This is a genomic window from Nocardioides islandensis, assembly GCF_015352455.1.
In the GTDB taxonomy this organism is placed as follows: Bacteria; Actinomycetota; Actinomycetes; order Propionibacteriales; family Nocardioidaceae; genus Nocardioides; species Nocardioides islandensis.
Genome location: NZ_JADKPN010000015.1, coordinates 1 through 54949 on the forward strand (window position 1 = coordinate 1; position 54949 = coordinate 54949).

The following is a 54949-nucleotide window of genomic DNA, read 5'->3' on the forward strand; positions in this document are numbered from 1 at the left end:
AGCCGAGCACCGGGAGTGAGAGCACGTGACTGAGGGTCTGGCCGCCCGGGCCGTCGCTTTCTACCTGCCCCAGTTCCACCCGGTCCCGAAGGACGACGAGGCCCCCATCTTCGAGCTCGTCGACCTCGGCGTCGTCGGCGACCTCCACACCGTCCTGCCCGCCGCCACCGAGGCCATCCACCGACACAAGGGCTGAGGCGAACGGTCCCCTGGTGCCGCGGGTCGGCACCTGAGAGGGAGGTCCCGGCCGTTGGTGCCGGACACCGTGGAGAGGTGACCTCCCGTATCGCCGTCCTGCCCGTGACCGTGCTCGTCGCCCTGCTCGTGACCGCCTGTGGCTCGCCGGAGCCGGACCCGGTCGACCCGGCCGAGCGGGGGCCATCGGTCGTGCGGCCGCTCGCCGACGGCAGCCCGGACATCCCGGGCCGGCCGCCCCGAGGCGGCGACCCGTCCGTCGACCGACTCGACCCGGACCTCCTCGCGGCGGTCAAGGCGGCCATGCGCGACGCCCGCGCCGACGGGGTGGCCATGACCATCACCAGCGGCTGGCGCAGCCGCGCGCACCAGCAGCGGCTCTTCGACGAGGCGGTGGCCGAGTACGGCAGCGAGAGCGAGGCGTCCCGCTGGGTGGCCCCACCCGACTCCTCGGCCCACGTGACCGGCGACGCCGTCGACATCGGGCCGAAGGAGGCCGACGCCTGGCTGGTCGAGCACGGGGCGGCGTACGGGCTGTGCCAGATCTTCGCGAACGAGGCGTGGCACTTCGAGCTGGCCACGACACCGGGCGGCGTGTGTCCCGACCTGCTGCCGGACGGCAGCTACCGGAGATAGCGAGCACCCCGCTTCCGGCTCACCTACCGATCGATCAGGACGCCCGGGTTGAGGATGCCGGCGGGGTCGAGCGCCTTCTTCGCCGCGGACAGCGCCGCGGCGAACGGCTCGGGACGCTGCTGGTCGTACCACGGGCGGTGATCACGGCCGACCGCGTGATGGTGGGTGATCGTCGCCCCGTGGGCGATCAGCGCGTCGGACACGGCGGCCTTGATCTCGTCCCACTGCTGCAGGGTCGCCCCGGGTCGTCCCGCGGCGTAGATGCCGAAGTACGGCGCGGGGCCGTCGGGGTAGACATGGCTGAAGCGACAGGTGAGCACACCAGGGGCGCCGACCGAGGCGAGCGCCGTCGCGGTGGCACCCTGCACGGCCGCGTGCAGGGCCGCGAACCCGTCCCAGGTGCACGCGGTCTCGAACGTCTCGACGATCATCGACCGTGCTGCGAGGGCGTCTCGCTGGTAGGGCATGCGCAGGAACGAGTCGCGCCAGCCGTCGGCCGCGGTCCGGCCACCCCCGGGCTCGCCGGTGTCGGTGTCACGGACCGGGTCCGGCACCTCGCCACCGTGGTCCCGGCAGAGCTCGAGGGCCCTGGCCATCCAGGGCGCCACTGGGTGGTCGGCGGACTCGAAGCCCAGCACGAGCACGCCGCCTGCGGACGACGTGCCCGCGTTGATGAGCGCCTCCATGGGGTCGAGCAGGCGGCAGTTGGCCGGGAAGAGGGCCGCTTGGGCGATGGCGCGGGTGGCGGCGACGGCCCGCGCGAAGTCCTGGAAGTGGACGGAGGCGACAGCCCGCCAGCGCGGTCGTTCGTGGACCCGCATCCAGGCTTCGGTGATGACCCCGAGGATGCCCTCCGAGCCCAGGAACAACCGGTCCGGGGACGGTCCCGCACCCGAGCCCGGCAGCCGGCGCGACTCCCCGATCCCGGAGGGGCTCACCACCCGCATCGACTCGACCAGGTCGTCGATGTGGGTGTAGACGGTCGCGTAGTGCCCGCTCGAGCGGGTGGCGAGCCATCCGCCGAGCGTCGAGAACTCGAAGGACTGCGGGAAGTGCCTCAGCGTGAGCTCGTGCTGCCGCAGCTGCGCTTCCAGTGCGGGGCCCAGGGCGCCGGCCTCGATGCGCGCGGCTCGACTGGTCCGGTCGACTTCCAGGACCCGGTCCAGCCGGCCGAGGTCGAGGCTCACCGCACCGGCGTGGTCACCGTCGAGTCGTGGCTCCACGCCGCCGCACACCGAGGAGCCTCCGCCGTACGGGATCACCGCGACATCTGCGCGCGAGCACCAGTCGAGCACGTCGACCACGTCCTGCTCGCGGGCCGGGCGCACGACCAGGTCGGGCACGCTCCGCACGTCACCGGCCAGGTTCCGCACGACGTCCCGGAACGCCTTGCCGTGCGCGTGGCCCGCGCGGTCGGTCAGCTCGGCAGAACAGATCTCCTCGAGCGCGCTCGGGGGCTTCACCCGCGGTGCCGGCAGACCCAGCTCGGTGACGGGAGGTGCCTGCACCGGCGCCAGCTCGGCGTCCGGCAACAGAGCACGAACCCGACCCAGCAAGGCGTCGAGCTCCTCGCCGCGGACAGCATCCTCGACGTTGCCCCAGCCCCACCAGGACCGAGTCCCACCCGCCATCAACCGCTCCCAGGATGAGGGAAGCCTTCGGTGGCCAGGGGCGGGGTCGAACCGCCGACCTTCCGATTTTCAGTCGGACGCTCGTACCAACTGAGCTACCTGGCCGATGCCTTCCGGACCATCGGCCGGCTGGGCGAGCAGAACCTTACCGGAGCCGTCCGGGACCCACGAAAACGGAGGCGGGAACCCGGTTCCCTTATGCTGTCCGGCGTTCCAGGCCCCCATCGTCTAGCGGCCCAGGACCCCGCCCTTTCACGGCGGTAGCACGGGTTCGAATCCCGTTGGGGGTGCCGATCGCCCGATCGCCCGAGCGCGCGCAGGGCTGGACAGGACGCCGGATCGGGCGTGGAATGGATGCCACGGACGACACGGCACCGAGGGGTCGTCCTGGACTGTGAGCGGCTTTCCCCAGCCCCCGACGTGTCGGCTCCGACCTCACCGCCTCAGCATCCCTCGACGACCTCGTCGTCCGGCTCGGTCGCGTCGGAGGGACGTGCGATGGGTCGTGTCGTGGTAGGGGTTCATGGGACCGAGGCGAGTCGCCGCGCGCTGCAGCGCGCAGCGACGATCGCCCGCGAGCGTGGCTGGGGGCTCGAGGTGGTGACCGCCTGGCCGGAGGCCGATGAGGCCTTGATCCACGACGTCCCCGGCCACTACAACGCGGCTCGCGGGCGGGCCATGCGGTGGCAGGCCGATGCGGTTGCGGCGCTCGACCCTTCCCTGCTGCCGAGACTCTCGACGTACCTGGTCAACGCCCGCCCGGCCGAGGCGCTCGTGGCCCGGAGCGCCGACGCCGACCTCCTGGTCGTCGGCACGGCTGCCTCGACGGACGCGCCGGACCTCCCGGGCGTGAGCGGCACCTGCTGTCGGGAGGCTCGCTGCCCGACGGACGTGGTGGCGGACCCGCGAGCATCCCGGCGACGTGACCGCGGGAAAGCGCCGCGGGCGAGGTCTCGCCAGGCACCGAACCGTGTGACCCACGACGCGCCATAGCGCGTCCTCGGGCACACGACTCCGTCGCAGTCACGTCTCGCCGGTTGTCCGCTCGACCCGTTTGCGGTACGCGAACCCCTCTTGCCGCGCCCGCCACAGCATGGTCTCGACGTCATCGAGGTCGTCGAGCTCCGGCGCGACGGCCTCGCGACGGCTGATCGTCGCGTACCACTCGGGAACGGTCACGTCCGTCCACGTGCCCAGCACGTCGTGGGGATCCAGCACCGTGGCCGCCCCAAGCCACTCCTGCTCGGCCACGGCGGCCTCCACCAGAGCCTGCGGCAGCGCGTACCTCGCGGCGAGCTCGGGTGCCTCGCGGTAGCTGAACCCGTCGCCGCGCAGCCGGCGCAGCACCTGCTGACCCGCCTCGTCGGTGCCCATCGCCAGGCCGGCACGGTTCATGCGGAGCACCACCTCCGTGTCGACCCCGAGCGAGGGGTTCAGCACCTCGGCGTCGGGCGAGCCCGCCACCGGCGGGAGCCCGACCGCCGCGGCCAGGTCGGCTGCGAGGTCCGGCTCGTACGGCGAGGTGCGGACCAGCCGGAACAGCGACCGGTCCGCCGGGATCTGCTCGGTCAGCTCCACCAGGCGGCCCGGCCGGAGGGCGGCGAACTCGAGCAGGTACGCCGCCCCGTCGGCCGGGTAGTGGGGCATGCCGTGGCGGACCAGCGTCTGCCAGCTCGCGCACCAGCGGTGCACCGGCCGGGTCAGCGTGAGGACGAGCGTCAGGTCGTGCCCACCGAACACCTTCCGCAGTCCCGCGGTGTCCTCGGGCCGCACCCGGTCGAAGTCCTCGCTCGAGAGCAGCAGGGTGCCCACGCCCCGCTCCTCCGCGGCCGCCACGACGTCCGCCATCGACTGGCGCACCGAGCGGCCGCGCAGGTGGTAGGAGACGGAGGCGCCCAGCAGGTCCGGAGCGTGCCCGTCCACGAACGCCGCGAGCAGCGGCCGCGCGAGCCGGTGATGGCCCGGCGGGCCGGGTGGCGGGGGCGGGTACCAGGTGTGCGAGTCGGTGGTCGCGGGGTCGCCGTACCGTTGCCTCCAGCCCTCCTGGATGGACGTCGTGCCGGACTTGTGGAGTCCGGCGTGGAGGACGATGCGCACCCGTCGGAGCGTAGTGGTGACGATTGGGAGGCCGCCTTGCCGATGGGTTAGAGTTCCCAGCGCTTCGAGCAACACAACCTGGCCCCGTAGCGCAGTTGGTTAGCGCGCCGCCCTGTCACGGCGGAGGCCGCGGGTTCGAGTCCCGTCGGGGTCGCTGAAGTGAGTTTCGCCCGGACCTATCGGTCCGGGCGAAGTGCTTTCCAGGGCTGTCACCATGGCCGCATGCCGGTGGACCTGGGGCGCGAGGAGTTCGAGGAGCTGGTCGGCGAGGCACTCGACGCGATCCCCGACGAGATCGCCGCCCTGATCCAGAACGTCGTCGTGCTCGTCGAGGACGAGCCACCTCCCGACGACCCGACGCTGCTCGGGTTGTACGACGGCGTCGCGCTGCCCGACCGGATCGCCAACCACACCGGGCTCCCGGACCGGATCTTCATCTACCGCAACCCGCTGCTCGACATGTGCGAGGACCTCGAGGACCTGGCCGACGAGGTCCGGATCACCGTCGTCCACGAGGTCGCCCACCACTTCGGCATCGACGACGAGCGGCTGCACGACCTGGGCTACGCCTGACCCAGCCCGTAGCCCAGGGCGCACGCCAGCAGGGCCAGTCCGATCGTCGCGGCGACGTACGCCGCGCCCCGGCCGAGTCCGATCCGGCCCTGGTCACGTGCCTGGACGGAGAAGGCCGAGTACGTCGTCAGGCCGCCGCAGAAGCCGGTGCCCAGCAGGGCCAGGCCGTCGGCGGAGGCCCCGGCGCCGAACAGCAGGCCGAGGACGAACGAGCCGACGACGTTGACGAGCAGGGTGCCGGACGGCCACCGGCCGTCCAGCCAGTGGGCAGTGAGGAACCGCAGCGTCGCGCCGACCCCGGCGCCGAGCGCGACCAGCAGCGGCGTCACTCGTTCCCCTCCTCGGCGTCGAACTCGCGCTGGTCCGCGCGCGAAGACAGGTGCCCGGCGAGGGTCACGGCGACGAGACAGGCCGCGAGGGTGCCGAGCACGTACGCAGCCGCGAGGCCCAAGCGCCCGCCGTCCAGCAGCGCACGTCCCTGCTCGGCGTACGTCGAGAGCGTCGTGTAGCCGCCGAGGACGCCAGGCCCCAGCCCGGCGGCCAGCGCCGGGTGGCGGCGTACGACTCCCAGGACGGGCAGCAGGGCGAGCACGAGCGAGCCGCTGACGTTGATCGCGAAGGTGGTCCAGGGGAAGCCGCCACCGTCCGGCACCAGGTCGCCGAGCCACCATCGCAGGGTGCCGCCCAGGGCTCCGCCCACGAACACCGCGGCGATCGTCGCGGTGCCCGGGGCCGGGCGGGTCACGACACGCTCTGGTGCCGGCGCTCAGCCGGGCCCGGAGGTTGCCAGCGGAGAGGGGCCGCCCCCCGCGTCTGCCGGACGAACTCCCCGAACATCCAGGTCTGGAAGTCGATCTGCTCCGGCGTCCGCTCCAGGGTGAGCAGCCGCTCCTGGCGGCAGAAGGCGTCGGCGAGCTCGAGCAGCTCGATGAACCGGTGGAACTCCTCACCGCTGCGTCGCGGCACGGTGATGGTCAGGTCGATCTCGTCGTCGTCCTCGAGCAGGGCCGAGGCCAGCGTCTCGTCACGCAGGCCGCGCCAGAACGTGTGGTCGAGCTCGGTGAAGAAGCGCGAGAGGGAGGCGGCGAGGGGGTACGTCGACTCGTGGCCCAGCGCCAGCAGCCGGAGCTCGCGTCGCAGCTCGCGCAGGTGCATGCGGTTGGCCTTCATGACCGGCAGCGGCAGGCCGACGAGCGTGACCTCGACGGGATCGACGACCTCGGGCGGGTCCTCGCGCTGCAGCGGCACCGACTCGGTGATGAGGCCCTGGACGCCGGGGCCGTCGGCGAGCTCGACCTGCGGCACGAACCAGACGGTCTTGCCCTCCTCGTCGATCTCCGCGCCCCAGGCGCTGGAGACCCGGGCCACGATCGAGAGGCCGCGGCCGAACGTGAGCAGCAGGTCGTCCTCGGGGTCCTCCTCGAGGTTGGGCAGCGCCGGCGGCTCGCGGGAGCCGTCGCGCACCTCCACGCGTGGGAAGTCACGCGTGCCGCGCAGCCGCACGCTGACGGGGTTCTGGGCGTGCAGCAACGCGTTGGTGATGACCTCCGAGACGCTGATCGAGGCCGACTCGATGAGCTCGGGACGGTCGATCTCCGTGAGCACCTGGCTGACCCACCGCCGCGCGTCTGAGACGCCACGGGGCCCGGGCGTCAGCGCCTGGGCGGGGCGGTTCAGCGGCATGTCGGACTCCAGGGCAGGGAGGGGGACGCCAATCTCTGGCTCTCGTACCCGGTTGAGAACCGACTGAAACACGTCTCCACCCCGTTTTCTATCGGGCGATCGGCCAATTTTCGCTGATTTCGCGGCGCCACGCCGACACGAAGTGCCGTTCCGGATGCCTGTCGGAGGGCCGGATATTCCCCGGAACGAGGTGGTGAGGCCGACATGGACGTGGGCTGGGACCTGGCCACCCGCAGGAGGAAGATCGAGTCATGGCCAGCAGTCAGCAACCCACCCAGCGGCCCCGACGGCACCGGGTGGTGGTCATCGGATCGGGCTTCGGGGGGCTGTTCGGCACCAAGGCCCTCAAGCGCGCGGACGTCGACATCACCCTGGTCGCCCGCACCGGCCACCACCTGTTCCAGCCCCTGCTCTACCAGGTGGCGACCGGGATCCTGTCCCAGGGCGAGATCGCCCCGTCGACCCGCGAGATCCTCAGCCGGCAGGACAACGCCACCGTGCTGCTCGGCGAGGTCACCGCGATCGACCTCGAGGCCCAGACGGTGACCTCGACGGTCCTCGGCCAGGACACCGTGACGGCGTACGACTCGCTCATCGTGGCGGCGGGTGCCACGCAGTCGTACTTCGGCAACGACCACTTCGCCGAGGACGCCCCCGGCATGAAGAGCATCGACGACGCGCTGGAGCTGCGCGGGCGGATCTTCGGGGCCTTCGAGCTCGCCGAGCTCGGCGCGAGCCGGGGGGAGAACGTCGACCACCTGCTGACGTTCGTGGTCGTCGGCGCCGGGCCCACGGGCGTGGAGATGGCCGGCCAGATCGCCGAGCTCGCGAACCGCACCCTCAAGCGCGACTTCCGCTACATCAACACCCGCAACGCACGGGTGGTGCTGCTCGACGCGGCGCCGCAGGTGCTGCCGCCGTTCGGGCAGAAGCTCGGCGAGCACACCAAGAAGGACCTGGAGAAGCTCGGCGTCGAGGTCGTCCTCGGCGCGATGGTCACCGACCTCGACGAGCGCGGCATCGACGTGGCGTACAAGGACGGCCGCACCGAGCGGATCGTCGCGGTCACCAAGATCTGGGCGGCCGGCGTGCAGGCCAGCCCCCTCGGCCGGACGCTGGCCGAGCAGACCGGCGCCCCGCTCGACCGCGCCGGCCGGATCGGCGTGAACCCCGACCTGACGCTGCCCGGCCACCCCGAGGTCTTCGTGGTCGGCGACATGATCGCGCTGGACAACCTCCCCGGCGTCGCGCAGGTCGCGATCCAGGGGGCGAAGTACGCCGCCAAGGCGATCGAGCGGCGGATCGAGGGCAAGCCCCCGCAGCGGCCGTTCAAGTACTTCGACAAGGGCTCGATGGCCACCATCAGCCGGTTCAAGGCGGTCGCGCTGATCGGCAAGGTACGGCTGACCGGGTTCGTCGCGTGGCTGGCCTGGCTCGGGCTGCACCTGGTGTACATCACCGGGTTCAAGAACCAGCTGACCGCGCTGATGCACTGGTTCGTGTCGTTCCTCGGCCGCGGCCGTGCCGAGCGCACCACCACCGAGCAGCAGATCTTCGCCCGGGCCGCGCTGCAGCGGCTCAAGGGCGGCGCCGCCGACCTCGTGTCGGCACCGGGCGCCTACGACCGGGCGCAGGAGATCCTCGAGGTCAGCCGGCGCGCGGAGCTCGAGGAGCGGGCGCTGGAGGAGGTGCGGCTCACCGACTCCGGCGAGCGCGGCAGCCACCTGGACCGGGCGGACCAGCGCTGAGGCTCTGAGCCCCGTCAGACCCCGTGGTGGTAGGCGTGCAGCACCCGCATGAACGCCTTCGGGTCGACCATCGTCCGGTCGATGACGAACGGCGTGTTCGCCGGGCGCTCGATCAGCACCTTCCAGCGGCTGCTGCGCGGTGAGCCCTGCACGCGGATGATCGTGTAGTGGCTGGTCAGGTCGAACCGCTCGGTGCGGCCGGACCGGCGGGCCTCCAGCACGCCGCCGTGGACGTGCAGGTGCGCGACGGTCGTGCTGGCCCACGAGGCCCAGAAGACCACGGTCAGCGCGCCCAGCGTCGCGGCGATGCCGTAGGTCGTCGTGGTGCGCTCCTCGTACGCCAGGTACGCGCCGTACGCCGTCGCACCCATGGAGACCAGCAGCATCAGTCCCAGGAACCGGCGGCTGCCGCCGCGCGGCTTGAACTCGACCGAGTAGACGGACGGGTCGACGACGCGACGTCCTGTCACCGGGTCGTGGGCACTCACGGAAAGCAAAATAGTCTCCTAGCGGCACCGATGGCACCGGAACGCGCAAGGTGGTCTGAACCGCTCACGGACCGGTCATCGTGGCGCGACCGGCCGACACGTCTGCCGGGCGTAGGCCCCGTGGGACTCGAACCCACAACCTAAGGATTAAAAGTCCTCAGCTCTGCCAATTGAGCTAGGGGCCCGCGAGGCCCGCCACTCGGTCGGGCCCGCAGGTGGTCAGGATAGGGCCGTCCCGATTTCCACCCCGATGGGCGTAGGCCGGACGGTTGTCATCCCCGTAGCCCGGGTTGGTAGTCTTCTCCACGCATCAGGTGCAAGTTCCAGCAGGTCAAACGCCCGCGGAGTTTGTGATCCGACGGCGTTTCGACCACGTGCGATCCACTCACGCAAGTCGAGGCGGCGTGTCACCGCCCCTGGTGTGGGTCGCCGAGGTGGCGGCTCCCGCCCCGATGAAGGAGTAACGAGCGCAATGGCTCAGGGCACCGTGAAGTGGTTCAACGCCGAGAAGGGTTTCGGCTTCATCGCACAGGAGGACGGCGGCGACGACGTCTTCGTGCACTACTCGGCTATCCAGACGCAGGGCTACAAGTCCCTGGACGAGAACCAGAAGGTCGAGTTCGACGTCACCCAGGGCCCGAAGGGCCCGCAGGCGGAGAACGTCCGCCCGCTCTGACGAGCGGTCGGGTCACCGACTGAATCGACTTCGCACGAGGCCCCGCCCACCAGGGCGGGGCCTCGTGGCGTCACCCGGGTGAGTCGCCATCGCCTCGTCTATACCGGGTCGCGAACAGTTCGTCGAAAGTTCTGGCCCGCGGCGGCGGAGGGTTTAGGTTTTTACTGCACGGGGAAGATGGCTTCGGGGGCATGGCTGGCTGCTGCGCGTGGCCGGGAAGCTGAGGGGAGAGGGCGTGCACGACCAGTTCGACGTCACGCTGGAAGACCAGGACCTGCTCCGTGAGGTGGAGCTCACGACCAACCTGATCATCGCGGCCAGTGAGACCGACGAGCACCTGTCGCTCGACGAGATCGACGCGATCCTGGGTGTCGCGCGCCCGTCGGCGGGCTGAGACCGCCCCGTCTGCCGCTTGCATACCCTCGGGGGGTACCATGGTGCCATGGCCCACGAGCACGGCTACATCTCCCGCAAGGACGACTACCTGACGCGCCTGCGGCGCATCGAGGGACAGGCCCGCGGCCTGCAGCGGATGGTCGACGAGGAGAAGTACTGCATCGACATCCTCACCCAGGTCTCGGCGATGACCAAGGCCCTCCACGCCGTCTCCATCGGCCTGCTGGAGGACCACATGAACCACTGCGTCGTGGACGCTGCCCGCGCCGGCGACGAGGAGGCCCGCGAGAAGGTCGCCGAGGCTACCGAGGCCATCGCCCGGCTGGTGAGGTCCTGATGACCACCACGTCCGTCACCGTCCAGGGCATGACCTGCGGGCACTGCGTCGCCTCGGTCACCGAGGAGCTCTCCGAGATCGCCGGGGTCCGGGCGGTCGACGTCGTGCTCGAGACCGGAGCCGTGACCATCACCAGCGACGCCCCGCTCGACCCGGCCGACGTCGAGTCCGCCGTGACCGAGGCGGGGTACGCGCTGGCCTGAGGGCCGGGGACCGGCCATGCGCACCGTCGACCGGGTGCTCGCGTTCGTCTGTGCGGTGAGCGCCGTCTTCGCGCTGTCGTTCGCCGCCGGCCGCATCGTCGGACCGGTGGGAGCGGGCGACCAACCTCCGGTTCCGGTGCAGGAGCACGACGGTGGCCACTGACCGGCCCGTCGTCACCCTCGACATCGAGGGCATGACCTGCGCGTCCTGTGCGACGCGGATCGAGCGCAAGCTCAACCGGCTCGACGGCGTCACCGCGTCGGTCAGCTACGCCACCGAGAAGGCGGTCGTCAGCCACCCCGACACGGTCAGCACCGAGGACCTCCTGGCCACGGTCTCGGCCGCCGGGTACGTCGCGACGGTGCCGGCCGTCGTACCGCCGGGCGGGCCGGACCGCCACGACGTCGAGCTCGCCGGCTTGCGGCGGCGGCTGGTCGTGAGCGCCGTGCTGTCGCTGCCGGTCGTGCTGACGTCGATGGTGCCGGCGTTCCGGTTCGAGGGCTGGGAGTGGGTCGCGCTGGTGTTGGCCGCGCCGGTGGCGGTGTGGGGCGCCTGGCCGTTCCACCGGGCGACGTGGGCCAACCTGCGGCACGGCGAGACGACGATGGACACGCTCGTGTCGCTCGGCGTGGTGGCGTCGTTCGGCTGGTCCGTCGTGGTGCTCCTCGCCCGCGCCCTCGGTGCCGACGACTCCGCGCACGTGTACCTTGAGGTGGCGGCGGGCGTGACGACGTTCCTGCTGCTCGGGAGGTACCTGGAGAAGCGCGCCCGGCGACGGGCCGGGGAGGCGCTGCGCAGCCTGCTGGAGCTCGGCGCCCGCGACGTCGCGGTGCTGCGGGACGGCGTGGAGTCGCGGGTGCCGGTCGAGCAGCTGCGCGTGGGCACGGAGTTCGTGGTGCGACCGGGCGAGAAGGTGGCCACCGACGGTGTGGTCGTCGCCGGCACGTCCGCCGTGGACGCCTCGTTGCTGACCGGTGAGTCGGTCCCGGTGGAGGTCGGACCCGGCGACACCGTGGCCGGGGCGACCGTGAACGTCGGCGGCCGGCTGGTCGTGCGCGCGACGCGGGTGGGGTCCGAGACGCAGCTGGCGCAGATGGCGCGGCTGGTGGACGCCGCGCAGAACGGCCGGTCCGACGTGCAGCGGCTCGCGGACCGGGTCTCGGAGGTGTTCGTGCCGACCGTGGTCGCGCTGGCCGCGGGCACGCTGGGCTTCTGGCTCGGCACGGGCGCGCGGCCGGAGGTCGCGTTCACGGCCGCGGTCGCCGTCCTGATCGTGGCCTGCCCGTGCGCGCTCGGCCTGGCCACGCCCACCGCTCTCATGGTCGGGACCGGCCGTGGGGCGCAGCTGGGCATCCTGATCCGCGGACCCGAGGTCCTGGAGGACACCCGTCGAGTCGACACGGTCGTCCTCGACAAGACGGGCACCGTGACGAGCGGCCGGATGACGCTGGCGTCGGTGGTGGCGGCGCACGGGTGGGCCGACGGGGACGTGCTGCGCCTGGCCTCCTCGGTCGAGGCCGGCTCCGAGCACCCGGTCGGCCGGGCGGTGGCGGCGGCGTACGACGACGTGCTGCCGGCACTGACCGAGTTCTCCGAGTCGGCAGGGTACGGCGTGCGCGGCACGGTCGAGGGCCGGCTGGTCGAGGTGGGCCGACCGTCCGAGGACCTGCCGGCGCCGCTCGCCGCCGCGGTCGACGCCGCGCAGGACGCCGGCCGCACCGCCGCGGTCGTGCACGTGGACGGAGCGCCCGCCGGCGTCGTGGTCGTCGCGGACCTGGTCCGGCCGACGTCCGCCGAGGCCGTGGTCGCCCTCCGGCGGCTGGGCCTCGCGCCCGTGCTGCTGACCGGCGACAGCGAGCGGACCGCGCGGGCGGTGGCCGCCGAGGTCGGCATCGAGGAGGTGCTCGCCGAGGTGGACCCGGCCGGCAAGGTCGCCGCCGTACGCCGCCTCCAGGAGCAGGGCCGCGTGGTGGCCGTGGTCGGGGACGGGGTCAACGACGCGGCGGCGCTCGCGCAGGCCGACCTCGGGCTGGCCATGGGCACCGGCTCCGACATCGCCGTCCAGGCTGCCGACCTGACGCTGGTACGTGCCGACCTGCTCGCCGCCGCCGACGCCGTGCGCCTCTCCCGCGCCACCCTCGGCATCATCCGCACCAACCTGGCCTGGGCGTTCGGCTACAACGTCGTGGCCCTCCCGCTGGCCGCCGCCGGTCTCCTCGACCCGATGATCGCCGGCGCCGCCATGGCCTTCTCGTCCGTCGCCGTCGTCACCAACAGCCTGCGGCTGCGGTCCTTTCGCTGAGGTGCCAGGAATCGCGCGATCGCGGCCGTACGACAGATTTCCGGCTGCCGGATCTGCAGTTCGACCGCGATCGCGCCGAAATCGGCACCCTCAGCAGGTCGCGAAGAGGACCGGGCCGGTGGAGAGGTCGCCGAGGATCGCGGCGCGGGGCTTGGGGTCGAGGTCGAGCGTCACCACGGGGCCGTCGGCGCGGGCGGAGGCGAGGGTGAAGCGGTCGGCGAAGTCGCCGCCCTGGCCGACAGCGGGGCCGGAGGCGAGGGCGGCGCGGCTGTCGGCGTTCGTGCGCGCCTGGTCGTCGGTCTCGAACTCCATCGCCACCCGTACCTCCCGCTGGCCGGTCCGCGCCATCGCGAAGGCGAGGTACGGGTCGACGGTGCCCGCCTCGGCGACCAGGTCGGCCGCCTGGGCCTGGTCGTCCGCGTCGGCCTGGGCCATGGCGAGCGCGCCGCAGGCGTAGTCGCCGGAGTACACCGCGGCGGACAACGGGGAGCCGACCGCGTCGGCGACCGCGGCGAGCCCCTCGACGCGCGGCCCGTCACCCCGGACGGCGTCCACCGCGGTCCGCACGTACGCCGCCTGGTCCGAGGCCAGCACGAGGTGGTCGTCGGCCAGCAGCGCGACGTACCCGAGCTCCGGCGTGAGGTCCGGGGAGATCTGCGAGACCAGGTCGGGGCCTCCGGCCCAGACGCCGTCGTCGGCGTCCGGCCGCGGGTACCCGAGCTCCTCGAGCCGGTTCCCGATGTCGCCGAAGTCGGTGCCGTCGGGCAGGTGGAGGGTGACCACCGCTCCCTGCTCGGACTGGCTGAACAGCTCCCAGTCCGCGGTCGCGGGGGAGAAGCCGAAGGACTGCTGGAGGACCGGCGCCGACTGCACGATCGCCGAGGTGGACGTGAGGTCGTCGGAGAAGCCACGGTCGAGCAGGTCGCGCAGGTCCTGGGCGCTGGACCGCGCGCCGGTGTCGGCGCCGACCGCACGCCGTACGGCGGCCCAGTCGGTCCACGAGATCCGCTCGGTGCCCTCGGGTGCGGAAGCGACCGCCCGGGCGAACTCGCCCTGCCGGGCGTGCTGCCACCAGCGGTAGCCGAGGCCGGCGGCGACCACGACCAGGGACACGACCAGCACCGCGACGACCGTCCTGCGCACCACCCCTCCTCGCCGCTCCCCAGTAATGTGAGACTAACGAGCATGTCGCCTGCGAGCCCGCCGACTGCATCAGCGACGCGGGACGTGCTGGCCGCCGGCGCCGTCGTGCTGCGCAAGGACGCCGTCCTGCTCGTGCACCGGCCGCGCTACGACGACTGGTCCTTCCCGAAGGGCAAGCTCGACCGCGGGGAGCTCGCCCCGGTGGCGGCCGTGCGCGAGGTGAGCGAGGAGACCGGCGTACGGATCCGCCTCGGCATGCCGCTCGCGTCCCAGCGCTACCCGAACGGCAACCGGATGAAGTCGGTGTCGTACTGGGTGGGCCGCGTCGTCGGCGACCCGGACGTCGGCGGGTACCTGGTGAACGACGAGATCGACGACGTCGCCTGGGTGCCGCTGGACAAGGCGAGGAAACGCCTGAGCTACAGCTTCGACGTGAGCACCCTCAAGGAGGCGCTGGCGGTCGAGCACCGTACCCACGCGCTCGTGGTGCTGCGCCACAGCCACGCCTTCTCCCGCAAGGCCTGGCGCAAGGACGACCGGCTGCGCCCGCTGCTGAGCACCGGGAGGCACCAGGCCGAACGGCTGACGCCGCTGCTGTCGGCGTACGCACCCTCCCGGCTGGTCACCTCCAGCAGCCTGCGCTGCGTGCAGACCGTGGCGCCGTACGCCGCCGCGAGCGGGTGGCCGGTCCAGGAGGTCGACGGGCTCAGCGAGGAGGACGCGACCGCCGGCTCGGTCGTCGAGGTCGTCGACGAGCTGCTGCAGGCCCGCGAGAGCGCCCTGCTCTGCACCCACCGGCCGGTCCTGCCCACCGTGCTCGACGCGCTGGGCATCGAGGCCGACAAGCTCGCCCCCGGCGAGCTGCTGGTCGTGCACCACCGCAAGAGCCGGGTCCGGGCCGTCGAGCGGTACTGATCCCGCCTCGAACTCTTTCGTCCAACCGCAAGTCCTCGTTCACCCTCCGTTCACCGTCGCCCACGGATCCGGACACCTGCGCTCCCTACGTTCGTGAGCGTCAGAGCCGTGTCCGGCACCTGCCGGACGACGACACGAACACAGGAGAGTCCGAAGTGACTATCACTTCCATCCGCCGGCCGATCCGTGCCGCCGCTGCCCTTGCGCTCAGCTTGTCCCTGGGCCTGGCGGTGACCGCCTGCGGTGCCGGCAACGAGTCCGACGCCGGCGACAACGGCGACGCCGTCACGCTCGACGGAGGCGGCTCCACCGCGCAGGCCAAGGCGCAGGGCGCCTGGCGCGCCGCGTACCAGGACGACTCGGGCAACACCGTGAACTACGAGGAGGTCGGCTCGGGCACCGGCCGTGAGAACTTCAACAGCGGTGCCTACGTGTTCGCCGGGAGCGACTCCTACCTCAACGACGACGAGGGCGAGCTCTCGGCCGCCAAGGAGCGCTGCAACGGCGAGGACCCGATCGAGGTGCCGGCGTACGTCAGCCCGATCGCGGTGGCCTTCAACCTGCCCGGCATCGACTCGCTGAACATGTCGGCGGAGACGATCGCCGACATCTTCAACGGCACGATCACCACCTGGGACGACAAGGCCATCGCCGCCGAGAACGACGGCGTGGACCTCCCGAGCACCGACATCGCCGTGATCCACCGCTCCGACGACTCGGGCACGACCGGCAACTTCACCGACTACCTCTACCAGGCCAGCAACGGCGCCTGGGCGACCGAGTCCGACGGTGTGTGGCCGGAGGACCTGACCAACGGGCAGGGCCTGGAGGGCACCTCGGGGGTGATCGGTGGAGTCACCGACACCGAGGGGGCGATCGGCTACGCCGACGAGAGTGCGGTCGGCGACCTGGGCGTTGTCTCCATCAAGGTGGGCGACACCTACCAGGCACCGGAGCCGGCCGCGGCCGCGAAGGCGCTGGCCGCCTCGACCCGGGTCGAGGGCCGTCCGGACGTCGACATGGCGATCGACGTCGAGCGCACGCTCACCGACGCGGGCACTTACCCGCTGCTCCTGACGTCGTACCTGATCGCCTGCCAGCACTACGACGACGCGGCCACCGCGGACGCGGTGAAGAGCTACCTCGCCTACGTCGTCTCCACGGAGGGCCAGCAGTCGGCTGCCGACGAGGCCGGCTCGGCCCCGCTGGACTCCAAGCTCCAGCAGGAGGCCGCGGGGATCGTCGACAAGATCGCGGCGTCCTGACGTCGCGCACAGCACGGGGGTGCGGCGGCCGGGCACACACCGGCCGCCGCACCACTGCACCTGAGGAGTCCTGAGGAGCCCAGTGACCAGTCCATCGACAGGCACCTTGTCGCCGCCCGAGGCGGAGCGGAACGACAAGCCGCTCTCGCGTCGGGGCGACCGTGTCTTCGCCGGCCTGGCCAGGGCCGCCGGCATCACGATCATGGTCGCGCTCGCCGCCGTCTTCGTGTTCCTCTTCGCCGAGGGCCGCAGCGGCCTGAGCGCCGCGGAGGCGACGTACCGGCCCGCCTCGGACTTCCTCCGGTACATCGGCCCGCTCGTCGTCAGCACCATCCTGGCGGCCTGCATCGCGCTCCTCGTCGCGGTGCCGTTCGCCGTCGCGATCGCGCTGTTCATCAGCCACTACGCGCCGCGCAGCATCGCCACACCGGTGGCCTACGTCATCGACCTGCTGGCCGCGGTGCCGTCGGTGGTCTTCGGTCTGTGGGGCGGGCGGTACCTCGCGCAGTTCCTGCAGCCGGCCCACGTCTGGCTGAGCGAGCACCTCGGCTTCCTCCCGTTCTTCGGGTCGCCGCCGTCGCCCAACGGGCGCTCGCTGTTCACCGCGGGCATCGTCCTGGCGATCATGATCCTGCCGATCGTCACCGCGATCTCGCGGGAGGTGTTCGCGCAGACGCCGCGCCTGCACGAGGAGGCTGCGCTGGCCCTCGGAGCGACGCGCTGGGAGATGATCCGGTACGCCGTGTTCCCCTACGCCCGCTCGGGGATGGTCTCCGGGGTGATGCTCGGCCTGGGCCGCGCACTCGGGGAGACGATGGCGGTGGCGATGGTGCTGGCCACCAGCCCGGCCGTGACGCTCAACATCATCGGTACCGCGGCTCCCGCGACCATCGCCTCCAACATCGCGCTGAACTACAAGGAGGCCACGCCGAGCCGCCAGTCGCTGCTCATCGCCACCGGCCTCGTGCTCTTCGCGGTCACCTTCCTCATCAACTTCGTGGCCCGCTGGGTCGTCGGTCGCAACGAGCGCAAGCAGGCACGCGCATGAGTGCGACGACCGCCTCCCTCACCCACGCCCGGCTGCCCCGGTGGGCGCCGGTCCTGGTCGCCGTCATGGCGCTGGCCGTTGCGGGGCTACCCGCGATGCTGCGTGGCTGGGGCCCGGTCGCCTGGGTGGTCCTGGCCGTGGTCCTCTTCCTCGTCGGCCTCCCCGGCTGGTCGCTGGTCGTCGAGAACCGCCGCGCCGCGACCGACCGGCTGATGACCGGCCTCATCTGGGCCGCGTTCGGGTGCGCCGTGATGCCGCTGCTGTGGCTGGTGTACGTCGTCGTCTCCACCGGTGCCGAGGCGATCAACGCGGACTTCCTCAGCTACTCGATGCGCGGTGTCATCGGCGACGAGCAGGGCGGCGTCTACCACGCGCTGATCGGCACCGTCCTGATCACGCTGGCGGCCACCGTGATCTCGGTGCCCATCGGTGTGCTGACGGCGATCTACCTGGTCGAGTACGGCGCGAAGTCGAGGCTCGCGCGCTGGATCACCTTCCTGGTCGACGTGATGACCGGCATCCCGTCCATCGTGGCCGGCCTGTTCGCCCTGGCGCTGGTCGTGCTGGTCTTCGGGCCGGCGTTCCGGATGGGCCTCGGCGGGTCGATCGCCCTGTCCCTGCTGATGGTTCCCACGGTGGTGCGGTCCTCGGAGGAGATGTTCCGGCTGGTCCCCATGGACCTGCGTGAGGCGGCGTACGCGCTGGGCGTGCCCAAGTGGCGCACGATCCTCAAGGTCGTGGTGCCGACGTCCATCGGCGGCGTGATCACCGGTGTCGTGCTGGCGATCTCCCGCGTGATCGGGGAGACGGCGCCGCTGCTGGTCGTGGCCGGTGCCACCGACGGCGTGAACTTCAACCTCTTCGACGGCCGGATGACCACCCTGCCGGTCTTCATCTTCTCGCAGTACAGCCTGTCCACCCCGGCCGGGTACGAGCGCGCGTGGGGTGGCGCGCTCGTCCTCATCGTGATCGTGATGGTCTTGAACCTGATCGCACGTGGGCTCGGCAAGCTCCTCGCTCCTCCCAAGAACTGACCGGAAGCCTGAGGGAACTGATTCACCATGGCCAAGAGCATCGACGTCTCCGACCTGAACATCTACTACGGCGACTTCCTCGCCGTCGAGGGCGTCTCGATGACCATCAAGGCGAAGTCGGTGACCGCGTTCATCGGCCCGTCCGGGTGCGGCAAGTCCACCATGCTGCGGTCCCTGAACCGCATGCACGAGGTCATCCCCGGCGCCCGCGTCGAGGGCAAGGTGATGGTCGACGGGCAGAGCCTGTACGGCCCCGAGGTCGACCCGGTCGCCGTACGCCGCTCCATCGGCATGGTCTTCCAGCGCCCGAACCCGTTCCCCACGCTGTCGATCTACGACAACGTGCTGGCCGGCTCGCGCCTGAACTCCCGCAAGCTGTCGAAGTCCGACGCGGACGGGATCGTGGAGCGCTCGCTGAAGGGCGCCAACCTCTGGAACGAGGTCAAGGACCGGCTCGGCAAGCCCGGCCAGGGCCTCTCCGGCGGCCAGCAGCAGCGCCTCTGCATCGCCCGGGCGATCGCGGTCGAGCCCGAGGTGCTGCTGATGGACGAGCCGTGCTCCGCGCTCGACCCGATCTCGACCTCGGCGATCGAGGACCTGATCCACGAGCTCAAGGAGCGGTACACGATCGTCATCGTCACCCACAACATGCAGCAGGCCGCCCGTGTCTCCGACGAGACCGGCTTCTTCAACCTCAAGGCCGCCGGCCAGCCCGGCCACCTGGTCGAGTTCAACCCGACCAAGAAGATGTTCAGCAACCCCGACGAGCCGTCGACGGAGGCCTACATCTCGGGTCGCTTCGGGTAGGTCGCGACCGCCGGCGGTGGGTGCGGGTCGGTCTGCGCACGTCGAAGCGACCTCAGGTCACCGCTCGTCGGGCTACGGCAGGAACAGATGGGCGATGGCGTAGCAGAGGGCGGCGGCGAGGCCGGCCATCGGGAACGTCAGCACCCAGGCGGTGATGATCGAGCGGGCCATGCCCCAGCGGACGGCGGAGAGGCGACGCGTGGCGCCGGCGCCCATGATCGCCGAGGTGATGACATGGGTGGTGGAGATGGGGGCTTGGAAGGCGTAGGCCGTGGTGTAGAGGACGGCGGCCCCCACGCTCTCGGCGGAGAACCCGCGGGCAGGGTCGAGGTCGATGATCTTGCGGCCCATCGTGCGCATGATGCGCCAGCCACCGGAGTACGTGCCGGCGGAGATGGCGCCGGCGGCGGCCAGCACGACCCAGAGCGGGAGCCGGTCGTCGGCCGAGGCATGGCCGGTGGTGATGAGGGCCAGGAAGATGACGCCCATCGTCTTCTGGGCGTCCTGGAGGCCGTGTCCGAGGGCGAGGGCGGCGGCCGAGACCGTCTGGAGCATCCGGAAGGTGCGGCTGACCTTGCGGGGGTTGCGGTTCCGCAGCACCCACATGAACGTCAGCATCACCAGGAAGGCCAGGGCGAAGCCGACCAGCGGCGAGGCCACCATCGGGATCAGCACCTTGTCCACGATGGTCTTCCAGTGCACGATCGCGCCGGAGGCGAGCGCCGAGCCCACGAGGCCGCCGATGAGCGCGTGCGACGACGACGAGGGCAGGCCGAACCACCACGTGGTGAGGTTCCAGATGATGGCGCCCAGCAGTCCGCACAGCACGATGGTCAGGCCGTGGTTGACCGAGAAGCCGTCGGTGGCGATGGTGTCGCTGACCGTGTGCGCCACCTTCTGCCCCAGCAGCGCGCCGACGAAGTTCATGACGGCAGCCAGGGTCAGCGCGACCCGGGGCGTCAGCGCCCGCGTGGAGATCGACGTGGCGATCGCGTTGGCCGCGTCGTGGAAGCCGTTGGTGTAGTCGAACGCGAGAGCGACGACGACGACCCCGATCAGGATCGCAAGTTCCATGGGTGGGTCTCCCTATCCTCGGCCGTCGCGAGCGTCGGCTCGTCGAGCGCCTGGCAAGGCGGAGGAGGGAGACATGACCCAGACATTGACACGGTCATGGCGACTGACGACTGAATCAACGGGGCAGTCCAGGTGCCGACGAGGCGGCGCGCAGCAGGCCATGGGATAGGGAGACGCACCCACAGGTCAGGACTCCTTGACCGCGATCTGCTCCACTTCCTTGGCGACCGTCTCGAAGGCGTTGATGGTCGCCTCGAGCGTGTCCACGACGTCCTTCAGCTTGAGGACCTCGATGGCGTCGTACTGGCCGCCGAAGAGCTTGGTGATCATGCGCCGGTAGCTCTTGTCGCCAGCCTTCTCCAGCCGGCCGATCTCCAGCCAGTACTCGTCGACGTCCAGCGTCTGCAGCCGCGGCATCGCCGCGGCCGTCAGCTCGGCGCAGCGCTGGATCAGGTCGACCTGCTTGGCGAACTCGGCCGGGAACTCGGCGACCTCGTAGAGGTTGATGAGGTCGGCGGCCTTCTCCATCTCGTCCATCACGTCGTCGAGCCGGTAGGCGAGGTCGTGGATGTCCTCGCGGTCGAACGGCGTCACGAAGGTCTTGTTGACGCGCTGGACGATCTCGCGGGTGGTGCGGTCGGCCGCGCTCTCGGCCTCGCGCATCTCCTTGGCCTTGGCGGCACGGTCGGTGCCGTCGGCGAACATCTCCGCAAGCAGCGCGGAACCTTTGACCAGGTGCTGCGCCGACTCCGAGAAGAGCTGGTAGAAGGCGCCGTCCACGGGACGGAGGGAGAAGGCCACAGGAGCACTCCTGAACTGACTGGTGCACTGGCGGGCACGGACAGTTCACCATCGTTGCCCCCGGTCCCGCCGGGGTGCAACTCGGGGTCGTCGGTCAGGCGCGACGCCGGTGCGTCTCGATCAGGCTCTCCTGGAGGTGGACCTTGCCGTCGTTCAGCTCCCACGAGCCGTCGCGGTGCAGCAACCACGCGCGGGTGTCGGGGTCGAAGGCCAGGTCGAGCAGCCGCTCCACCTGGGCGATGCTGTCGGCGCCGGGCAGCTTGACCAGCACCTCCACGCGGCGGTCGAGGTTGCGGTGCATCAGGTCGGCCGACCCGATCCAGGCCTCCGGCTCGCCTCCGTTGTCGAACCAGAAGACCCGGCTGTGCTCGAGGAACCGTCCCAGGATCGAGCGCACCTCGATCGACTCCGACAGCCCAGGTACGCCGGGGCGCAGCGCGCAGATGCCGCGCACGAGCAGCTGGACGGGCACGCCCTCCTGGGCGGCGAGGTACAGCGCGTCGATGGTGGCCTCGTCGACGATCGAGTTGGCCTTCATCCGGATCCCTGCCGGGCGGCCCGCGCGGTGGTGGGTGATCTCGTCGTGGATCCGGGCGACCAGCCCGTCGCGCACGGAGTCCGGGGCGACGAGCAGCTGGTCGTACGACGGCTTGCGGCTGTAGCCGCTGAGGTTGTTGAACAGGTTGGCGACGTCCTCGCCGATGGCCTCGTTGGTGGTGATCAGGCCGAGGTCCTCGTAGGAGCGCGCTGTCTTCGGGTTGTAGTTGCCGGTGCCGATGTGGGTGTAGCGGCGGATGCCCTCGGGCTCGTCACGCACCACCATCGCCAGCTTGCAGTGGGTCTTCAGCCCGACCTGCCCGTACACCACGTGGCAGCCCGCGTGCTCCAGCTTGCGCGCCCAGCGGATGTTGGCGGACTCGTCGAAGCGGGCCTTGATCTCGATCAGCGCCAGCACCTGCTTGCCGGACTCGGCCGCGTCGACGAGGGCGTCGATGATCGGCGAGTCACCCGACGTGCGGTAGAGCGTCTGCTTGATCGCCAGCACGTGCGGATCGGCGGCGGCCTGCTCGAGGAAGCGCTGCACCGACGTCGCGAACGAGTCGTAGGGGTGGTGGAGCAGGACGTCGTGGCGCCGGGCCGCCTCGAACACGTCGATGGGCGAGGCCGACTCGACCTCGGTCAGGTTGCCGTGGGTGATCGGCACGAACGCGGGGTACTTGAGGTCCTCGCGCGGCAGGTCGGCGATGTCGTGCAGGCCGCGCAGGTCCAGCGGGCCGGGCACCCGCACGACCTCCTGCGGGGAGATGCCGAGCTCGGAGGTGAGCAGCTCCAGCACCTGCGAGGTGATCGTCTCCTCGACCTCGAGCCGCACCGGCGGGCCGAACCGGCGGCGCAGCAGCTCCTTCTCCAGGGCCTGGAGGAGGTTCTCCGCGTCGTCCTCCTCGACCTCGAGGTCCTCGTTGCGGGTGACGCGGAAGGTGTGGACCTGGAGGACCTCCATGCCCGGGAAGAGGCGCTTGAGGTGCTCGCCGATCACGTCCTCCAGCGGCACGAAGCGCTGGTTGCCCAGCGCCACGAACCGGCTGAACGTCGGCGGCACCTTCACCCGCGCGAAGTGCTCCTTGCCGGTCTTGGGGTTGCGCACCAGCACCGCCATGTTCAGCGAGAGGCCGGAGATGTAGGGGAACGGGTGGGCCGGGTCCACCGCGAGCGGGGTGAGTACGGGGAAGACGCGGTCCTTGAAGAACCGCTTGGCGAACTTCTGCTCCTCGCGGTCCAGGTCCTCCCAGCGCACCAGGTCGATGCCGGCGGCCGAGAGCGCGGGCACGATGTCGTCGCGGAAGAACGTCGCGTGCCGCTGCATCTGCTCGGTCGTCCGGGTCCAGATCGCCTCGAGGATGTCGCGAGGCATGAGCCCGGAGGCCGCGCGGACCGCCATGCCGGCCGCCATCCGGCGCTTGAGGCCGGCCACGCGCACCATGAAGAACTCGTCGAGGTTGCTGGCGAAGAACGCCAGCGAGCGCACCCGCTCGAGCAGCGGCAGCGACTCGTCCTCGGCCATCCCGAGCAGCCGCAGGTTGAAGCGCAACCAGGACAGCTCGCGGTCCAGGAACCGGTCCTCGTACTTCGCGAGGTGCTGCAGAGCCTCGGCGTCAGGCACGTACGGCGGCTCGACCTCGAACGTCTCGTGGACCCCGCCCTCCGCCGGCACCAGGTCGTCGGCGGGGCTGGTCACCGCTCGGGGGACGGTCATGGACGTCAGTGTGGCACCGGGAGGTGAACGTCAGGTGGCGCTGACGATTCTCCGGTCCATCCGTACCGCCGGTACGCTTGGCCCCAGCGGCCGGACCGATCTGGTCCCGGGCCGCTCGCGTCGTACGACTCCTCGTGGCGGCGCACCATCCCCACTGAGAGTTGTTCTCCCTTGTCTTCCAGCGTGTCCTTCACCGACCTCGGCGTGCCCGCGAACCTCGCGACCGTCCTGGCCGGCCTGTCCATCACCGACCCCACCCCCATCCAGGCGGCCACGCTGCCCGACTCCCTGGCCGGACGCGACGTGCTCGGCCGCGGCCGCACCGGCTCGGGCAAGACCTACGCCTTCCTGCTGCCGCTCGTGGCCCGCCTCGCGGCCAGCCCGCGCCGTACCCGCCCCGGTGCACCCCGCGCCCTCGTCCTGGCCCCGACCCGCGAGCTGGTCGGCCAGATCGACGCGGCGCTGCGCCCGCTCGCCGATGCGGCCGGCCTGCGCACCCAGACCGTCTTCGGCGGCGTCGGCCAGCACCCGCAGGTGCGCGGCCTCAAGACCGCCGACATCGTGCTCGCCTGCCCCGGCCGTCTCGAGGACCTGATCGGCCAGGGCCACTGCAGCCTCCGCGACGTCGAGATCACCGTGCTCGACGAGGCCGACCACATGGCCGACCTCGGGTTCCTGCCGGTCGTACGCCGCCTGCTCGGCCAGACGCCGACGACCGGCCAGCGGCTGCTCTTCTCGGCCACGCTCGACAAGGCCGTCGACGGGCTGGTGCGCCAGTTCCTCCGCAGCCCCAAGACCCACCAGGCCGACTCGGCGCAGTCGCCGATCGCCACGATGGCCCACCACGTGCTGCACATCCAGCACGAGCAGCGGGTGCCCGTGCTGCTCGACCTGGCCAGCGCGCCGGGACGCACGGTCGTCTTCACCCGCACCAAGCACCGCGCCAAGCAGCTCGCCAAGCAGCTCAACAAGCTCGGCGTCCCGACCGTCGACCTGCACGGCAACCTCAGCCAGGGCGCGCGGACGCGCAACATGGAGGCCTTCCACTCCGGCCGCGCCACCACCCTGGTCGCGACCGACGTGGCCGCGCGCGGCATCCACGTCGACGACGTGTCGCTCGTCGTGCACGCCGACCCGCCGGCCGAGCACAAGGCCTACCTGCACCGCTCCGGCCGTACGGCGCGGGCCGGCGCCGAGGGCACCGTCGTCACCCTGATGACCGACGACCAGGTCCGCGAGGTGCGGACCCTCACCAAGGCGGCCGGGGTCCAGCCGACCACGACCCGCGTGGCCGGGGTCGATGCCGCGGTGCTCCGCACGCTCGCCCCCGGTGAGCGCAGCCTGCGCGGCGGCCTGGTGGCCGACGCGGAGAAGCCGGCGCCGCGGGGACGCGGCACGAGTGGTGGCAGCCGTGGCGGCGCCGCCGGTTCCACCGGCGGCGGCAAGCCCGGCGGTGGTCGTCCTCGCCGACGCAAGCCGGCCGGCGGTCGCGGTCAGGGCCAGGGCTCCGCACGACGGACGTCGTCGGGCCGGCCGCACAGCGCGGCCTCCTTCAGCTCCCGGGCGCGCTGACCCCTCGGGTGTACATCACGTGCGTGTCGGTCGGCGCGTGCGTGAAGCCGAGCTTCTCGTAGAGCCCGATGGCCGGCAGGTTGTCGGACTCGACGTAGAGCAGCACGTCCTCCAGCCCGCGGGACCGCAGGTGCCGCAGCCCGACGTCGAGGAGCGCGTTGCCCAGCCCGCGCCCGTGGACCTCGGGGTCGACGGCCATGACGTACACCTCGCCCAGCGTCGCCGAGTGCCGCTTGGTCCAGTGGAACCCGTACATCCGGTCGCCCTCCGCCGCGACGACCAGGTCGGCCGGGTCGAACCACGGCTCGGCCATCCGCTCCGCCAGGTCCACGGCGTCCATCGAGCCCTGCTCGGGGTGGTGGGCGAACGCCGCGGCGTTGACGCGCAGCAGCTCGGCCTCGTCGCCGGGCTCGAAGGACCGGATCGTCAGGCTCGGTGCGCGCAGGTCGAGAGGGCGCAGCTCCTCGGCGCCGGCCAGGGACCTGCGCATCACCCACAACGCGCGGGTCCGCTCGAACCCGGTGGACCGCGCGAGCGCGGCGGCCGCCGGGTGGTCGCCGTGCGACCACGCCTGCCAGGGTCCGACACGGTCGCCGAGGGCGGTCGCGAGCAGACGGCCGCCGACGCCGTGGCCGCGTGCCTCGGGCGCGACGACCAGGTGGACCTGGTCGCCGTCGACCGCCGAGAAGCCGCGCCCCGGCTCGACGTACGTCGTCAGCTCGCCGCCGTGGTGCCGCAGCCGTCGCCAGGCGCCCTCGTCGAGCGGCTCGAGCCCGTCGGCCTCGGCCGACGCCGCGGAGATCGCCTCGATGTCAGCCAGGTCCACGCCTGGACTCTAGGCGTCCTGGCCCTCCCGGACCGCTGCGGCAGGGGTGGGGACGACGAACCGGTAGCCGACGTTGCGGACCGTGCCGATGAGCGTCTCGTGCTCGGGGCCGAGCTTGGCGCGCAGCCGGCGGACGTGCACGTCGACGGTGCGGGTGCCGCCGAAGTAGTCGTAGCCCCAAACCTCCTGGAGCAGCTGCTGGCGGCTGAAGACGCGGCCCGGGTGCTGGGCGAGGTACTTGAGGAGCTCGAACTCCTTGAACGTCAGGTCGAGCGAGCGACCGCCGACCTTGGCCGTGTACGACGCGTCGTCGACGACGACCTCGCCGGACCGGATGACGTGGGCCTCGGGGTCGTCGGCGTCACGGCGAGCGGCGAGCCGGCCGATGGCCAGCCGGACGCGGGCCTCGAGCTCGGCGGGGCCGGAGGTGTGCAGCACCACGTCGTCCATGCCCCAGTCGTGGGTCACGACGGCCAGCCCGCCCTCGGTGACGATGAGGAGCACCGGGATGTCGGTGCCGGTGGTGCGGATCAGCCGGCACAGGTCACGGGCGTGGGCCAGCTCGAGGCGGCCGTCCACGAGGAGCAGGTCGGAGTCCGGCGCCTCCAGCAGCGCGCTGCCCTCGGCCGGGAGGATCTTGACCTGGTGACCCAGGAGGGAGAGTCCGGGCAGCACCTCGACCGAGGGCTGGAGGGCGTTGGTCAGCAGGAGCAGGGTGCTCAACGTGGCACTCCTCCGCGTGGGCGGGATCGGGGCTGTCAGGCTCGTTCGGGGAAGCTCGGACGTCCTTGGCCGATGAGGAAGGATATCCGCCCATGAGCGCCGGGACGGTCACTGTCCGTTATTGGGCGTCGGCCCGCGCCGCCGCCGGTGTCGCGTCCGACGCCGTCGAGGTCGACGGCCCGGTGAGCCTGGCCGACCTGCGTGACCACGCGGTCGCGCTGCACCCGGGCACCCGGCTGGAGGCGGTCCTGGGAGCCTGCTCGGTGCTCGTCGGCGACCGGCCGGTCGGCTCGCTGGACCCGGCCGACGTGGTCGTCGAGCCCGGGCAGACGGTCGAGTTCCTGCCGCCGTTCGCGGGCGGATGACTGACCAGGCGGAATGAGCCGCGCCCTCCCCGGGTTGCGGCGTACATGACGACCGGACTGTGGGTGGTGCTCGCCTGCCTGCTGCTGGTCGTCGGCTTCGCCGTCTACCGCGTGCGCACCGACGGACGCTTCCACCGCCGCCGCGGCGCCGAGGCCGGTACGCCGGCGGCCCCGACGACCGCGAGCGTGCTGACCGGCGCCGGCATCGACGTCCCTCTCGGCGACCGCGCCACGCTGCTCCAGTTCTCCTCGGCGTTCTGCGCGCCGTGCCGGGCCACCCGCCGGGTCCTGGGCGAGGTCGTCGACCTGGTGCCCGGCGTGACCCACCTGGAGGTCGACGCCGAGCAGCACCTCGAGGTGGTCCGCGCCCTGCACGTCCTGCGGACCCCGACCACCCTCATCCTCGACCCGGACGGGCACGAGGTGTCGCGGGCGTCCGGGCTGCCCGCTCGCGACCAGGTGCTGGCCGCGCTGGCCCGGGTGTCCTGATGTCCACATCTCGGACACCCCATCCGCGATTTGAGACGTTTCGTAGGTGGAACCCCCGCTGCCGCCCTACAGTTGCCGCCATGTCCTCGACCATGCTGACCAAGCGCCGCGCAGTGGACCACTGCCGCGTGCGCTCGGCGCTGTGTCGGATGCGCTGAGCGGTCGCGCCCGGGCCTGAGGCCCACCCTTCTTCGTCGCGCCCGCTGCCCTCGTGCCCTTCAGCGCACGCCCGTCGTCGACGACCCCCAGGAGTGTCATGTCCACCCAGATCGATCCCCGCGGCCAGCGGTTCGCCGCGTCCGTGACGAGCGTCGTGCTCGTGGCGGCGCTGGCGACCGCTCCGGGTGCCCTGGCGGTCACGCTGCTGTCCCTGCAGGCGGCGCTGTTCGCGACCGCCGTCGCCCTCGGGGTGCAGCGGACGCCGGTCGCCGCGGTCTACCGCTCGGTGGTCCGCCCCCGGCTGGGGCCGCCCAGCCACACCGAGGACGCCACGCCGCCCCGCTTCGCCCAGGGGGTCGGTCTGGTGTTCGCGCTGGTGGGCCTCGTCGGCTTCCTCACCGGTGTCGACGCCCTCGGTTACGTGGCCACCGGGTTCGCCCTCGTGGCCGCGCTGCTCAACGCCACCATCGGCCTCTGCCTCGGCTGCGAGGTCTACCTCCGGATTCCCACCCCGCTTATCGCAGCAACGACAAGGAGCACCACATGAGCCGCGAGAACACCCTCGTCTCCGCCCAGTGGGTCGAGGACCACCTCGGCGACGACAACATCGTGCTCGTCGAGGTCGACGAGGACACGTCGGCCTACGACAAGGGCCACATCACGGGCGCCATCAAGCTCGACTGGACGACCGACCTGCAGGACCAGGTCCGTCGCGACTTCATCAACAAGGAGCAGTTCGAGGCGCTGCTGAGCTCCAAGGGCGTCGGCAACGACGACACCGTGGTGCTCTACGGCGGCAACAACAACTGGTTCGCGGCCTACGCCTACTGGTACTTCAAGCTCTACGGCCACCAGGACGTCAAGCTCCTCGACGGCGGGCGCAAGAAGTGGGAGCTCGACTCCCGCGAGCTGGTCTCCGACGTGCCCGAGCGGCCCGCCACGACGTACTCCGCCCAGGACCAGGACACGAGCATCCGCGCGTTCCGCGACGAGGTCGTCGACGCGATCGGCGTGAAGAACCTGGTCGACGTGCGCAGCCCCGACGAGTACGCCGGCCGGCTGCTCGCCCCGGCCCACCTGCCGCAGGAGCAGGCCCAGCGCGCCGGTCACATCCCGACCGCGGCCAACGTGCCGTGGAGCAAGGCGGCCAACGACGACGGCACCTTCCGGTCCGACGACGAGCTGAAGCAGATCTACACCGAGGCCGGTGTCGACTGGAGCAAGGACACCATCGCGTACTGCCGCATCGGCGAGCGCTCGTCGCACACGTGGTTCGTGTTCCACGAGCTGCTCGACGAGGCGAACGTGAAGAACTACGACGGTTCCTGGACGGAGTACGGCTCGCTCGTCGGCGTGCCGGTCTCCCTGGGTGACGAGAGGGGCGAGGCATGAGCTGCGGAGCGAAGCTGGGCGGGTTGTCGCTGAACGGCGTCAACGTGGCCAAGGAGGCCATCATCCAGGGCCAGGTGGTGCGCGAGGGCGTCCCCGTCGAGAACGCCTACGTGCGGCTGCTCGACCGGACCGGCGAGTTCACCGCGGAGGTGCCCACCAACGAGGAGGGCCACTTCAGGTTCTTCGCCGGCGACGGCGAGTGGACGCTGCGGACCCTGGCCCCGCGGGCCGAGGCGGTCGACAAGAAGGTGATCGCCCAGACGGGGTCGATCGCCGAGGTCGCCATCGCCGTCTGAGCGGCACGACCGCCGGACCGCCGACATGCGTCGAAGCGCCTCGGGGCGCTGCGGGACGTGAAACCCTGCTCGGGTGTCCGAGACCACCACACGTGGGGCGGCGCCGGTCCTCGACCTCGCGCGCCTGACGTCGCTGCGCGCGTTCGCGGCGCTGGCGGTCTTCGGCTTCCACGCCGGGACGGCGTTCGACCTCCCGGCGGTCCGCAAGCTCTTCGGCCTCGGGTACGCCGGCGTCGGGTTCTTCTTCATCCTCTCGGGCTTCGTGCTCACCTGGGCCACTCGCCCCGGGACGCCGGCCACCCGGTTCTACCGGCGGCGGTTCGCCCGGGTGTACCCGGCGTACCTCGTGTCCACGGTCGTCGCCGGTATCGCGCTGGGGTTCGGCGGTCCGCTGGAGTGGGTGCTGAACCTGTTCCTGGTGCAGGCGTGGCACCCCAGTGACACCATCCAGTTCGGGATCAACGGCGTCACCTGGTCGCTGGCCTGCGAGGCGTTCTTCTACCTCCTCTGGCCCGTGCTCGCCGTGGTGGCCCGGCGGCGCCTCGGCGTCTTCGCCGTGGCCGCGACAGCGGCGTACCTGGTCGGGGCCGGCTTCACGACCTGGGCAATCGCCGCGGACCACGGTGTCCGGCTCGCCTACGTCAACCCGGCACTCCGCCTCGGCGAGTTCCTGCTCGGGATCGTGCTAGCCGTCCTCGTCCAGCGTGGCGCGCTGGCCCGGCTCTCGCTGCCGCTCGCGCTGGTCGCGCTGGCGGTCAACTGGTACCTGGTCCGCCGCTTCTTCTCCGAGGACTTCCCGCTCCCCGACTACCTGATGGTGCCGTCGTACTTCCTGCTCGTCTGGGCCGCGGCCACCGCCGACCTCCGCGGACGGGCGGGCGTCCTGGCCCATCCGCTGCTCGTGTACGCCGGCCAGGTGTCGTTCTGCTTCTACCTCGTCCACCAGTTCGGCATCGACCTGGTCGTCCACCTCGACCCGGGCGTGTCCCCGATGGTCGAGGCCGCGGTCGCCCTCGCGATGGCGGCGGTCTTCGCTGCGGCGCTGCACCACCTGGTCGAGGTGCCGGCCCAGCGCGCCCTGTCCGGCCGGCGTGCGCAGCAGGCGCCCGTGCACGCGGGGCACGCCTCGTCGAGCGCCGACTGATCCACGAGAAGATCGGGACCGTGGCAGCCAGCAGGGACTACGACGTCGTCGTGCCGACGTCGGGCCGGCACTGGGACTACCTCGTGGCCGCGCTCGACAGCGTCGCCGCCCAGACCGTGCCACCGACCAGGACGATCGTCGTGGTCGACGGGGACGAGCACGCGGGGGAGCGGCTGCGCGACCGCGGTGGCGTGGACGTCATCGTCCGCGAGCGACGGGGTGGGGCCGCCGTTGCGCGCCAGGCGGGCATCGAGGCCGCGACCAGCACCTGGGTCGCGCTGCTCGACGACGACGACCTGTGGCTGCCGACCAAGCAGGAGCGGCTGTTCGCCTACGTCGACGAGCACCCGGAGTGCCGGGCGGTCCGGGCCGGCTACTGGATGTTCGCGGAGTCCGGCGACGCCTCGGGTCTCTTCGGGCAGCAGCCGGAGATGGTCGGCCACGACCTGGCCGAGCTGGAGCGGGCGGCGCGCACCGCCGAGCCGCGCAACGACCTGGACTACCTCGACATCGAGGGCCAGAGCCTGGCGCTGCTGATGGAGCGCAACCGCGGGGTCATCGGCACCTCGATGGTGGCCACCGACATCCTGCAGTCCCTGCCTCCCGTGCCGGCCGGGCTCACGCCGGGGGACGACCACCTGCTCTTCTGCCACGTCGCCGCGCGCACCGAGTGGCACCTGGTGCGCGAGCGGCTCGAGCTCTACCGCCTCCACGGCGGGCAGGACTCGCGCAACCCGGGCCCCGAGCCGGCGCTCGCCATCCTGCGGGGCCGCCGCATCGCCTGGGACACCTACCGGGACCAGGCGCCGCCGCTGGCGTCGTACGGCCCGTCGTACTCCACGGAGCTGCGGCAGGCCTGGTGGACGGTGCTGCGCCAGACGGGCAGTCCGCGCGCGGCGCTCCGGGTGTACGCCGCGGGGCTCGCGTTGCTCCCGCGATGGCGGCACCGCCTGGCCGCGGCCGTGCCCGAGCCGGTCGTCCACCGCTGGCGTGGCGCGCTCCGGCGCCCCGGCCACGAGCAGAAGGGACGGCCGTCGTGGTGACGCCGCGGTTCACCTACCTGGTGACCAGCTACCGGAACCCCGAGCAGCTCTACCGGCTGGTCGCCCGGTTGCGGTCGCTGTCCCCGGAGGCGGGCGTGGTGGTGAGCCACGACCGCAAGTCGGCGCCCCTCGACGACGGCCGGCTCGAGCCGCTGCGAGCGACCTGGTGGCCGACGCCCACGCCGGTGTCGTGGGGCGACGGCTCGTACCTGCTGTCGATCCTGGCGGCGTACCGGCGGCTGGACCCCGGCCCGGAGCAGTGGGTGACCACCCTGTCCGGGCAGGACTACCCGCTCCGCCCGCTGGCCGAGTACGAGGCACACCTCGCGACCAGTGGCGCCAACGCGCTGCTCGAGGAGACCCCGGACACGCCCGAGGAGTGGAACCTGCGGCGCCGCTACGTCCGGCGCAGCCACCGGGTCCCGGCGTTCGCCGCGCGAGGGGCGACGGGGAAGCTGGTCCGCCTCGTGCCCGGCTTGACCTGGGCCCCGATGCCGCACGGCCTGCGGCCCACGATCGAACGGCCCGTCCTCGCGCGGCCGTACCGACTCCGCGACGTCCACCGCGGCAACGACCTCTTCGCGGTCGACGGGACGGCCGTGCGCGCCCTGCTGACGGCGCCGCCTCGCGTGCTGCGGCACTTCGTGCGCACCCCGACGCCGTCCGAGGGCTTCGCGCACACCGTCCTGATGAACGACCCGGACATCGTCGTGCGACCGGAGATGCTCCACTTCGCGCGCTGGCAGGCCTCCGCGCACCCCGACGACCTGGGCCTCGACGACCTCGACGAGGCCCGGGCCTCAGGGCGGTGGTTCGCCCGGAAGTTCACGCAGGATTCCCCCGCGCTGGACCGGCTCGACGAGCTGCTCGACCTGCCGTGAAGCGCCCACCGGCACCGGCCCGGTCGGCTAGCCTCGTGGGAAGTAAAGACCGAGAGGCGGGGTGGTCCGTCAGCTGCAGCCGAGCACCGGGAGTGAGAGCACGTGACTGAGGGTCTGGCCGCCCGGGCCGTCGCTTTCTACCTGCCCCAGTTCCACCCGGTCCCGGAGAACGACGAGTGGTGGGGCCCCGGCTTCACCGAGTGGACCAACACCGCGAAGGCCCGGCCGCTGTACCCCGGTCACCGGCAGCCGACACTGCCCGCGGACCTGGGCTTCTACGACCTCCGCCTGCCGCAGGTACGTGAGGAGCAGTCCGCCCTCGCGCAGCGGTACGGCGTCGAGGCGTTCTGCTACTGGCACTACTGGTTCGGCAACGGGCGGCGCGTGCTGGAGCGGCCGTTCGCCGAGGTGCTGGCGTCCGGCGAGCCGTCGGTGTCGTTCTGCCTGGGCTGGGCCAACCAGACCTGGACGGGCATCTGGCACGGCGCCGCCGACCGCGTGCTCATCGAGCAGACCTACCCCGGGACCGAGGACGAGGAGGCGCACTTCGCCACCGTCCTGCCGGCGTTCCGCGACGACCGCTACCTGCGCGTGGACGGCCGGGCGGTGTTCTACGTCTTCCGGCCCGAGGAGCTGCCCGACCCGGCCGGCTTCGTGGACCGCTGGCAGGCCCTGGCCCGGCGCGCGGGCCTGGACGGCCTGTACCTGGTGGCCGAGACGAGCGACCTGCTCGGTCACGGGCCGAAGTACGTCGACGGCGCGAAGGACGGGTTCGACGCGTCGGTCTACATGCGGCTGCCCGCCCGCACCACGCCGCGCGACGTGCTGGCGATGCGGGCCCGGCGCAAGCTGCTGCGCGGCCTCGAGGTCTACCCCTACGCGACCGAGCCGCTCCCGCTGGCCGACGGTCTCGACCCGACGCACTACCAGCCCGCGGTCTACCCGAACTGGGACAACAGCCCGCGCTCGGGCCGCCGGGGCGTCGTCCTGCACGGCGCCTCGCCCGAGCGGTTCCGTCCGCACGTGCGGGCCGCGGTCGACGCGGTCCGCGACCGCCCGGCCGACGAGCGGCTGCTCTGGGTCAAGTCGTGGAACGAGTGGGCGGAGGGCAACCACCTCGAGCCGGACCTGCGCGACGGCCACGGCTGGTTGCAGGTGCTCAAGGAGGAGCTGGCCCGTGGCCGGTGAACCCCTCAGGATCGCGATGATCTCCTACTACCTCCCGAGCGGCAGCAAGATCGGTGTCGGGTACCAGGTCCACGCCCTGGCCACCGAGCTGGTGCGGCGCGGCCACGATGTGACCGTCCTCAGCGCCTGCCCGCCGGTCGAGGGCGCCGAGTACGGCCACCGGCTGGTCGCCCCGCGAGGGAGCCTGCGGACCTTCCGGTTCGCGACCCAGCTGCGCCGCCTCGACCTCTCGTCGTACGACGTCCTGCACGCGCACGGCGACGACTACTGGATGTGGGGGCGCCGGGCGCGGGCCCACGTCCGCACCCTGCACGGCTCGTGCTTCGAGGAGGCGCTGCACATCCGCGGGACCGTCGAGCGGGCGCGGATGGTGCTGCTCGGCTTCAGCGAGGTGCTCGCCAGCCTGGTGGCCGACCGGACCGTCCTGGTGTCGCCGGGCACCCGCAAGTGGACGCCCTGGGTGCGCACGGTGATCCCGAACGGCGTCAGCCTCCCGGTGCACCCCGGCGGCGAGCCGCGATCCGAGCGGCCCGCCGTCCTCTTCGTCGGCACCTGGGCGGGGCGTAAGCGGGGGCAGCTGCTGGCGGAGGCCTTCCAGGAGCACGTGCTCCCGGTCGTCCCCGACGCCGAGCTGTGGATGGTCTCGCGCGACGTCCCCGACGGCCTGCCGCCCGCCATCAAGGTGCTCGGTCGGGTCAGCGACGAGGAGCTCGCCTCGCTTTACGCCCGGGCCTGGGTCTTCTGCCTGCCGTCGTCCTACGAGGGCTTCGGGATCCCGTACGCCGAGGCCATGGCGTCCGGGCTGCCCGTCGTGGCCACGCCCAACCCCGGCTCGCGGTACGTCACCGAGGACGGGCGGGCCGGCCTGCTCGTGCCCGACGACCGGCTCGGCCCCGAGCTGGCCGGGCTGCTCCTGGACGACGCCCGCCGCGACGCGCTGGCGGACGCCGGCAGTCGGCGCTCGGTCGCCTTCACCCTCGACTCCGTCACGACGGCCTACGAGTCGCTGTACCGGGACGCGATCGCCGCGCGGGCCGGTGGCCGGCGATGACCGCGCCGTCCGGGCGGGAGGGCCGCGCGCTGTCACACTGTCGGCAGGGCCGACCGAGGAGGCTGGCGTCGATGGCGCGGACGAGCGCGTGATGCGCGTGGACTTCATCAGCCACTCGGGCGCCGACTCGGGCGCCGAGCAGAGCATCGTGTCCCTGATCGCCCACTGGCCGCTCGTGCTGCCCCGCCCCGCCCTCCTGCTGGGGCAGGAAGGTGCGATCCAGGAGCGCGCCCGCTCCTCGGGCGTCGAGACGGTCGTGGTCCCGCTGCGACACGAGATCGCCACCCGGCGCCGGCGGGACCTGGGTCCGCTGTCCGTCGTCACCTCGGTGTTCGGCCTGGCCCGCCACTCGGGCCGCGTACGCCGGGTCATGGAGGAGCGCTCCACCGACGTCCTGGTCGCCATCAGCATGAAGTCGCTGGTCTCCGGCTGGCTGGCCGCCCGCCGCTCCGGCCGGACGATCGTGTGGGACCTGCACGACCGCGTGGACCGCAGGTACCTGCCGTGGTTCCTCGTCCCCCTGCTGCGCTACGTCGTGCCCCGGATGGTGGACGGCGTCGTGGTGAACAGCCGCTCGACCCGCAACACCATCAGCGTCGGCCGCACGCCGGTGATCGTCGCGACGCCACCCATCGAGCTGGACCCACGGCCGTTCCTCCCGCCGGGCGACACGATCCGCAAGGTGGTGATGGTCGGGCGGCTCGCGCCCTGGAAGGGCCAGGACCTCTTCATCCGCGCCTTCGCCCGCGCCTTCGCGGGCACGGCCACCGAGGCCTACATCGTCGGCGGTGCCCTCTTCGGCGAGGACGCCTACGAGCAGGAGCTGCGGGACGAGGCCGTCCGCCTCGGCGTCGCCGACCGCGTCCACTTCGTGGGCCACGTGAAGGACCCCTGGGCCTGGCTGGTCGACGCCGACGTGCTGGCGCACTGCTCGCGGATCGCGGAGCCCTTCGGCCGCGTGGTCGTGCAGGGCCTGTGGGCGCGGTGCGCGGTCGTCGCCACCCGGCCGGGTGGGCCCGCGGAGGTCATCACCGACGGCGTCGACGGCCTGCTCGTGCCGTGCGGCGACGAGGACGCCACGGCCGCGGCGTTCGCCCGGCTGCGCGACGACCGCGAGCTGCGCGACCGGCTGGTGGCCCACGGCCCGGAGACAGCCCGGCGCTACGAGGTCTCGGTCGTCACGCCGGAGGTGGCGCACTGGCTGGCCGTGCTGCCCATCCGCGGCCGCGGGCGGCGTCGCGCGCCCATGTCGCACGCCGAGATGTCGACCCTGGGAGAGCTGTCGTGACCAGCGTGGCCGTGATCATCGCGACGTACCGGCGTCCCGGCGACGTCGCCCGGTGCCTCGACGCGCTGTCAGCGCTGACGGTGGCCCCGGACGAGCTGGTCGTGGTCGACGCCTCCCCGGACACCGAGACCCGGGAGCTGGTCGCCTCGCGTCCCGGGGTGCGGTACCTGCGCAACGAGGCCGGCATGGGCACGCTGCCGACCTCCCGCGCCATCGGGATCAGGGGCACGACCAGCGACGTCGTGGCCTTCCTCGACGACGACTCCAACGTGCGCCCCACCTGGCTGGTGAACCTGAGGGCGCCGTACGACGACCCGCACGTCGGCGCCGTCGGTGGCCGCGTCATCAACTCGCCCGAGGAGGTGGCGGCCGCGGACCCGACCCAGATCGGGCGGCTGCTGCCCGACGGCCGGCTGACCGGCAACTTCGCCGCCGACCCGGGGGGCGTCGTCGACGTCGACCACCTGCTCGGGGCCAACATGTCCTACCGCCGCACGGCTCTGGAGTCGATCGGCGGGATCGCCGAGATCTACCCGGGCACCAGCGCCCGCGAGGACAGCAACCTGGGCCTGCGGATGAACCGCGCCGGCTGGCGGGTGGTGTTCGCCCCGGAGGCGGTCGTGGACCACGACGCGGGCGAGTACGCCAAGGGCAAGCGCTTCGACCGGCGCTACCAGTACTACACGCAGCGCAACCACATGGTCCTGCTCGGCCGCGTCTTCGGCCTCGGCAGCTCCTACGTCCGTCGGTACCCGCTCGTCGTGGCCCGTGAGGCCGCCGGGCGGCTCCGCAGCCACCCGGACGACGGGGCCGCGCGCCGGTCGCCGTACCGCCGGTTCCGCGACCTCGCGGCCGGTGCCACCCGGGCCGGCGCGGACCTCGCCGGGCTGGTGGCCGGGACCGGCGCCGCCATCGGGCTGCGCCTGCGGCTCGGCGGCGTGCCGAAGCCCGCCCGACGGACCGTCAGCGACGCCCGATGACCGCGCGCACGAGGGCGAGCGCCGTCGGGCCGGGGGAGCGGGCCGCCCACCCGAGCTCGGTCAGCAGCCGGCGTCCGTCGCGGCGGCGTGCGGCGTCCGCGAGGCCGCGCACGCACTCCTGCGCGCAGTCGCGGGCGACCCGGCGCGCCCGCTCGTCGAGCAGTGCCGTGACCTCGGGGTCGTCGCGATGAGCCGCCCGCTGCTCGCGCACGAACCGCACGGTGGAACGCCGGCCCTCGAGCGAGCCGCTGGACGACAGGTTGGCCGAGTGACGCCGGTACGAGACGAGAGGCCGGGGCACGGCGACGAGCGGGCCGCTGAGGGCCAGCCGCAGGATGTACTCGTTGTCCTCGGCCATCCGGTAGGACTCGTCGAACCCGCCGATCGCCGTGTGTGCCTCGCGCCGCAGCACCAGCGTCACGATGCGCGGCTGCGGCTCCTCGCCGTTCACGAACAGCCGGGAGTCGACGGTTGTCGCGTCCCAGCTCCCGAACTCCCGGCCTTCGGCGTCGATGTAGCGGCCGGCCGTGAACGACGCCACCGCGTCGACGTGCTCGGCCAGGGCGCGCACCTGCTCCGCCAGCTTGTCGGCGTCCCACACGTCGTCGTCGTCCAGCAGCGCGACCAGCGGGGCGTCGCCCTGGGCGATGCCGCGGTTGCGGGCCGCCGACGGGCCGCGGTTCTCCTGGCGCACGACGGTCGTCCGGGGCATGCCGGCGACGGCGCGGGGCACCGCATCGGGGTCGGGCGTGCCGTCGTCGACCACGACCAGGCTCCAGTGCGGGTAGGTCTGTGCGCGCACCGACTCCAGTGCCTGCGCGAGGTACGGGCTGGCGCGGTTGGTGACCATCACCAGGTCGACGCGCGTCGGCTCCATCGGGCTGAGTCTAGGGAGCCTCGGGGGTGGTCACGTGCGTGACCTGGTCCGGGACCTGCGCGACATCCTCGAGCCCAGCACCCGTCGGCGGCTGCTGGTGGCGATGGTCGGGTCCGTGGTGATCGCCATGCTGGACACGTTCGCGATCGGCCTGGTCCTCCCGCTGGTGGACGTGGCCACGGGCGAGGGAGTCGACAGCGGAACCGCGGGGTACGTCGCCGACCTGCTCGGCACCGACGACCCGCAGCGCGTGACGGCGATCCTGGCCGTCGTCGTCGTGCTGCTCTTCATCGGCAAGAACGTCGGCGCGCTGATCTTCAACTACTGGCTGCTCGGCTTCACGTACTTCGAGCGCGTCAACACCTCCGCGCGCATCCTGCGCTTCTACCTCTCGGCGCCGTACACCGAGGTCTCGCGACGCAGCGGCGCGGAGCTGATGCGGACCATGGACACCGCCGTGCTCCAGGTCTTCACGATGACGATCAACGGCCTGATGTCCGGGTTCGCGGCGGTCGTGGCGATCGCCGCCGTCGTCGTCGCGCTGCTCATCGTGGCCCCGCTGCCGACGCTGGCCCTGGTCGCGTACTTCGGCGCGGCCAGCCTGCTGTACCTGAGGTTCGCCAAGCCCCGGGCCGCGGCGGCGGGCCAGGTGATGAACGAGGCCTCGATGGCCGGGTTCAAGGCGGCGTTCTCGGCCCTGGGGGCGCTGAAGGAGGTCAACCTGCGCGGCTCGCAGCAGAAGTTCGTCGAGGCGTTCCGGCAGCCGCAGCTGCGCGGCTCCGAGGCCGGCCGCACCGCGGCGTTCCTCGGCAGCCTGCCCCGCTACATCCTCGAGGTGCTCTTCATCATCGCCATCGGCCTGGTCCTGCTCATCGGGGCCGCCGACGGGAGTGCCGGCACCAGCGGTGCACTCGGGGTGCTGGCCGTCTTCGTCGCCGCCGGCTTCCGGCTGCTGCCGTCGATCTCCAGCCTGGTCGCCAGCTCCAGCAACGTGCGGGTGGGCGCGGCGTCCGTCGCGATCGTCCGCGCGGAGGTGCTGCGCGCCCGTGAGTTCAGCGTCGACGACGGGCCGCCCCCCGCACGGTTGCCGTTCGAGCGCGAGCTCCGTCTCGACGCCATCACCTTCCGGTACCCGAGCTCGGAGGTCGACGTGCTGCGCGACGTCGACCTCGCCATGCCGTTCGGCGGCACGCTCGCCATCGTGGGCGGGAGCGGCGCCGGCAAGACGACGATGGTCGACATCATCCTGGGCCTGCACCAGCCCACGCGCGGAGCCGTCCTGGTGGACGGCGTCGACATCGCCGAGCACCAGGCGAGCTGGCGGCAGAACCTCGGCTACGTCCCCCAGGACACCTACATCCTCGACGCCACGCTCATGGAGAACGTCGCCTTCGACGTCGCCGCCGAGGACGTCGACCGCGACGCCGTCATCCGCGCGCTCGACCGGGCCCAGCTCTCCGAGCTCGTGGCTGCGCTCCCGGACGGCCTCGACGCCCAGGTGGGCGAACGCGGGACCCTGCTCTCCGGCGGCCAGCGTCAGCGGCTCGGCATCGCCCGCGCGCTCTACCGCAACCCCCGGCTGCTGGTCCTCGACGAGGCGACGTCGGCGCTGGACAACGAGACCGAGCACCAGATCGGGCAGGCGATCGACGCCCTGGCGGGGAGCATCTCGGTGATCGTCGTGGCCCACCGGCTCTCCACCGTGCGCCACGTCGACCGCATCGTGTTCCTCAAGGAGGGCCGGATCGCCAGCAGCGGCACGTTCGACACGCTGCGCGAGATCGACGCCGACTTCGCGCGCCTCGTCCAGCTGGGCTCACTCGACGCCGACCCTGCCCGATGAGCGGCTCGCTGCTCGACCGGGTCTCCCGTCGTGTCCACCTGCGCAAGGGCTCGGTGCTCCTGACGTACCCCGGACTGGGCGTCGGCAACTACCTCTACTTCCTCCTGGACGCGTACGCCGACAGCCTGGCCGGGCCGCCGGCCCGGGTCCTGGACTCGGGGCTCGACCCGGCCTGGCGTGCAGCGCTCCCGCGGCTGGAGCCGCTGCTGGCCGCTCCCGAGGACGTTGCCTGGCGTCGGACCCGGCACATCCCGCCCAGCTTCCTGCAGGCCTACGGCGTGGACTTCTCGGCGGCGGAGCTGGAGCGGTTCGTGCGCGAGGTGCTGCTCGCGACGCTGCCGCTGCCGACCGGCCCGACCCCCGACGTGGTGGTCAACGTGCGACGCGGCGACTACTACACGCACCCGAACTTCCGGCGGCTCTACGGCTTCGACGTCGTCGACTACGTCCACCGGGCCCTCGACGAGGTCGGCTCCGTCGCGACCCCGCGCTGGCTGTCCTTCGTCTCCGACGACCCGGCCTGGTGCGCCGAGCACTTCGGAGAGCTGACCGCCCGGACCGAGAAGATCACCTTCGGAGCCCAGACCCCAGGCAGCCTCGGTGACTTCGTGGAGGTGGCGGCCGCCCGCGCGCTGGTGCTCACCAACTCGACGTTCTCCTACTGGGCGGGATACGTCAGCGGGTTCGTGCACGGGGACGACCACCTCGGCACCTGGGTGCCGGACCTGCACCAGCGCAACATCGACGACGGCCGGCCGTGGCAGCACGACCCGCGCTGGCACGCCCTCGGTGTGCGCGACCTCGACGACGGCCCGGTGTGAGATCTTCGGCACCTCCAGGGCGTGCGGTCGCGAGTAACGCACCCGTAGCAGGTCTTCCACCCCCAAATACGAGGTCGGTAGACGGTCTCAGGGTGCGTTACTCGCCGAGTACGCCGCCCGCTGGGCCTGGCGCCGCCCCGATCCATGCTCCATGGCAACCGTCCAGCTCCTCGACGCCACATGGCGGGCGTCAGCATGACCTCTGGGACATACCGGCTAGGGCGAGCGCAGGTCCTCGACCACGGACCGCATCACCGCCGCGCGCTCGTCCCACGTCGGGACGCCGGCTGCTCGCGGCGGCGGCAGCGGCTCGGTCTCGGCGAGGGCATCCAGGACGGCGCCGACGAACGCCTCGCGCGGGACGACCCGCGCCTCGGGCTCGCCGAGCTCACGGAAGCCGGCCACCGGCGTGCTGACGATCCGTCGTCCGGCCGCGAGGTACTCGTAGACCTTGATCGGGTCCAGGCTCTCGGTGAAGTCGGTGACGACGTGGGGGACGACCAGCGCGTCGGCGTTCGTGAGGTACGACGGGACGGTGGCGTGCTCGCGCGGACCCAGCAGCAGGGCGCCGGCCGCGGTGAGCAGCTCCTGGTCCCCGGCCTCCAGCGCGACCGGGCCGACGAACACGAGGATGGCCGTGCCGGCCAGGGCCCGGGCCAGGTCGGCGGAGAGCTCGACGTCGAGGCGGTCGCGGTGCAGCGTGCCGACGTACAGCGCGACCGTCCCGGCGGGCAGGTCCGCGGGCCGGGGCAGGTCCTCGCGGTAGGCGTCGAGGTCGACGGCGTTCTGCAGGAGCGTCACCCGCTGGGACTTCTTGGTCTCCAGCAGGCGGGGGGAGCAGACCACGACGTGCCGGCAGTGAGCGAGCAGGTATCCCTCACCCTCGACCAGCCGGTCGTGCTCGCGCGGCGGCCGGTCGGCCAGCAGCCAGTCGTCGGTGACGTCGTACAGCGCCGGCCAGCCGGTCCGGCGCAGCAGGTCGGCGGACAGCGGGTCGTTGAGCCAGAGCACGGGATCCTGCAGACCGGCGCGGCGCGCGGCGCCGACGATCGAGGAGGAGACCCGGGCGTCGGCCTGCGGGTCCACGCGCCGGGGCAGCCACTTCGTCGGCTGGAACAGCCAGAGCCTGCCCTCTGCGCCGGCCAGGTCGCCCGGCCGTAGCCCGCGACCGCGCCGGACGCGAGCGCCGCGCCGTGCGTCGTGCAGCGGGTCGGCCGGTGGCTCGACGAAGAGCACCCGCAGGTCGGGGTCGCCCAGGAGCAACCGCGAGACCAGGTGCTGGTGCCGTCGCCAGACGCCGTCCCAGGCCTCCAGCGAGACCACCACGAGGTCGGTCACAGCACCTCCCGGTAGACGGCCTCGGTACGACGCGCCTGCTGGGCGACGGTGAAGCGCTCGCGTTGTGCGGCCTGGAGGCGGGCGCCGTACTCGTCGCGCTCCTGCTCCGAGGACGCCAGCGCGCCGAGCACGCGGGCGGCATCGGCGGCGTCGCCGGGGCGGTACAGGGCGGCGCCCGGCACCGAGCCGACCGTCTCCAGGTGGGCGCCCGAGCCGGCCGCCACCACGGGCAGGCCGCGCGCCATCGCCTCCACCACCGAGAGCCCGAAGGCCTCGTCGGGCCGGGACGCGACCAGCACGCCCGCCTCACGCATCAGGTCCCAGACGTCGTGGCGCTGGCCGAGGAACTCCACCGAGCCGCCCAGGCCGAGCTCGGCGGCCAGCGCCTCCAGCTCGTCGCGCAGCGACCCACCTCCGGCTACCTGGAGCCGCCACCCCTGCTCGCGCAGGCCCGAGGCCGCGAAGCCGCGCAGCGCGACATCGGTGTCCTTCTCGCGCTCCAGGCGCTGGGCGACCAGCACGACCTTCTGGCGGCCGGCCGCCGGCACGCGGTCGGGCTCGGGACGTACGCCGCTGAGCACGACCGTGCTGGCGCCGTCGACGTGCTCCGCGACGTACCGGGACACCGCGATCTGGGCGTCGACGCGGCGGGTGCTCCAGCGGACGACCGCGCGGGTCGCCGGCCGTGAGCCCCGCGGCGAGGCGAAGTGACGCGTGCTGACCATGCGGGCCCGCACCCAGGGCGAGAGAGCGACGGCGAGCTCGGCGCCGGTCATGTGCGCGTTCACCACGTCGGCCGCGGCGTCCAGCCGGCGCAGGCTGCGGACGGCCACGTCGATGCGGTGGCCGGGAAGCACCCGGACCCCGTCGCCGGCCACCTCGCGGACCCGGGCCTGGTCGCCGCCGATGACCGTCACCCGGTGGCCGTCGGCGACCTGCGCGGCGGCCAGCTCGCTGACGTGCCGCTCGACGCCGGCGAACGCGGCGGTGCAGCACACGTGGACGACGTGCAGCGATGAGGACGGGGTCACGCCGCGGTCGTCTCCAGCGGCCGGCCGGCCGGCTCGTCGGCATGCACCGGCTGCTCGGCGATCTCGCGCCCCTGGGCGCCCAGACAGATGCCCACGATGAGGAACGGGATGGAGGTCTGCACGGCGACCCAGAACAGGTCGAGCTGGCCCTGCACGATGCGGCTCAGGACCACCATGACCGCGGGCAGGCCGTACCTCAGGTCGATCTTCCACAGCGCCACCACGGCCCCGCCCATCATGACGACGAACCCGATGAGCCCGACGAGCCCCGCGGTGCTCAACATCTCCAGCGTGCCGTTGGGCGGCTGGAAGGCGACGTCGAAGCGGTCGGTGTACCACCAGCGCAGGCCGACGCCGAAGAGCGGGTCGGTCTTCCAGATCCTGATCGAGTCGCCGAACCAGTCGACCCGCTGGAAGAAGGAGTTGAACTCGTTGCCGGAGGAGACCTGGTTGCGCACCATCACCAGCACGACGCCGAGGGCAGCGGCGACGGCGAGCAGGATGACGCGCGAGCGGCGCTCGCGGCCCTTGGTCTGGGTGCGCATCACGAGAACGACCAGCGCGAGCGCGAGTCCGGCCATCGCCTGCCGGGACTGGGTCGCCAAGATGCCGACGACGCAGATCCAGAAGCAGCCGAGTGAGAACCAGCGGCTCCAGCCCACCCACGAGGGTCGTGCGTAGGTGACGGCCGCGGCCAGCCCGAACAGGCAGCCGGCGGCGTTCTTGTGCATGCCGTAGGGCCACTTGGGGAACACGCTGTTGAAGTCGCCGTGGGAGTACTGGATCAGGCCCTGGACGATCGCGCCGACGGCGACGACGGTGCAGGCGAGCACCAGCAACGTGAGGGCCAGCCTGGCGTGACCTTCACGCCCGATGCTCCAGCCGACGACGAGGGTGCCGGCCACGAGCAGCCCGGCGTGCACCCACTCGATGTAGTTGGCCTTGTAGGGGTTGGCGATCAGCGTGAAGAGCGTGCTGAGCTGGTAGAGCACGCCGAGCCACACCAGCGTCCGCATGGTGGGGGTGAACGGCCGCTGGGAGAAGAGGACGGCCGGGAAGAAGGCCAGGAAGAGCGCCGCGTCCGAGACCGTCAGGTCCGTGCCGCCGACGCCGACGCGGTAGGTGACCAGGGCCGGCACGACCATGAGCAGCGGGATGAACGCCGAGTCCGCGAGCGTCATGCCGAAGAGGAAGACGGCCGCGCCGAGGAGGAGGGAGTACTCGGGACGCGTCGGCACGTAGTAGCCGATGCCGACGACGGCGAGCGCCGTGCCGACGTACAGGCCCGCCAGCAAGGAGAGTCGCACCGCCTCGCTCAGCCGCCACCTCACGGCCGCCTCCCCATCGTGGCCTCGGCGCGGAGCGGACCGGTCAGGTAGAGGGCCGCGCGGGTGCGTGCCTCACGGCCGCGGGCTCCGGGGAGCACGGCGGCGCGAGCCGCGGCGCCGAGCACCGCCGCCCCGCGGGCGACCTGCCAGCGCGCCGCGCCGTAGTGCTTGCGGAGGTACCGCTCCTGGCCGGCGTGGAAGTGCGTGTCGCGGCGGGTCGTGTCCGCGCTGGTGGCGGCCCCCAGGTGCAGGGCGCGGGCCTCCGGCACCTCGCGGTGCCGCCAACCGAGCTGATGGGCACGGAACGCCCAGTCGGTCTCCTCGGCGTACAGGAAGAACGACTCGTCGAACCCCCCGACCTGCTCGAGCGCCTCCATGCGCAGCAGCATGACCGACCCGATGACGAAACCCTCGTGCCCGTGCAGGCGATCCTGCAGACGACCGAGGCCGGCGGCCACCAGCACGCTCCCCCCGGGCGTCGGGAAGGGCCACGTGACCCGACCCGGGTGACCGTCCTCGTCCACCTGGGAGGGAGCGACGGAGGCCAGCGTCGGGTCCGCGAGGAGTGCCTGCTGGAGGACGAGCACGTCGGCGCGCTCGACGACCGCATCGGGGTTCAGCAGCAGCACGTCGGCATGCGGGTCGGTCCGGTGGGCCAGCGCGTGGTTGACGCCGGCGCCGAAGCCGCCGTTGCGGCCCGGGTCGAGGTACCGCACGCCGAGGCGCTCGCACACCGCGGCCACCTCGGCCGAGGATGAGTTGTCCACGACGGTGACCGGGAACGAGAGCACCGGCAGCAGCGACCGCTCCAGCAGGTCCGGGCGGCCGTACGCGACGACCACGACCTCGACGCCACGGTGGCTGTGGGCTGGGTCGTGGACCGCGCGCCGGTACATCGCCAGGTAGGACCGGGCGACCTCCGACCACGACGCCTGCTCGGCCTGGCGGCGACCACGGGCGGCCATCTCGCGCCGCGTCGTGTCGTCCTCGAGCACGGACTTGAGAGCGGTCGCCAGCGCCTCCGGGTCGTCCGGCGGCACGAGCAGGCCCGCCCGCCCGACGACATCGGGCAGGGCACCGGTGTCGCTGGCCACCACGGGGACGCCGCAGGCCATCGCCTCGACGGCGACGCGGCCGAACTGCTCGAGCCACCCGGGCGTGGGCAAGGACGGCACGGCCAGCACGTCGAGACCGCGGTAGAAGTCCGGCAGCCGCTCCTGGTCGACGGGGCCGACCAGCTCGACACGGTCGGCGATGCGCAGCTCGTCGATGCGGGTCCGCAGCCGCTGCTCCTCGGGGCCGGCCCCGGCGATCCGCAGCACGGCGCGGTCCAGCCGTGCGATCGCGTCGAGCAGGACGCTGACGCCCTTGTGCGGCTCGAGCCGGCCGACGTACCCGATGACGGTCCCGGAAGCCCTGTCCTCGAGCGGCGGGGAGAACAGGTCGGTGTCGACGCCGAGGGGGATGAGCGAGGCCGGGCCGGGCAGGCCCTTGCGCTCGCAGATCCGGCCGGCGTCGCTGTTGCAGACGCTCATGCCCGCGGCGTGGCGCAGCGCCCAGCGCTCGAGCCAGCGGAACGGGGGCGGGTACCGCTTGTCGATGTTCTGTGCGGAGTACAGGACGTACGGCGCGCGCCGGCGGCGCAGCCTCCGCAGCAGCAGGACCTCGGCCGTCGCCAGCGCGAACGGCTCCTCGTGGATGTCGATGACGTCGTACGCGCCGCCGAGCGCGCGCCACAGCGGGAGCGGGTCGTAGACGAAGAGGGCGGGGTGTCGGCCCCACGTGCGCAGGCCGGTGACGGGCTCTCCCGGGCGCGGCGAGAGGGAGACGTCGGTGCCGCCTTCGTTCCAGCGGCGCGCCGTCAGCAGGTCGACCTCGGCGCCCTCTGCGCGGAGGTGTCGTTCACGCTCCCGCCAGGCGTCGACGACCGCGCTGTGGAAGATCCGCAGGACACGCAATTTTCTCTCACTCCCCGCGACGGTTCCGCGCCCAGGCTATCGTTAACGGGTCTGACGGACTGGAAAACAGCCATCCGTCCCCGCGGCCTGTCCGGGGAAGACGGGTCGCGAAATGGGGTGTGCCTGGTGAAGCTGCGGGACTTCCTTGCGGTGCTCCGGGCACGCTGGCTGATCATCCTGCTGTGCGTCGTCGCGGTCACCGGGATCGCCGCCGCCCTCACCTACCGCCAGACGCCCATCTACACGACGTCGGCCGATTACTACCTGCAGACCAAGGTCGCGGACCCCACGAACGAGACCACGGGTGGCACCTACGTCCTGACGTCCAGCGACCTCAACACCTACGTCGCCGTGCTCAACTCCGATACGGTGATGGGTCCGCTGCGCGAGAAGCTGAAGCGGGACCCCGGGGCTCCGATCGACGCCAGTGCGTCGATCACCGGGGAGACGTCGATCTTCCGGATCACCGTGCGCGATCCCGACCCGCAGCGGGCTGCCGAGATCGCCAACGAGGCCGGCGAAGCGCTGGCCGAGGCGGCCGACACCTTCACCGGGCTGCTGCAGGTGACCAACAGCAAGGTCTTCGCCGTCCCGGTCAACAAGGCGGGCGTGCCGGGCACACCGACGTCGCCGGTGCCCAGCCGCAACCTGGGCCTGGGTTTCCTGGCGGGCCTCCTGGTCGGCATCGGCATCGCGTTCGTGCGGCACACCCTGGACACCAAGGTGCGCACCGAGCTGGACATCCGGCCGATCTCGAAGGAGCCGATGCTCGGCGAGATGCCCTTCGAGAAGTCGAAGTCCGAGCTGGTCACCATCGACCGGGACCCGCACGGCGGGTACGCCGAGGCCGTGCGCCGGCTGCGCACGAACCTGATGTTCGTCGACGTCACCACGGGGCGGCACTCCTTCATCGTCACCTCCGCGATGCCGGGCGAGGGCAAGACGACGACCACCGTCAACCTGGCCATGGCGATGGCCACGACAGGCGGCCGGGTGCTGCTGATCGACGGTGACCTGCGCAACCCGTCGGTGGCCAAGACGCTCGGCATCGAGGGCGCGGTGGGCCTGACCACCGTCCTGCTCGGCCAGGCCGAGGCGGGCGACGTCATCCAGCGCTGGCGCGACTCGGAGCTGTACGTCCTGACCGCCGGCGCGATCCCGCCCAACCCGAGCGAGCTGCTCGGCTCGGAGCCGATGCGCGAGCTGTTCGACAAGCTCGCCCACGAGTTCGACTTCATCCTCATCGACAGCCCGCCGGTCGTGCCGGTCGTCGACGCCGTGCTGCTCGACCGGCTCACCGGTGGCACGTTGATGGTCGTCGCCTCCAGCCGCACGAAGAAGCGCGACCTGGCCAGCGCGGTCAAGCAGCTCGACACGGTCGGCGCCAAGCTGATCGGCTTCGCGCTCAACTTCGTCCCGGTCAACGAGTCCGACGCCCGGCGCTACGGCTACTACCGGTTCCAGGAGAGCCCCGAGGAGTCGACCGGTCAGCTCCGCTCGGTGCCGCGGTCCCTGCCCAAGCCGCACGGCGGGAAGTCCCGCGCGTCCGGCAGGGGCGGCCGCCGGAGCGCCAAGAAGGTCTAGGTCACGGGCTCCAGCAGCCCCTTGGCCACCAGGTCCCTCACGAAGGCCTCGGCCTCGTCGCGCACCGACGCCTCACCGGGGAAGGACTCCTCGAGCGTGGCCACGGCCTCATCGAGGGTCCCGGTCTCCAGCACCAGCCACCAGACCTCGGCCGCGGACGCGCTGAGCACGTGCTGGAGCCCGCTGCGCAGGTCCATCAGCACGACGTGGTCGCCGTCCTCGCAGAAGCCCACGTGGCCGGGACGGCGGAAGCGCTCCCCGGTCGGCGGCTCGGTGAGCGTCAGGATGCCCCGGTCCTCGAGGTCCCGAGCCACGCGTACGTCGAGCACGTCGCTCACGCCGTCGGCGGCCCGGACGACCGCGACCTCCGCGCCGCTGAGCAGCGTCAGCGTCGTGCCGTCGTACGCGAGCACCTCCTCGCCCAGGTCCTCGAGCTCGACGCCGGGCGCCGGTCGTGCGACCACTCCTACGCCCACAGCCGGAGCACCTCCCGAGCGGCAGCGTCCGGGTCGGCGGAGGACAGCGCGAACCCGCGGACCCGCCGACCGAACCGGGCGAGGGCGGGCAGCGGGCCGCCGTCGACCTCGGAGAGGCCGGTGGCGCGCGACCCCACGGCGTACGCCGCCTCGCCGGCCGACATGGGCCGCACGGCCGTGCCGTCCGGCTGCGGTGTGAGGACGACGAGCAGCACCACCTCGGCGCCGGACACCTCGAGCGTCCCGGGGTCGACGGTGGCGCCGTTCTCGAGCAGTCGGCACCCACGGGTCACCAGCGCGGCCGACACGGCCTCCGTGGACGTCGGATCACCGCACACGAGGGCCGCGGTGCCGTCGGGGCCGGCGAGTGCGGTGCCCGCGGTGACGAGCGCACTCACGAGCGGCGCTCCCGCACCCAGTGCCGGAGCTCGCGGACGCCCTGTCGGTAACGAGTGGCGTACCCGCGGGCGAGCGCCCACGCGCTGTCCGCGGCACGGGGGTCCCGCATCCGGATGATCGCCGGCGATGGGACCACCCACCCCGCGACCGCGCGGGCCTTGGCGAGGGGTCCGAGCCTGCGCAGCTCCTCGAGGCGTACAGCGGTCCGGGTCGAGCCCGAGGTGCGCAGGCGCCAGGCGGCCGACACCTCGACGTCGGCCAGGGCCGTCGACGCCACCAGGTCCTGGCTCTCCGGCTCCAGCTCGACGCCGGCGCGGAGCGCGTCCAGGGCCCTCAGCCGACGGGCGAGGTCGATGGTCCGGCGCCAGTCGTCCGCGGACGCGCCGGCCAGCAGGCGGCGCAGGTCCTCGCGGGGCTTGGCGCCGTAGGGATCCCGTGCCGCGTTGAGCACGAGCAGCAGCGCGCGGCTGGGCAGGTCGGGGAACCACACGTCGTACCCCGCCAGGCGGTGAGGCTCCCGACGTCGCCACAGCTCGGCGAACGCGAGCTCGGGGTCGGCGTCGATCCCGGGGAAGCGGTGGTGCACGTCGAGCTCGCCGTTCCCGTAGGTCGCGTCGTGGTGCGGGTCGTGCCACAGCGTCAGCGCGTGGTCCTCGCTGGTACGCCACCGCAGCCCCTCGTCGCGGAGGGAGAACGTCGAGGACAGCAGTACGTCGAGCGCCGCGTCCATCGCGCTCGGTGGCAGCAGGATGTCGATGTCACCCCAGCTGCGCTCGCCCTCGTCGTACAGCCAGGTCGCCACCGTCGGCCCCTTGATGTGGAGGCACGGCAGGCCCGCCTCGGCGAGGAGGACCCCCACCTGGGCGTGCACGAGCTCCGCCCATGCCCGAGACGACACGCTGGTCACGTCGCCACCTCCCGAGCCGAGGATAGGGGCGGGTCACAGCAGCCGGGTGGCGATCACCTCGGTCGCGTGGTCGATCAGGTCGGCCACGTGGCGGTGCACCTTGGCCGAGCGACCGATCGGGTCGGGGAGGTCGAGGTCGTCGCCGTGCACCCCCACCGAGCCGCGCCAGTCGGTCGCGCGGGCGAGCGTGACCTCGAGGCCACCGATGGACCCGTCGGGCTCCGGCCACGGCGGGTCCTCGAGCATGGCCGCCAGCTCGAGCAGGGTGAAGCTGCGCCGCAGGACCGCCGGCGACATGGCGACCACCTGGCTGCGGATCGCCCGGGTGGCGGTGAGCACCAGGTCGGCGTCCCGGAGCATGGTGCCGGTCAGCCGCCGGGCCTCGAAGCCCTCGGGGTTGCCACCCAGCCGGACCAGCTCGTCGGCCGCCAGCTCGTCCATCGGCTGGCCGTTCGCGCCGTTCACGCCCGCGCTGGTGACGCGCACGTCCGACCCCTTGGTGCGCAGTCTCAACAAGCGCTCCGCCAGCGGCGACCGGCAGAGGTTGCCTTCACAGACCACGAGAACTGCGACTCCCCCACTCATTGCCTCCAGTCTGCCTCACGGGACCACGGCGCCGGGTCGTCAGGGGTGACGAGGCCCCCGGTCAGGCCGGTGCGAGCGGGCTCTCGAGGATCAGGGTGATCGGCCCGTCGTTGACCGACCTGACCTGCATGTCCTCGCCGAACCGGCCGCGGGCGACGCGGGCGCCGAGGCCCTCGAGGGCGTCGCACACGGCGTCGTACAGGGGCTCGCTCACCTCACGCGGCGCGGCGGCCTCCCACGTGGGGCGTCGGCCCTTGCGCGCCTCGCCGTACAGGGTGAACTGGCTGACCACGAGCAGCGGTGCCTCGACGTCGGAGGCGGACCTCTCGTCGCGGAGCAGCCTCAGGGTCCACAGCTTGCGGGCCATCCAGGCGATCTCGCCGGCGCCGTCCTGGTGGGAGATGCCGAGGTAGACCAGGAGCCCGGGCTCGTCGATCACCCCGACCGGCTCGCCGCCCACCTCGACGCTCGCTTGCGTGACCCGCTGGATGACCGCCCGCACGGGGTCAGTCTCGCAGCAGGTCCGGTGCCTGGGACGATGGCGACGTGCAGCTGCGGGGGTTGGTCGCCGACACCCGTCCGCTGACCAGCCCGCACTTCCGGCGCCTCTGGGTGGCCAACATCGTCACCGTCGTCGGCGCCCAGCTCACGGTGGTCGCGGTGCCGGCCCAGATCTATGAGATCACCGGCTCCTCGGCGTACGTCGGCCTGACCGGCCTGTTCGGCCTGGTGCCGCTGGTGATCTTCGGCCTGTACGGCGGCGCGCTCGCCGACGTGATGGACCGGCGCACCCTCCTGCTGATCACCACCAGCGGCCTGATCCTCACCAGCGTGGCGTTCTGGGTGCAGGCCGCCCTCGACGTCGGGAACGTCTGGCTGCTGTTGGTGCTGTTCGCGGTCCAGCAGGCGTTCTTCGCGGTCAACCAGCCCACCCGCAGCGCGATCCTGCCCAAGCTGGTGCCGATCGAGCAGCTGCCCGCGGCCAACTCGCTGAACATGACGATCTTCCAGGTGGGCGGCATCGCCGGGCCACTCGTGGGCGGCGCGCTCATCCCCGTGCTCGGCTACTCCTGGCTGTACCTCGTCGACTCGGTGACCTTGTTCGCCACGCTGTACGCCGTCGTGAAGCTGCCACGGCTGCGCCCGGATAGGCACCCGGAGTCGCCGGGTGGACCGGCGGGGTGGCGGTCGGTGGTGGACGGCTTCCGCTACCTGCGCGGGCACCCGGTCCTGCTGATGTCCTTCCTCGTCGACATCATCGCGATGGTCTTCGGCATGCCTCGCGCGCTGTTCCCCCAGGTGGCGCACCTGGACTTCGGCGGCCCGGCGAGCGGCGGGCTGGCGTTCGCACTGCTGTTCGCGGCGATCCCCGCGGGCGCCGTGCTGGGCGGCATCTTCTCCGGCTGGGTCTCGCGCGTACGGCGGCAGGGGCTCGCCGTCGTCGTGTGCATCGTGATCTGGGGGATGGCGATGGTCGGGTTCGGCGTCGCGGTCGGCGTCGCGGACGGGAACGCCGGGGTGTTCCTGTGGGCCGCCGTCGTGATGCTCGTGGTCGGCGGAGCCGCGGACATGGCGTCGGCGGCGTTCCGCACCTCGATGCTCCAGGCGTCGGCGAGCGACCACATGCGCGGGCGGCTCCAGGGCATCTTCATCGTGGTCGTCGCGGGTGGCCCGCGGGTGGCGGACGCCGCCCACGGTGCAGCGGCGGCGATGGTCGGGACGGCGGCGGCCGCGGCCGGAGGCGGTGTCCTGGTGGTCGTGCTCGTCGTGGTGGCAGCGCTCGCGGTGCCGGTGTTCGTGCGTTACCGGTTGGCGTCGGCCGCCTGACCCGTCGGTCACCGCAATCGCGATCCAGCGGTGTCGGTGGTCGATGTGATGCTGTCGTGCCATGACGGACCTGAACGGGAGGATCGCGCTCGTCTCGGGCGCCTCACGCGGACTCGGGCGCGCGGTCGCGCGGGAGCTGGCGGCCGCCGGCGCGCACGTCGTGACGACCGGGCGCAGCCGGAGGGGATCGGCGACCCAGACCGCGGTCGACGACCTGACCCTCGACCGCACGGTCGAGATGATCTCGGAGGCCGGCGGGTCGGCGGAGGCCGTCACCTGCGACCACACCGACCCGGACGCTGTTCGGGCCCTGGTCGACGACCTGCTCGCCCGGCACGGCCGCATCGACGTGCTGGTGAACAACGCGTGGGGCGGTCACGACTTCCACGAGGGTGTGGACGGCGAGGAGGTCTGGGACGAGCCGATGGAGCAGTTCCGCGCGATGCTGCTGGCCGGGGCGTACTCCGACTTCGTGACCGACCTGACCGTCCTCAAGCACGCGATGGGCCCGGCCGGCCGCGGCATCATCCTGACGACCACCTGGCACACGCCCGAGCCGCCCGCGTGGGTTCCTTACGAGTCGAGCAAGGCCGCGAAGAACCGCCTCGTCTACGCCCTCGGCCACCACCTGCGCGAGAAGGGCATCCCGTGCATCGCGGTGGCGCCGGGCTGGATGCGCACCGAGCTGATGGAGGTGCACCACGAGCCCGGGGAGCTCGACGGCCGCACGGAGACTCCTCACTACGCAGCGCGCGCGGTCGTGGCGCTGGCGGCCGACCCCGACGCGATGCGCTTCACGGGCCGCACCATGGACGTCGCCGTGCTCGCCCGGGAGTACGGCTTCACCGACCTCGACGGCACCCAGCCCGACCTGAACGCCGGTCGCTTCGTGGAGTGATCGAGGCGGCCCGCGCTCTCAGGGGTGAGGTCCGCCACCCCGATCCGTGCTTGGGTGGCCACATGGCAGCCATCTCGGGAACGACCGCGCGTCGCGTCGCCCGCAAGCTGCGCACCGGCCAGGCCCTCGGCCTCGCCAACAGGCTGACTGCCCTGGGTCGCTTCTACGGCGACACCGACAAGCTGGAGCACGGCTACTTCCCGTTCTACGAGCGGCACTTCCGCCACCTCCGGCTGGACAAGCAGGTGGTCTACGAGATCGGGGTCGGCGGGTTCGAGAGCGAGTCGCCCTCCGGGTCGCTGCGCATCTGGCGCGACTACTTCCTGCGGTCGACCCTGGTGGGGATCGACATCGTGCCGAAGGTCATCGAGTGGGGCGACCGGGTCCGGTTCGAGCAGGCCGACCAGAGCAGCCCGGCCGATCTGGCCCGGATCGTGGAGAACAACGGGGCGCCGATGGTGGTCATCGACGACGGCTCCCACGTCGGGGAGCACATCTGGGCGTCGTTCCAGTTCCTGTGGCCCCTCATGGCCAGCGGAGCGGTGTACGTCATCGAGGACCTGTCGACGTCCTACTACCCCGACTTCGGCGGCGGGGAGCCCACGCCGGACGGCTCGGCGTTGGGGCTGCTCCGCGAGCTGCTCGACTCGGTCCAGGCCCAGGACGTCACGTTCAGCGACCTCATGCCGGACCTGGGCACCCGCTCCGCACCTCGGTTCGAGGACGTCCAGGAGGTCGCGGTCTACCCCGGGATCGCGTTCATCGTGAAGGCGTGACGCGGGTTCGCAATCGGGCCCGGGTCGCTGCCAGGATGCGGGCGTGACCGTGCCCGCCGACCGCCTCCTGATCACCGTCGCGCCCACCGGGGCCGAGACCGCCAAGGCCGACTGCCCCCAGCTCCCGACGACGCTCGAGGAGCTCGTCGAGACGGCGGTCGCCTGCGAGGCCGCCGGCGCCGCGATGATCCACGTGCACATCCGTGACGCCGATCACCGGCCCACGCTGGACGGGCAGCGCCTGAAGGACACCGTGGCCGCGCTGCGCGAGGCGACGTCGCTGGTCGTGCAGCTCTCCACGGGCGGCTCGGTGCACGACCCGCTCGACCTGCGCCTGAAGGTGCTCGACGCCGAGCCGGACTCCTGCAGCCTGACGATGGGCACCACGAACTTCGGCGACGACGTCTTCTCCAACCCGTGGCCGTTCGTGACCGAGCTCTACCAGCTCACCCAGGAGCGCGAGGTGGTGCCGGAGTTCGAGCTGTTCGACCTCGGCCAGGTGCACGCCCTGAGTCGGCTGCTCGACAAGTACGGGCCGCCGTACGGCGGGAAGGTCCACTGCGACCTCGTGATGGGCGTGCCCGGCGGCATGAACGGCACCGCCGACGCGCTCGTCGCCGCCGTCCGCGACCTGCCCGCTTCCGTCACCTCGTGGTCGGCGACCGGCATCGGCCGGTCCACGCTGAACGTGATGTACGCCAGCCTGTCCAAGGGCGGCCACCTCCGTGTCGGCATGGAGGACGTGCTCACGATCAGCAAGGGCGTGCCCGTCGAGTCGAACGCCCAGCTCGTCGAGCGCGCGGTCGAGGTGGGCCGCCTCGCCCAGCGCACGCCGATGACCACCGCCGAGGCCCGTGAGCTGCTCGGCGTGAAGGATCGCTGACGCTCCGCTCCTCGACCGGCGGGAGCGGTCAGTAGACCAGCGCCTGCACCCCGTCTGCGAGGACCTCCTCGGCGAAGGTGGCGGCACCCGCGATCCGTACCCCGGGCACCAGGTCCGCCTCGACGATCCCGCGCCGCTGGGCGCACTGGGTGCAGACCGTGACCTGGCCGCCGGCGACGACGGCGTCGCGCAGGGCGGCGAGGGGTGCGGCCAGGTCGAGGGAGAACTCCTCGGCCCGGCCCGGTACGCCGAACCAGGCGGCCTCGCCCGTCAGCCACAGGCCGACGTCCGCGCCCGCCGCCACCGCGGCCGCGGCCACCGTGAACGCCTGGTTGCAGCGCTCGGCGTCCTCGGCCCCGCACGTCACCTTCACGACCAGTCTTCTCGTCACCCGCCAACACTAAGGTGGGCCCATGCCGTTCGAGATCCCCGAGAACATCCACGAGCTGTGTGCGCCGCTCGCGTGGATGATCGGCTCGTGGCGGGGGAACGGCCACGGCGAGTACCCGACGATCGAGGGCTTCCAGTTCGGCCAGGAGGTCGTCTTCCAGCAGGACGGCCGGCCCTTCATCCACTACTTCAGCCGGGCCTGGATCGAGCAGGAGGACGGCACGTTCGTCCGCAACGCGGCGCAGGAGACCGGTTTCCTCCGGCCGCAGGCCGATCGCACGGTCGAGGTCGTGATGGCGCACAACACCGGGTTCGTGGAGATCT

At 72.2% G+C, this 54949-nt stretch carries 60 protein-coding genes and 4 tRNA genes (1 of these 64 cut by a window edge); 39 read left to right on the forward strand and 25 right to left on the reverse strand.

What is annotated here, in order from left to right; genetic code table 11:
- The first annotated feature begins 25 nt into the window (after window positions 1–25).
- Both ISU07_RS19640 and ISU07_RS19645 read left to right on the forward strand, forming a co-directional pair.
- Entirely contained in the window at window positions 26–196 is a 171-nt protein-coding gene (locus tag ISU07_RS19640) for a hypothetical protein (RefSeq protein WP_407671462.1), read from the forward strand.
- Window positions 197–273: 77 nt separating this feature from the next.
- Window positions 274–831, forward strand: a complete 558-nt coding sequence (locus ISU07_RS19645; RefSeq protein ID WP_194708541.1) for a M15 family metallopeptidase — start codon at window positions 274–276, stop codon at window positions 829–831.
- A gap of 23 nt (window positions 832–854) precedes the next feature.
- Here ISU07_RS19645 and ISU07_RS19650 read toward each other — a convergent pair whose 3' ends face one another.
- Together ISU07_RS19650 and ISU07_RS19655 are read right to left on the reverse strand one after the other, a co-directional pair.
- The gene (locus ISU07_RS19650) at window positions 855–2462 is read right to left on the reverse strand and encodes an FAD-binding oxidoreductase (protein WP_194708542.1); all 1608 of its coding nucleotides are present in this window, start codon (window positions 2460–2462) and stop codon (window positions 855–857) included.
- 31 nt (window positions 2463–2493) lie between these two features.
- Window positions 2494–2567 (reverse strand) — tRNA-Phe (locus tag ISU07_RS19655).
- Between the two features lie 112 nt (window positions 2568–2679).
- Between ISU07_RS19655 and ISU07_RS19660 the strand changes: the two genes are divergently transcribed.
- Window positions 2680–2752: transfer RNA gene (locus tag ISU07_RS19660), tRNA-Glu, on the forward strand.
- A 208-nt stretch (window positions 2753–2960) separates the two neighbouring features.
- Window positions 2961–3455 carry a universal stress protein gene (locus tag ISU07_RS19665; RefSeq protein WP_194708543.1) on the forward strand — a complete coding sequence of 165 codons (495 nt, stop codon included), beginning with the start codon at window positions 2961–2963 and terminating at the stop codon, window positions 3453–3455.
- A 30-nt stretch (window positions 3456–3485) separates the two neighbouring features.
- Here the strand turns inward: ISU07_RS19665 and ISU07_RS19670 are convergent, their stop codons facing one another.
- Window positions 3486–4559, reverse strand: a complete 1074-nt coding sequence (locus tag ISU07_RS19670) for a hypothetical protein (RefSeq protein ID WP_194708544.1) — start codon at window positions 4557–4559, stop codon at window positions 3486–3488.
- Window positions 4560–4639: 80 nt separating this feature from the next.
- Here ISU07_RS19670 and ISU07_RS19675 point away from each other — a divergent pair.
- Both ISU07_RS19675 and ISU07_RS19680 read left to right on the forward strand, forming a co-directional pair.
- A tRNA-Asp gene (locus tag ISU07_RS19675) sits at window positions 4640–4713 on the forward strand.
- Window positions 4714–4781: 68 nt separating this feature from the next.
- Window positions 4782–5132: a metallopeptidase family protein gene (locus tag ISU07_RS19680; protein ID WP_194708545.1), complete on the forward strand. Its 351-nt coding sequence runs from the start codon at window positions 4782–4784 to the stop codon at window positions 5130–5132.
- On the opposite strand, the gene ISU07_RS19685 is transcribed toward ISU07_RS19680, so the two are convergent.
- The 3 genes from ISU07_RS19685 to ISU07_RS19695 are packed head-to-tail and all read right to left on the reverse strand — an operon-like array spanning window position 5123 to window position 6815.
- Window positions 5123–5461, reverse strand: coding sequence for a fluoride efflux transporter FluC (locus tag ISU07_RS19685; protein WP_194708546.1), 339 nt, complete (start codon window positions 5459–5461; stop codon window positions 5123–5125). The genes ISU07_RS19680 and ISU07_RS19685 overlap by 10 nt on opposite strands.
- Window positions 5458–5877 (reverse strand): fluoride efflux transporter FluC, encoded by a 420-nt coding sequence (locus tag ISU07_RS19690; protein WP_323742717.1) that lies wholly within the window; start codon window positions 5875–5877, stop codon window positions 5458–5460. Before ISU07_RS19690 ends, ISU07_RS19685 begins: the two co-directional genes overlap by 4 nt.
- On the reverse strand, window positions 5874–6815 hold the full coding sequence (locus tag ISU07_RS19695) for an ATP-binding protein (RefSeq protein ID WP_194708547.1): 942 nt from the start codon (window positions 6813–6815) through the stop codon (window positions 5874–5876). Before ISU07_RS19695 ends, ISU07_RS19690 begins: the two co-directional genes overlap by 4 nt.
- Window positions 6816–7066: 251 nt before the next feature.
- Here ISU07_RS19695 and ISU07_RS19700 point away from each other — a divergent pair, with 251 nt between their 5' ends.
- Complete coding sequence (locus tag ISU07_RS19700) at window positions 7067–8563, forward strand: NAD(P)/FAD-dependent oxidoreductase (protein WP_194708548.1); 1497 nt, start codon at window positions 7067–7069, stop codon at window positions 8561–8563.
- A gap of 14 nt (window positions 8564–8577) precedes the next feature.
- On the opposite strand, the gene ISU07_RS19705 is transcribed toward ISU07_RS19700, so the two are convergent.
- Both ISU07_RS19705 and ISU07_RS19710 read right to left on the reverse strand, forming a co-directional pair.
- The gene (locus ISU07_RS19705; RefSeq protein ID WP_194708549.1) at window positions 8578–9051 is read right to left on the reverse strand and encodes a hypothetical protein; all 474 of its coding nucleotides are present in this window, start codon (window positions 9049–9051) and stop codon (window positions 8578–8580) included.
- A 112-nt stretch (window positions 9052–9163) separates the two neighbouring features.
- A tRNA-Lys gene (locus ISU07_RS19710) sits at window positions 9164–9236 on the reverse strand.
- A 287-nt stretch (window positions 9237–9523) separates the two neighbouring features.
- Between ISU07_RS19710 and ISU07_RS19715 the strand changes: the two genes are divergently transcribed.
- From ISU07_RS19715 to ISU07_RS19740, 6 genes are all read left to right on the forward strand, one after another.
- A complete protein-coding gene (locus tag ISU07_RS19715; protein WP_134720686.1) occupies window positions 9524–9727 on the forward strand; it encodes a cold-shock protein in 204 nt (67 codons plus the stop codon).
- Window positions 9728–9962: 235 nt separating this feature from the next.
- Window positions 9963–10121 carry a hypothetical protein gene (locus ISU07_RS19720; protein WP_194708550.1) on the forward strand — a complete coding sequence of 53 codons (159 nt, stop codon included), beginning with the start codon at window positions 9963–9965 and terminating at the stop codon, window positions 10119–10121.
- Window positions 10122–10169: 48 nt separating this feature from the next.
- Entirely contained in the window at window positions 10170–10460 is a 291-nt protein-coding gene (locus ISU07_RS19725) for a metal-sensitive transcriptional regulator (protein ID WP_194708551.1), read from the forward strand.
- Window positions 10460–10663 carry a heavy-metal-associated domain-containing protein gene (locus tag ISU07_RS19730; RefSeq protein WP_194708552.1) on the forward strand — a complete coding sequence of 68 codons (204 nt, stop codon included), beginning with the start codon at window positions 10460–10462 and terminating at the stop codon, window positions 10661–10663. The genes ISU07_RS19725 and ISU07_RS19730 overlap by 1 nt, the downstream gene beginning before the upstream one ends.
- A gap of 16 nt (window positions 10664–10679) precedes the next feature.
- Window positions 10680–10826, forward strand: a complete 147-nt coding sequence (locus tag ISU07_RS19735; RefSeq protein ID WP_194708553.1) for a hypothetical protein — start codon at window positions 10680–10682, stop codon at window positions 10824–10826.
- Window positions 10816–12966, forward strand: coding sequence for a heavy metal translocating P-type ATPase (locus tag ISU07_RS19740; protein WP_323742718.1), 2151 nt, complete (start codon window positions 10816–10818; stop codon window positions 12964–12966). The genes ISU07_RS19735 and ISU07_RS19740 overlap by 11 nt, the downstream gene beginning before the upstream one ends.
- A 90-nt stretch (window positions 12967–13056) precedes the next feature.
- Here ISU07_RS19740 and ISU07_RS19745 read toward each other — a convergent pair whose 3' ends face one another.
- Window positions 13057–14109, reverse strand: coding sequence for a hypothetical protein (locus tag ISU07_RS19745; RefSeq protein WP_194708554.1), 1053 nt, complete (start codon window positions 14107–14109; stop codon window positions 13057–13059).
- A gap of 42 nt (window positions 14110–14151) precedes the next feature.
- Between ISU07_RS19745 and ISU07_RS19750 the strand changes: the two genes are divergently transcribed.
- The 5 genes from ISU07_RS19750 to pstB all read left to right on the forward strand — a co-directional run bounded on the left by ISU07_RS19750 (window position 14152) and on the right by pstB (window position 19178).
- Entirely contained in the window at window positions 14152–15024 is an 873-nt protein-coding gene (locus ISU07_RS19750; protein WP_194708555.1) for an NUDIX hydrolase, read from the forward strand.
- A gap of 155 nt (window positions 15025–15179) precedes the next feature.
- Window positions 15180–16289 carry a phosphate ABC transporter substrate-binding protein PstS gene (locus ISU07_RS19755; protein ID WP_323742719.1) on the forward strand — a complete coding sequence of 370 codons (1110 nt, stop codon included), beginning with the start codon at window positions 15180–15182 and terminating at the stop codon, window positions 16287–16289.
- A gap of 82 nt (window positions 16290–16371) precedes the next feature.
- On the forward strand, window positions 16372–17337 hold the full coding sequence (gene pstC, locus ISU07_RS19760; RefSeq protein ID WP_323742720.1) for a phosphate ABC transporter permease subunit PstC: 966 nt from the start codon (window positions 16372–16374) through the stop codon (window positions 17335–17337).
- Entirely contained in the window at window positions 17334–18371 is a 1038-nt protein-coding gene (gene pstA, locus ISU07_RS19765) for a phosphate ABC transporter permease PstA (protein WP_194708556.1), read from the forward strand. Before pstC ends, pstA begins: the two co-directional genes overlap by 4 nt.
- Window positions 18372–18398: 27 nt before the next feature.
- Window positions 18399–19178 carry a phosphate ABC transporter ATP-binding protein PstB gene (gene pstB / locus ISU07_RS19770; protein WP_194708557.1) on the forward strand — a complete coding sequence of 260 codons (780 nt, stop codon included), beginning with the start codon at window positions 18399–18401 and terminating at the stop codon, window positions 19176–19178.
- Between the two features lie 72 nt (window positions 19179–19250).
- Here the strand turns inward: pstB and ISU07_RS19775 are convergent, their stop codons facing one another.
- The 3 genes from ISU07_RS19775 to ISU07_RS19785 all read right to left on the reverse strand — a co-directional run bounded on the left by ISU07_RS19775 (window position 19251) and on the right by ISU07_RS19785 (window position 23307).
- Window positions 19251–20252 carry an inorganic phosphate transporter gene (locus ISU07_RS19775; RefSeq protein WP_194708558.1) on the reverse strand — a complete coding sequence of 334 codons (1002 nt, stop codon included), beginning with the start codon at window positions 20250–20252 and terminating at the stop codon, window positions 19251–19253.
- A gap of 186 nt (window positions 20253–20438) precedes the next feature.
- The gene (locus tag ISU07_RS19780) at window positions 20439–21053 is read right to left on the reverse strand and encodes a DUF47 domain-containing protein (RefSeq protein ID WP_194708559.1); all 615 of its coding nucleotides are present in this window, start codon (window positions 21051–21053) and stop codon (window positions 20439–20441) included.
- 94 nt (window positions 21054–21147) lie between these two features.
- Window positions 21148–23307: an RNA degradosome polyphosphate kinase gene (locus tag ISU07_RS19785; RefSeq protein WP_194708560.1), complete on the reverse strand. Its 2160-nt coding sequence runs from the start codon at window positions 23305–23307 to the stop codon at window positions 21148–21150.
- A 183-nt stretch (window positions 23308–23490) separates the two neighbouring features.
- Between ISU07_RS19785 and ISU07_RS19790 the strand changes: the two genes are divergently transcribed.
- Window positions 23491–24879 (forward strand): DEAD/DEAH box helicase, encoded by a 1389-nt coding sequence (locus ISU07_RS19790; RefSeq protein WP_323742721.1) that lies wholly within the window; start codon window positions 23491–23493, stop codon window positions 24877–24879.
- Here the strand turns inward: ISU07_RS19790 and mshD are convergent.
- Both mshD and ISU07_RS19800 read right to left on the reverse strand, forming a co-directional pair.
- Complete coding sequence (gene mshD / locus ISU07_RS19795; RefSeq protein ID WP_323742722.1) at window positions 24860–25705, reverse strand: mycothiol synthase; 846 nt, start codon at window positions 25703–25705, stop codon at window positions 24860–24862. The genes ISU07_RS19790 and mshD overlap by 20 nt on opposite strands.
- Window positions 25706–25714: 9 nt before the next feature.
- Complete coding sequence (locus ISU07_RS19800) at window positions 25715–26428, reverse strand: response regulator transcription factor (RefSeq protein WP_194708562.1); 714 nt, start codon at window positions 26426–26428, stop codon at window positions 25715–25717.
- 92 nt (window positions 26429–26520) lie between these two features.
- Here ISU07_RS19800 and ISU07_RS19805 point away from each other — a divergent pair, with 92 nt between their 5' ends.
- The 12 genes from ISU07_RS19805 (at window position 26521) to ISU07_RS19860 (ending at window position 36704) form a co-directional block, all read left to right on the forward strand.
- Window positions 26521–26793 (forward strand): MoaD/ThiS family protein, encoded by a 273-nt coding sequence (locus tag ISU07_RS19805; RefSeq protein WP_194708563.1) that lies wholly within the window; start codon window positions 26521–26523, stop codon window positions 26791–26793.
- A gap of 45 nt (window positions 26794–26838) precedes the next feature.
- Window positions 26839–27282, forward strand: coding sequence for a TlpA family protein disulfide reductase (locus ISU07_RS19810; RefSeq protein ID WP_194708564.1), 444 nt, complete (start codon window positions 26839–26841; stop codon window positions 27280–27282).
- 256 nt (window positions 27283–27538) lie between these two features.
- Window positions 27539–27988, forward strand: a complete 450-nt coding sequence (locus ISU07_RS19815; RefSeq protein WP_194708565.1) for a DUF4395 domain-containing protein — start codon at window positions 27539–27541, stop codon at window positions 27986–27988.
- Window positions 27985–28833: a sulfurtransferase gene (locus ISU07_RS19820; RefSeq protein WP_194708566.1), complete on the forward strand. Its 849-nt coding sequence runs from the start codon at window positions 27985–27987 to the stop codon at window positions 28831–28833. The genes ISU07_RS19815 and ISU07_RS19820 overlap by 4 nt, the downstream gene beginning before the upstream one ends.
- Entirely contained in the window at window positions 28830–29129 is a 300-nt protein-coding gene (locus ISU07_RS19825; RefSeq protein WP_194708567.1) for a DUF1416 domain-containing protein, read from the forward strand. Before ISU07_RS19820 ends, ISU07_RS19825 begins: the two co-directional genes overlap by 4 nt.
- Before the next feature lie 73 nt (window positions 29130–29202).
- A complete protein-coding gene (locus ISU07_RS19830) occupies window positions 29203–30273 on the forward strand; it encodes an acyltransferase family protein (RefSeq protein ID WP_194708568.1) in 1071 nt (356 codons plus the stop codon).
- A 20-nt stretch (window positions 30274–30293) separates the two neighbouring features.
- The gene (locus tag ISU07_RS19835) at window positions 30294–31316 is read left to right on the forward strand and encodes a glycosyltransferase family A protein (protein WP_194708569.1); all 1023 of its coding nucleotides are present in this window, start codon (window positions 30294–30296) and stop codon (window positions 31314–31316) included.
- Window positions 31310–32197 (forward strand): hypothetical protein, encoded by an 888-nt coding sequence (locus ISU07_RS19840; protein WP_194708570.1) that lies wholly within the window; start codon window positions 31310–31312, stop codon window positions 32195–32197. The genes ISU07_RS19835 and ISU07_RS19840 overlap by 7 nt, the downstream gene beginning before the upstream one ends.
- Before the next feature lie 102 nt (window positions 32198–32299).
- Window positions 32300–33385 carry a glycosyltransferase WbsX family protein gene (locus ISU07_RS19845; protein WP_323742723.1) on the forward strand — a complete coding sequence of 362 codons (1086 nt, stop codon included), beginning with the start codon at window positions 32300–32302 and terminating at the stop codon, window positions 33383–33385.
- A complete protein-coding gene (locus ISU07_RS19850) occupies window positions 33375–34436 on the forward strand; it encodes a glycosyltransferase family 4 protein (RefSeq protein ID WP_194708571.1) in 1062 nt (353 codons plus the stop codon). The genes ISU07_RS19845 and ISU07_RS19850 overlap by 11 nt, the downstream gene beginning before the upstream one ends.
- A 91-nt stretch (window positions 34437–34527) precedes the next feature.
- Window positions 34528–35724 carry a glycosyltransferase gene (locus ISU07_RS19855; RefSeq protein ID WP_194708572.1) on the forward strand — a complete coding sequence of 399 codons (1197 nt, stop codon included), beginning with the start codon at window positions 34528–34530 and terminating at the stop codon, window positions 35722–35724.
- The gene (locus tag ISU07_RS19860) at window positions 35721–36704 is read left to right on the forward strand and encodes a glycosyltransferase family 2 protein (protein WP_194708573.1); all 984 of its coding nucleotides are present in this window, start codon (window positions 35721–35723) and stop codon (window positions 36702–36704) included. Before ISU07_RS19855 ends, ISU07_RS19860 begins: the two co-directional genes overlap by 4 nt.
- Here the strand turns inward: ISU07_RS19860 and ISU07_RS19865 are convergent.
- On the reverse strand, window positions 36688–37581 hold the full coding sequence (locus ISU07_RS19865) for a glycosyltransferase family 2 protein (protein ID WP_194708574.1): 894 nt from the start codon (window positions 37579–37581) through the stop codon (window positions 36688–36690). The two genes, ISU07_RS19860 and ISU07_RS19865, sit on opposite strands and share 17 nt — an antisense overlap.
- A gap of 34 nt (window positions 37582–37615) precedes the next feature.
- Between ISU07_RS19865 and ISU07_RS19870 the strand changes: the two genes are divergently transcribed.
- On the forward strand, window positions 37616–39424 hold the full coding sequence (locus ISU07_RS19870; RefSeq protein WP_194708575.1) for an ABC transporter ATP-binding protein: 1809 nt from the start codon (window positions 37616–37618) through the stop codon (window positions 39422–39424).
- Window positions 39421–40245, forward strand: a complete 825-nt coding sequence (locus tag ISU07_RS19875) for an alpha-1,2-fucosyltransferase (protein ID WP_194708576.1) — start codon at window positions 39421–39423, stop codon at window positions 40243–40245. Before ISU07_RS19870 ends, ISU07_RS19875 begins: the two co-directional genes overlap by 4 nt.
- A gap of 216 nt (window positions 40246–40461) precedes the next feature.
- On the opposite strand, the gene ISU07_RS19880 is transcribed toward ISU07_RS19875, so the two are convergent.
- The 4 genes from ISU07_RS19880 to ISU07_RS19895 are packed head-to-tail and all read right to left on the reverse strand — an operon-like array spanning window position 40462 to window position 45900.
- Entirely contained in the window at window positions 40462–41583 is a 1122-nt protein-coding gene (locus ISU07_RS19880) for a glycosyltransferase (protein WP_194708577.1), read from the reverse strand.
- A complete protein-coding gene (locus tag ISU07_RS19885) occupies window positions 41580–42614 on the reverse strand; it encodes a glycosyltransferase family 4 protein (RefSeq protein WP_194708578.1) in 1035 nt (344 codons plus the stop codon). The genes ISU07_RS19880 and ISU07_RS19885 overlap by 4 nt, the downstream gene beginning before the upstream one ends.
- Window positions 42611–43945, reverse strand: coding sequence for an O-antigen ligase family protein (locus ISU07_RS24940; protein WP_194708579.1), 1335 nt, complete (start codon window positions 43943–43945; stop codon window positions 42611–42613). The genes ISU07_RS19885 and ISU07_RS24940 overlap by 4 nt, the downstream gene beginning before the upstream one ends.
- Window positions 43942–45900, reverse strand: coding sequence for a glycosyltransferase (locus ISU07_RS19895; protein ID WP_228522259.1), 1959 nt, complete (start codon window positions 45898–45900; stop codon window positions 43942–43944). The genes ISU07_RS24940 and ISU07_RS19895 overlap by 4 nt, the downstream gene beginning before the upstream one ends.
- A gap of 126 nt (window positions 45901–46026) precedes the next feature.
- Here ISU07_RS19895 and ISU07_RS19900 point away from each other — a divergent pair, with 126 nt between their 5' ends.
- Complete coding sequence (locus ISU07_RS19900; protein WP_194708580.1) at window positions 46027–47484, forward strand: polysaccharide biosynthesis tyrosine autokinase; 1458 nt, start codon at window positions 46027–46029, stop codon at window positions 47482–47484.
- Here ISU07_RS19900 and ISU07_RS24945 read toward each other — a convergent pair.
- From ISU07_RS24945 to dtd, 5 genes are all read right to left on the reverse strand, one after another.
- On the reverse strand, window positions 47481–47960 hold the full coding sequence (locus ISU07_RS24945; RefSeq protein WP_194708581.1) for a PqqD family protein: 480 nt from the start codon (window positions 47958–47960) through the stop codon (window positions 47481–47483). The genes ISU07_RS19900 and ISU07_RS24945 overlap by 4 nt on opposite strands.
- A complete protein-coding gene (locus tag ISU07_RS19910) occupies window positions 47951–48358 on the reverse strand; it encodes a hypothetical protein (RefSeq protein ID WP_194708582.1) in 408 nt (135 codons plus the stop codon). The genes ISU07_RS24945 and ISU07_RS19910 overlap by 10 nt, the downstream gene beginning before the upstream one ends.
- Window positions 48355–49257, reverse strand: coding sequence for a nucleotidyltransferase family protein (locus ISU07_RS19915; protein WP_194708583.1), 903 nt, complete (start codon window positions 49255–49257; stop codon window positions 48355–48357). Before ISU07_RS19915 ends, ISU07_RS19910 begins: the two co-directional genes overlap by 4 nt.
- 42 nt (window positions 49258–49299) lie before the next feature.
- Window positions 49300–49851, reverse strand: a complete 552-nt coding sequence (locus ISU07_RS19920) for an arsenate reductase/protein-tyrosine-phosphatase family protein (RefSeq protein WP_194708584.1) — start codon at window positions 49849–49851, stop codon at window positions 49300–49302.
- 61 nt (window positions 49852–49912) lie between these two features.
- Window positions 49913–50353 (reverse strand): D-aminoacyl-tRNA deacylase, encoded by a 441-nt coding sequence (dtd, locus tag ISU07_RS19925; RefSeq protein ID WP_194708585.1) that lies wholly within the window; start codon window positions 50351–50353, stop codon window positions 49913–49915.
- Between the two features lie 44 nt (window positions 50354–50397).
- On the opposite strand from dtd, the gene ISU07_RS19930 reads away from it, so the two are divergent.
- From ISU07_RS19930 to ISU07_RS19945, 4 genes are all read left to right on the forward strand, one after another.
- Entirely contained in the window at window positions 50398–51678 is a 1281-nt protein-coding gene (locus ISU07_RS19930; RefSeq protein ID WP_323742724.1) for an MFS transporter, read from the forward strand.
- Between the two features lie 61 nt (window positions 51679–51739).
- Window positions 51740–52576: an SDR family NAD(P)-dependent oxidoreductase gene (locus tag ISU07_RS19935; RefSeq protein ID WP_194708586.1), complete on the forward strand. Its 837-nt coding sequence runs from the start codon at window positions 51740–51742 to the stop codon at window positions 52574–52576.
- Between the two features lie 62 nt (window positions 52577–52638).
- Complete coding sequence (locus ISU07_RS19940) at window positions 52639–53352, forward strand: class I SAM-dependent methyltransferase (protein WP_194708587.1); 714 nt, start codon at window positions 52639–52641, stop codon at window positions 53350–53352.
- Window positions 53353–53395: 43 nt separating this feature from the next.
- The gene (locus tag ISU07_RS19945) at window positions 53396–54235 is read left to right on the forward strand and encodes a BKACE family enzyme (RefSeq protein WP_194708588.1); all 840 of its coding nucleotides are present in this window, start codon (window positions 53396–53398) and stop codon (window positions 54233–54235) included.
- Between the two features lie 28 nt (window positions 54236–54263).
- Here ISU07_RS19945 and ISU07_RS19950 read toward each other — a convergent pair whose 3' ends face one another.
- Window positions 54264–54626, reverse strand: a complete 363-nt coding sequence (locus ISU07_RS19950) for a DsrE family protein (RefSeq protein ID WP_194708589.1) — start codon at window positions 54624–54626, stop codon at window positions 54264–54266.
- Window positions 54627–54648: 22 nt separating this feature from the next.
- Here ISU07_RS19950 and ISU07_RS19955 point away from each other — a divergent pair, with 22 nt between their 5' ends.
- On the forward strand, window positions 54649–54949 hold the 5' portion of the coding sequence (locus ISU07_RS19955) for an FABP family protein (RefSeq protein WP_194708590.1). 239 nt of this gene lie beyond the right edge of the window; 301 of the gene's 540 nt are visible here — the first part of the coding sequence; its start codon is at window positions 54649–54651; its stop codon lies beyond the right edge, outside the window.

Excerpts from the sequence above, each read along its gene's own strand:
- ISU07_RS19650 (WP_194708542.1), bottom strand. The coding sequence starts at position 2,462 with ATGGCGGGTGGGACTCGGTCCTGGTGGGGCTGGGGCAACGTCGAGGAT.
- ISU07_RS19665 (WP_194708543.1), top strand. The coding sequence starts at position 2,961 with ATGGGTCGTGTCGTGGTAGGGGTTCATGGGACCGAGGCGAGTCGCCGC.
- ISU07_RS19680 (WP_194708545.1), top strand. The coding sequence starts at position 4,782 with ATGCCGGTGGACCTGGGGCGCGAGGAGTTCGAGGAGCTGGTCGGCGAG.
- ISU07_RS19695 (WP_194708547.1), bottom strand. The coding sequence starts at position 6,815 with ATGCCGCTGAACCGCCCCGCCCAGGCGCTGACGCCCGGGCCCCGTGGC.
- ISU07_RS19700 (WP_194708548.1), top strand. The coding sequence starts at position 7,067 with ATGGCCAGCAGTCAGCAACCCACCCAGCGGCCCCGACGGCACCGGGTG.
- ISU07_RS19715 (WP_134720686.1), top strand. The coding sequence starts at position 9,524 with ATGGCTCAGGGCACCGTGAAGTGGTTCAACGCCGAGAAGGGTTTCGGC.
- ISU07_RS19725 (WP_194708551.1), top strand. The coding sequence starts at position 10,170 with ATGGCCCACGAGCACGGCTACATCTCCCGCAAGGACGACTACCTGACG.
- ISU07_RS19730 (WP_194708552.1), top strand. The coding sequence starts at position 10,460 with ATGACCACCACGTCCGTCACCGTCCAGGGCATGACCTGCGGGCACTGC.
- ISU07_RS19735 (WP_194708553.1), top strand. The coding sequence starts at position 10,680 with ATGCGCACCGTCGACCGGGTGCTCGCGTTCGTCTGTGCGGTGAGCGCC.
- ISU07_RS19750 (WP_194708555.1), top strand. The coding sequence starts at position 14,152 with ATGTCGCCTGCGAGCCCGCCGACTGCATCAGCGACGCGGGACGTGCTG.
- pstA (WP_194708556.1), top strand. The coding sequence starts at position 17,334 with ATGAGTGCGACGACCGCCTCCCTCACCCACGCCCGGCTGCCCCGGTGG.
- pstB (WP_194708557.1), top strand. The coding sequence starts at position 18,399 with ATGGCCAAGAGCATCGACGTCTCCGACCTGAACATCTACTACGGCGAC.
- ISU07_RS19775 (WP_194708558.1), bottom strand. The coding sequence starts at position 20,252 with ATGGAACTTGCGATCCTGATCGGGGTCGTCGTCGTCGCTCTCGCGTTC.
- ISU07_RS19785 (WP_194708560.1), bottom strand. The coding sequence starts at position 23,307 with ATGACCGTCCCCCGAGCGGTGACCAGCCCCGCCGACGACCTGGTGCCG.
- ISU07_RS19805 (WP_194708563.1), top strand. The coding sequence starts at position 26,521 with ATGAGCGCCGGGACGGTCACTGTCCGTTATTGGGCGTCGGCCCGCGCC.
- ISU07_RS19810 (WP_194708564.1), top strand. The coding sequence starts at position 26,839 with ATGACGACCGGACTGTGGGTGGTGCTCGCCTGCCTGCTGCTGGTCGTC.
- ISU07_RS19815 (WP_194708565.1), top strand. The coding sequence starts at position 27,539 with ATGTCCACCCAGATCGATCCCCGCGGCCAGCGGTTCGCCGCGTCCGTG.
- ISU07_RS19820 (WP_194708566.1), top strand. The coding sequence starts at position 27,985 with ATGAGCCGCGAGAACACCCTCGTCTCCGCCCAGTGGGTCGAGGACCAC.
- ISU07_RS19825 (WP_194708567.1), top strand. The coding sequence starts at position 28,830 with ATGAGCTGCGGAGCGAAGCTGGGCGGGTTGTCGCTGAACGGCGTCAAC.
- ISU07_RS19855 (WP_194708572.1), top strand. The coding sequence starts at position 34,528 with ATGCGCGTGGACTTCATCAGCCACTCGGGCGCCGACTCGGGCGCCGAG.
- ISU07_RS19865 (WP_194708574.1), bottom strand. The coding sequence starts at position 37,581 with ATGGAGCCGACGCGCGTCGACCTGGTGATGGTCACCAACCGCGCCAGC.
- ISU07_RS19875 (WP_194708576.1), top strand. The coding sequence starts at position 39,421 with ATGAGCGGCTCGCTGCTCGACCGGGTCTCCCGTCGTGTCCACCTGCGC.
- ISU07_RS19920 (WP_194708584.1), bottom strand. The coding sequence starts at position 49,851 with ATGAGTGGGGGAGTCGCAGTTCTCGTGGTCTGTGAAGGCAACCTCTGC.
- ISU07_RS19935 (WP_194708586.1), top strand. The coding sequence starts at position 51,740 with ATGACGGACCTGAACGGGAGGATCGCGCTCGTCTCGGGCGCCTCACGC.
- ISU07_RS19940 (WP_194708587.1), top strand. The coding sequence starts at position 52,639 with ATGGCAGCCATCTCGGGAACGACCGCGCGTCGCGTCGCCCGCAAGCTG.